Below are 57,671 nucleotides of genomic sequence, written 5' to 3'. Positions count from 1 at the left end.
GTAAAAATGATGTTGGATTCAGTGTTAATGAAACAGTTTGTTCTTTTGCTTCATTTATTTTTCCAAGAATAAAACCAGCAATAGCAGGCGATTTTATGATGTCTGTAACGTACCCAACTTCTTTTTCATAATCATGACTGATTTGTTGAATATATTCTTGGACTAAGTCATACTTTTCTTGTTCAATAAGCCCCATAATGACATGTGTTTTATTCATAAATTCATGTGTTTGAGCGCGTAAGGCATCAATGTACTGTTGTGTGCCGCTTAATGTATGAATGAGTTGACTCATCTCAGATTGATCTCTAAATGTGACAACAGCCCCACTAAAAACATTGCGAATCATAACTGGTGAAGTTGTGGCAATGAAAGTAGTAGTATTGAGCAATAACTCTTGATCAGTTTGTTTTTCTTTTGATGTGAAGCATTTTTTAAAAAAAACAGTATATAATTGAGTATCAATTTTGTTGTTTTCAGCTAGTTGAAATGATGAATCTAGTGAAGTTAATAAATTAACAGCAGCTTGATTAATCAGAGTGATGTCTTTCTCTTTATTGATAGCAATAATGCCTTCATTGATTTCATCGTTAATGAGTTGTTTTTCTTGAATTAAACGAGAAATATCACCAGGTTCCAAATCTAATAGAATATGTTTAATGGCTTTACTACTAATTAAAGCACCGATAATACCTATAACTAATCCAATTAATAAAATTAAGGCTACTTTGATTTGTATATTACTAATATCGCTTTGTAATGTGTCTAAGGTAATACCCGCACAAATTACTCCTATGATACGGTGATTATCATCTTTTACTGGAACAAAAAAGCGAATGCCATCTCCTAGAATTCCTTTTTTTTGAGAAAAATGAGCATCACCGTTAAGCGCTCTTCTGGCATCATCTAAATCAGAAAAAGGTTGTCCAATGGCATTGGGGTCTGGATGAGACAATCGTATAAGTTCTTTATCTAGTACGACAATAAAGTCCATGTTACTGAGCTTTGCAATTTCTAAAGAAAGCTCTTGAATATTTTTAGAAGTTGCATCGTTGATTAGAGTATTCTTTACTTGCTCATCTGTAGCAAAAACTTTAGCTATAGTAGACATTTTATCTTTAGCATATCTGTATTCATTTTGAACAACATAGTGTTCAAGGTATATGGATGATAATATGAGTGAAATAAGCGTTGTCAGAAGTACAATAAATATAATAATTGATTTTAATGAAAAACGGCTCATCAATCGGCTAAATTTTTGTTGCATTTTTACGAACTCCTTGACTGATAATAATTTTGATTATAGCCTACAAAAGATATATATGTAATAGTTATTTGGTTAATTAGTCAAAACAACTGATTTAAATAACGAATAATGAACAAGCTGTATAAAAAATAAATAGAAAAAGAGAGCCTATTATTTGGCTTTCTTTTTCTCAATACATAAGACTGATGGGGGATTATTTTTTTGGTTAATGAATTGATAGGTTAAAACGGAGTAGGAATCTTGTGACAGGGTTTCAGCAAATGAAAGAACCTCTTCTTTTTCACTCATACCTTCATCATGCCCTGAATAAAGTACTAAAATCAATCTGCCATCTTCTGCTAAGATAGTTAGTAGCGAAGTAATCGCAGATAGTGTTGTTTTACTCTTTGTGGTAATTTGTTTATCTCCTCGAGGTAAGTAACCTAAATTAAAAATAGCAGCCTTAATAATTGTGTTATCTGGTAAATAAGTTAGGGCATTTTGATGTCCATCTTTAATAAGAGATGTATTTTGAATGTTTTGCTTTTCTAATTTTTTTCGTGTCGATTCTAAGGCTTTTTCTTGTATGTCAAACGCATAAACATGTCCCTCATTCTCAACTAATTGGCTTAAAAAAACTGTATCATGTCCATTTCCCATAGTTGCATCAATGACCACATCACCAGGTTGAACACAGTCACTTAATAGCTGGTGACTAAAATGAAGAGCTGTTTTAAGCATATCCCTGAGCTCCTTTTCTAACATTATAAATACCTTGATAGGTTTGTCGTTTTTCTAACTCTTGATCAATCCCATTGAGTACTTCCCATTTTTGTAAGCTCCACATGGGACCAATAATCGATTCCCTTGGTGCATCTCCAGTCAAACGATGGATAATAATTTCTGGTGGGATAATTTCAAGTTGGTCACACGTTAGTTTTGTGTATGCTTCTTGTGTCATTAGTTGTAATCGACCTTCAAAGTAATCTTTTTCCATTTTGGTGTTTGACATCAAGTGAAGAAGATGAAGCTTAATTCCTTGAATATCAGAATCTAATACAGTTCGTTTAACATTTTCCATCATCATGTCATAGGTCTCACCCGGTAACCCATTAATTAAGTGAGTGCAGACATTTATATTGTGTTTTCTCAGTTTTTCAACAGCATCCAAATAAGTTTGATAGTCATGTGCTCTATTGATACAGTCGCTTGTTTCTTCATAAGTTGTTTGTAAACCAAGTTCTACCCAAAGATATAATCGTTGATTTAACTCAGCCAAATAGTCAACAACGTCATCAGGCAAACAATCCGGACGCGTACCAATTGACAACCCCACAACACCTTCTTCATTGATTACTTGTTCAAAACGATGTTTTAATACGTCAAGAGGAGCGTGAGTATTAGTAAAATTTTGAAAGTATACGATATATTGTGTCGTACTTGGCCATTTTTTATGCATTTGGTTGACTTCTTTATGGAATTGTACAGGTAATGGATCACTTGGTGCGATAATCATATCACCAGAACCTGAGACACTACAAAATGTGCATCCACCACGTGATACTGTTCCATCTCGGTTAGGGCAATCAAATCCTCCGTCGATTGGCACTTTAAAAACTTTTTCTGAAAAAACTTCCCTAAGTGCGGCATTCCAAGTATAGTATCGTTTCGAATCTCCTTTTTTGTAAGTAAACACGTCTATCTAGTCCCTTCAAATCGTTGAATAAAATCATATTTTTTAAAGTATGGATAGCTAAACAGTAACCAACATGCCCCTAATAGGTAGCCACCTAAAATATCTGTTGGGTAGTGAACGCCAAGATAAATTCGACTAGTGCCAATCAATAAGATAATTATCCCTAATGAAATTTGGACGACAAGTCTCATCGCTTTATTATCGATATATTTATAGGCTAAAAAGATGAGTGTTCCGTAAAAAAGCATACTCCCCATAGCATGCCCACTTGGAAAACTTGAATGTTTCGCCACAACGAGGTGCTCCACAGATGGACGTGGACGATTGAATAGATATTTTAAGCTAAGATTCCCAATACCTGATAGAATAACAGTATTAATTGCTAGCCAATAAGCAGCTATCTTATCTTTTAATTTAAAAAATAAGACGCTAAAACTTACGAAGAATAATAAGGCAATCGTAACGGTATTACCGAATTTAGTAAAATATTTGAAAAAAATATTTTTTTCAGGTGTGAGTGTTCCTCTAATAAGTTGTTGAATGGGTTGATCAATTGCTTTTAGTATCGCCTCGTTAGATACCACGAAGTAAGCAATTACTGCAAAAAGTAACAAACAAATACTTGCAGCATAAGACCAATATAATTTCGATGTTTTCATAAATATAACCTCCTAAAATCAAAAAAAGACTTTATTAACTTATTAACAAAGCCTGTTTATTATAACATGATTTAATCATAATCATAATGTGTGTCATCGCTATCAAGTTCTTCCACTTCAATTTCACTGTTCTTACTGGTTGCTTTAATGCTTATTTTACCTTTATTTGTTTTGTATTTTCTATTAGAAGATAAATTTTTATTAAAAATTGAAATATCTCCCAGAGTGGTTTCAAAATCAAGTTTATTATCTGAAATGGAAGATTCATCTGTTTCAATATCTATGTTCCCATTTGTAGTCGTCAATTCTGTATCAAAGTCTATATGATTATCATGGAAGAGGACATCTCCGTGTTTTGATGCAACAACTGATTTTCCTGTTGTGTGATTAATCGAGATGTCTCCATCCACTGTTGTTATTTTTAAGTCACCTTTTGTATTAGCTGTGAAAACATCTCCCATATCTGTTGTTAGCGTCATCAGTTTAGCCGTTGTATTTAATACATTGATGTCATATAGTTTCGTATTGACAGATAATTCTTCTGAGATTTTAGAATCATCTAAAGAAAAATCTGTGTCTTGTCTAGGTTGTGATACTTGATTAGCACGAATGCCACTAAGTGATGCACTACCATTTTCCATATTTAATTTGATATTATCCATTGAAAAATCATGCATTGATAGATTGACATTTTTTCCATTAATTGTAACCGTTTCGTAATGTGTTGGAATACGTAAGTAAACTGCATCATCAGTGTAGTTATTTATATTGAAAATAGCAAAGGGATACGGATTTTCTTTATTCGTTGTTGGATTATTAATGGTTAAAGAAGACGTATTTTTTTCTTCTTTAAATGTCCAATCAGCTTGTTTGTTATTATCTAATCTGAAGTCGACACCTTGTTTATCCATATAAATGTACTGATTATCTGAACGGGTAAGCGTCACACTAGTTGGTGTATTAAAATGAATATCGAGAGTTTTATTTTTATTAGATTTTATTTTTTTATGAATAGTATTTTTTTCACGTTCGTTTACTAGTTTTTTTTGCGTAATAAAAGTTCCTATTCCACCAACAATCATAAAAATAATAGCGATAACTATAGCGAAGAAAGTTCTTTTTTTCATTTAGTAGAACCTCCTTTTAAAACAGACCAACACCATCGATGATAAATCATAAATAATTTGAAAGCCCCTTTAGTAATAGGTCTTATGATAATGAATCCTAGTAAACCAATACCAAGTAGTATTAAACTAACAAAGAATTGGAACCAGGCATATGTTGAAATGGCCGTTCCTAATATAAAAAGGCTAAATAAGGGACTAGCAAGAAATATACCGATAACCAACCATCCACTCATTAGGATAATAGCAATAAGTAAGATGACCCATATCATAAAAATAATATTTAGTAGTGTTATTCCTAACATTTCGAATAGTCGATTCATTCTTGAATTGTGAGGGATATATTTATTGTACGCTTCATCCTGATAAGTAGTGTCATGAGTTATTTCAATCCAGTCATCTTCGTAATCAGACTGAGTGTCAAAAGTTAATCCGAGTTTTTCCAAAATATTTTGGGCAATGTTTTTGGGGGAAGGAAGAGCTTGAGTAATCTCATATTCAGATAAGCCTAGGGCAGCTTTTTCATCAAAAATCTGAATATAAGCATCAAGAATAGCTTGTCGTTCTTCTTTAGATAATTGGTTTAAATAAAGTTTTAATTCAATTAAAAAATGTTCTTTATTCATTTCATTCTCCTGTCTGTTAAGACTATTAAATTCAATATATCTTCTAATAAATTGTACAACAAGAAAAAGAGAGATAAATCATCCTAAAGTATGAGTTTTATCAAGTAATTAATGACTTAATATGTCAGTTCTATGACAATCAAAAAAAAACAACAGATATGCTTGCTATTCATTTTTATAGATGATTTAATGATAGTAATAAGATTTTTTTGTAATAAATATATGAGCAAAAGATGAACTGAATAATTTGAATTAATATCAAAAATAGGTCATAGCATTAATTGTGTTTTTGCAATTGGGTTATTTTTTTAGACTTTATCATTTAGGAGAAGAGAGATAAATATGAAAAAAAATAAATTACTACTGAATCAATCAATGACTCGTCATGCTTCTTTGTTTGGCACTGTCTTGTTGTCGTCTACAGTGCTTTTACCTGGTGTTACCGTGTTGGCTTCTGATAGTATCCGTGACGAAATACAAAATGCATCTAATGAAACAACTCAGGATAAAAAAGCAGCAAATAGTTGGACGTTGTTGTCTATTAGTGGAGAAAATGAATGGATAGAAAGTAACCAGCCATTGGACTTAACTGTAAACTTAGAAGCTCATCAAGTCGAAAATCTAGATACTGTGATAAATGTATCGGCGAATACAGTGATTAAATCTGACGTAGCAGATTTATCAATAAAGGATGAGACGGGTAGAGTAATCGGAACGTATACTATTAATAGTGAGTTAAATCAATTATTATTAACATTTACAGAAAAACAATTTACAAAGGCGATTATCCAAGTTCCTATAAACTTTAAAAAAACTGAATTAAAGGAACAAACAGTGGCGTTCTCCGTTGGGGAAAGCGTCATATCTAAAACAATTAAAACGATTGCCAATCCTCAAGAAGAAAATGCGACATCTGATTTATTAGAAGATTCTGTTGAACATCAGGACAATCAAAATAATACAGTATCTGAATCAAGGCAGGTAGAAGAAACTGAGCAAGTGCAAGAGTCATCAGCAAATGAAGAAAAAGTTATTGATGATCAAACAAGTGATTCAGTGTCTGTTATGGCATCAAGTGGTTTATTAGAAGATTCTGAAGAAACTACTAATTCTGAAGTAGAAACAAGTACAAATAAACCTGTCAAATCTGAAGATTCTACAACAGACACTTCAAAAGAAGAACCAAAAGAAGAACCAAAAGAAGAACCAAAACCAGCTACTATCGTAGTTCCAACACCAAAAGTAAGGTCATTTAAAGCGGCAACGCCTCAAGCGACTTTTATTGAAAGTATTGCTTCTCATGCGCAAAGTGTTGCAGCTGAAAATGACCTCTATGCATCCGTGATGATTGCTCAAGCTATTCTTGAAAGTGGTTATGGATCAAGTACATTGTCATTACCACCCAATCATAATCTATTTGGAATTAAAGGAACCTATAATGGGCAGTCTGTAACGATGCAAACACAAGAATTCTATAATGGTCAATACGTCACTATAAATGATGCTTTTAGAAAGTATCCATCATACCGTGAGTCTTTGCAGGATAATGCTCATGTATTAAAAACGACATCATTTGCTCCGGGAGTTTATTTTTATTCAGGTGCGTGGAAGTCAAATACAAGTTCTTATATGGATGCGACTAAATGGTTAACAGGTAAATATGCTACAGATCCGACTTACAATATCAAATTAAACAATTTGATTATGACTTATAATCTGACGCAATATGATGATGCTAGTTATACAGGCCCTGTGACAACACCTACTGGGACAGGAAGTGGCAATAATGGTGGTAGTCAAAGTAATACATCTACAATGGGAAATTCTTCTACTTATACGGTGAAAAGTGGTGATACATTATATCGTATTGCACAAAATTATGGTATGAGCGTACAAGAATTGAAACAACTGAATGGGTTAAGAACTGATATGATTTATGTTGGACAACAATTAAAAGTCAAAGGGAATAGTGGAACACCTACAGTTGATTCTATCGTGGATACTACTAGTTCAACTGAAAGTACTTCAAATAATAATAAACCCAATAATTCAACTAGTTCAAACAATTCTTCAGCAACTTACACAGTGAAGAGTGGCGACACATTGTACCGAATTGCATTAAATAATGGTATGACTGTCCAAGAATTAAAACAATTAAATAGTTTAACGAGTGATTTAATCCATGTAGGACAACAACTAAAAATTGCTGGTAATGCATCGAGTGGTAGTGCTTCATCAACCAATTTGTCAGGAAATACGGTGAGAAATACTACAAGTCATAAAGTTAAGCGCGGTGACACACTGTATGGTATTGGTTTGACATATGGCATTAGTGTTCAAGAGTTAAAACAATTGAATAACTTAAGCAGTGATACCCTTTATATTGGTCAATCTTTAAAAGTTAGCACAAAACAGAGCACGTCAACAATAGTTAATACTGAAAATAGTGCTCAAACGACGCATATTGTCAAACGTGGTGATACGTTGTATGGTATTGGTCTTAGATATAATGTTTCACCTAATGATATTAAACAATGGAATGGTTTAAATAGTGAGTTGATTTATGTAGGTCAATCATTAAAAATTAATCAGTCAAGTAAAACAAATACGACAACACCGGTTAAAACAACAGTAGGAAAATATACTGTTAAATCTGGTGACACACTATATCGTATTGCATTAGATAATAAAACAACTGTTCAAGAATTAAAGAGAGTTAATAATTTAAGTAGTGACTTTATCCATGTAGGTCAACAGTTGACATTACCGGGTACTAGTAGTGACGCAGTATCTAAAAATACACGTCACACAGTCAAAGCAGGGGAATCTTTGTGGGCAATTTCTAAAAAATACAACACAAGTGTGAGTCAACTGAAGAAGTGGAATAACTTATCAACGAACATTATTTATGCCAATCAAGTCTTACGAGTAAGCTAGTTGTCAAAGTAACATTCATTTGATATGATTAGCTTAATAATATCAAAACAAGTAGTTAAGAAGTAGTAAAATAGAAAGTTTTTAAGAGAGTATGTGGTTGGTGGAAACATACAAATGGACTATTTGAACTTGTCTTAAGAAAAAGTTACTTGTCGGAAAGTCTATTTTCGTTAACATGGATTAGAGGTGTTCTAGTATATCTAGGCACAAATTTAGGTGGTACCACGTCAGTCAACGTCCTATGAAGACACAACAGTGTTTTTGTAGGACGTTTTTTTACATAAAATTTTAGGAGGAAGACTCATGGCTTATAATCATTTACAAATTGAAAAAAAATGGCGCGACTATTGGAAAAAAGATCACACGTTTAAAACAGGTGAAGAAACAGATAAACCAAATTTTTATGCACTAGATATGTTTCCTTACCCATCTGGGCAGGGGTTACATGTAGGGCATCCAAAAGGGTATACATCAACAGATGTATTATCTCGTATGAAGCGAGCGCAAGGATTTAACGTGCTACATCCAATGGGGTGGGATGCGTTTGGGTTACCTGCTGAACAATATGCACTAGACACAGGAAATGACCCAGCTGAATTTACTGAAAAAAATATTCAAACCTTTAAACGTCAATTTGATGCATTAGGCTTTAGTTTTGATTGGGACCGTGAAATTAATACCACTGACCCTTCATACTACAAATGGACGCAATGGATTTTTACTAAAATGTTTGAAAAAGGGCTAGCCTATGAAGCGGAAGTACCGGTTAACTGGTGCCCAGCTTTAGGAACCGTATTGGCTAATGAAGAAGTCATTGATGGAAAATCAGAGCGTGGCGATCATCCTGTGTATCGTGTTCCAATGAAACAGTGGATGTTACGTATTACTGCTTATGCGGATCGTTTAATTGATGATTTAGAGTTGATTGATTGGCCAGAGAGTATTAAAGAGATGCAACGTAATTGGATTGGTCGTTCTGAAGGAGCGAATGTTAATTTTGATATTAAAGGAACAGACAAACAATTCACAGTATTTACAACGCGTCCTGATACATTATTTGGTGCAACTTATGCTGTTATGGCACCTGAGCTTCCACTGGTTCAAGAAATTGTGACACCAGAACAAAAAGATGCAGTGGATGCTTATATCAAAGAAACTGAAAAGAAAACAGATTTAGATCGTACTGAGTTATCAAAAGAAAAAACAGGTGTCTTTACTGGAGCTTATGCAGTAAACCCAGTGAATGGTAAAGAAATCCCTATTTGGATTGCAGATTATGTGCTATCAACTTATGGAACAGGGGCGATCATGGCCGTTCCAGCTCATGACGAACGTGATTATGAATTTGCGAAAACATTTGATTTAGACATTGTTCCTGTTGTAGCTGGTGGAGATGTGTCAAGTGAAGCCTACACAGGAGATGGCGACCATATTAATTCAGACTTCTTAGATGGTATGAATAAAGAAGATGGTATTGAAACAATGATTAAGTGGTTGGAAAAAGAAGGCATCGGTGAACAAAAAACAAGTTATCGTTTGCGTGACTGGTTATTCTCTCGCCAACGTTATTGGGGTGAACCTATTCCAATTATTCATTGGGAAGATGGTACGATGACAGCTGTTCCTGAAGAGGAGTTGCCATTAGTATTGCCAAAATCAAATGATATTAAACCTAGTGGAACAGGTGAATCGCCATTAGCTAATATGACGGAGTGGATTAATGTTGTAGATGAAAAAACTGGCATGAAAGGTCGCCGTGAAACGAATACTATGCCACAATGGGCAGGTAGCTCATGGTACTACTTGCGTTTTATTGACCCACATAATGACGAACAACTAGCAGATCCAGAAAAACTGAAAGAATGGATGCCTGTTGACGTTTATTTAGGTGGAGCAGAACATGCAGTACTTCATTTACTATATGCTCGTTTCTGGCATAAATTCTTATATGATATTGGAGTAGTGGAAACAAAAGAACCATTCCAAACATTATATAATCAAGGCATGATTTTAGGTGAAAACAATGAAAAAATGTCGAAATCAAAAGGAAATGTGGTTAACCCTGATGATATCGTAGAGCAATATGGTGCAGATACCTTGCGTTTATACGAAATGTTTATGGGACCACTTGATGGCTCAATTGCGTGGAGCGAAAAAGGGTTAGAAGGAAGCCGTAAATTCTTAGACCGTGTATGGCGTTTGTTTATCGATGAAAACTTTGTCTTACGCGATCGTATCACGAAACACAATGACGAAGCATTGACAAAAGTGTATCATCAAACAGTGAAAAAAGTGACAGAAGATTATACGAACCTACATTTTAATACAGCGATTTCTCAATTAATGACATTTGTAAATGAAGCTTATAAAGCAGAAGCACTACCTGTTGAGTATATGAATGGTTTCTTACAATTATTAGCGCCTGTTGCCCCATTCCTCTCAGAAGAATTATGGGAAAGAATGGGAAATGAAGGATCTATCAGTTATGTCGCTTGGCCAACTTATGATGAATCAGCCTTAGTTGAAGACACAATTGAAGTAATTTTCCAAGTAAATGGAAAAGTTCGTGGGAAAGAAGTAGTTGCTCGTGATCTATCCAAAGAGGAGTTAGAAACGATCGCTATGGAAAATAATGCGGTGAAAGGTCAACTTGATGGAAAAACGATTCGTAAAGTGATTGTTGTACCAAATAAATTAGTTAATATTGTGGCTAATTAAAGTTAAGAATACGTTTAAATCCATTAAAAGTGTTTGCATAAACGTACAATTGCCGATACAATTAGAGCAGTATAATGAAGAAAGTTGGTTAGAATCATGCCAAATCAAAACACTTCTTTTGAGGAGACCGAAAAAGAGTTGAATGCAAAGGAAAAAATGGTTCGTGGCTCTTTATGGATGACAATAGGAAATGTTTTTTCTAGATTACTAGGTGCAGCGTATGTCATTCCTTGGTATGCATGGATGGGCACGGATGCTAATATAGCAAACGCCTTATTTAATAAAGGGTATAACATTTACGCCTTGTTTTTAATGATCGCAACAGCTGGTATTCCAGGTGCGATTGCAAAACAAATTTCACACTATAATTCGTTAAATGAGTATGGTATTAGCCGACGTTTATTTAGACGGACGATGGTAATAATGGGTGTGTTTGGCATTGCCTGTTCGGGAGTCATGTATTTGTTTGCACCAATTTTGGCGGATGGAAACGCTGATTTAATTCCAGTGATGCGAGCTCTAAGTGCAGCTATCTTGATTTTTCCAATGATGAGTGTCATTCGTGGGTATTTTCAAGGGAATCAAAATATGATGCCTTCTGCGGTATCACAAATTATTGAACAGATTGCCCGAGTATTTTATATGTTACTTATGACGTTTATTATTATGAAAGTGACAACAGGTGATTATGTTGATGCTGTTGTCCAATCAACCTTTGCTGCGTTTATTGGAATGCTTGGTGCATTTGCTGCATTAATTTGGTTTTATAGTAAACAAAAATCACGTATGAATTACTTGGTTGATAATAGTAATAATGAGGTAGAAATCTCTGAAAATCATTTGATTAAAGAGATGATTAAACAAGCGATTCCGTTTATTATCGTTGGCTCTGCCATTACCTTGTTTAAGTTGGTTGACCAATACACATTTGAAAGAATGATGGCAAGTTTTACAAATTATTCACCGAAACAATTGCAAGCTTTGTTTAGTATTTTTAGTGCAAACCCTGATAAATTGGTTATGATTACGGTATCTTTAGCTACAGGCATGGCTATGACAAGTTTGCCTCTTGTGACAGAAGCTTATACTAAAAATGAAAAACCTGAATTAGCTAAATTAATTAGTGATAACATTCAGCTGCTACTTTTCATCATGGTACCAGCGACATTGGGAATGATTGTTTTAGCAAGACCTATGTACGCTTTATTCTATACACCAGAAACACTAGGTGTGAGTGTGCTGATTGAAGCTAGTTTAGTTGGTCTTGTAATGGGATACTTTATTCTGATTTCAACAACATTACAAGGATTGTATCAAAACCGAGAAGCTATCTCGCTATTAGGAGTGGGACTAATAATAAAATTAGTTCTACAATATCCAATGATTCGTATGTTTGAAACATATGGACCACTCATTGCGACAGCTATTGGTTTAGGTGTAGCTGCAATATTAATGACGCGTTCGATTTACCGAATTACCAAGTTTGATTTAGCAATGACAGCCAAAAGAATTTTACTAATCGTGATTTTAGGGGCGATTATGTCACTTGTTACTTGGCTTGTCAGAAGTGGGCTATACACGATATTAAGTCCTGATAGAAAATTTCAAGCCTTTATTATCATTATGATATGTGTGGTATTTGGTATTATCAGTTATGGCTGGTTAGTACTACGTGTGAGATTAGCAGATCAATTACTTGGCCCGAAAGCACGAAAATATCGTCGGAAATTTAGAATAAAATAAACAGGAAGAACATCTATTTAGGTGTTCTTTCTTGCATTAGGAGAAAAAACAGATGCGTTTAGATAAGTTTTTAAGTCATACAGGATTTGGTAGTCGTAAAGAAGTAAAAGAGTTACTGAAGAAAAAGCGAGTGACGGTCAATCAAACGATGGTAAGAGATGCTAAATTTTCAGTTAATGAAAATGAGGATGAGATCTGTGTTGATGGACAACCTGTTTTATACGAAAAATATGTTTATTACATGTTGAATAAACCAAAAGGAGTTATTTCCGCGACAGAGGACGCATCCTCCCGAACAGTGATTGATTTAGTCAAATCAGATGATTATAAAAAGGGATTATTTCCAGTGGGACGACTAGATAAAGATACGACTGGTTTACTGTTGTTAACTAATGATGGCCCCTTGGCTCATGATTTATTATCTCCCAAAAAGAAAGTCCCAAAGTTATATCAAGCATTAGTTCAAGGAGAGATGACGAAAGCAGATATTGAAACTTTTTCTAGTGGAAGTATTCAGTTAGATGGTGAAAAGTGTTTACCAGCGATATTAACGATTTTATCTATTGATATGGAAAAAAAGCAAACCATTATTCATCTAGAAATTATGGAAGGCAAGTATCATCAGGTGAAAAGAATGGTTGAAGCTGTTGGGAAAAAAGTCATAGAACTTGAAAGACTTGAAATGGCTAATCTGACACTAGATACAGAGTTATCTCGAGGAAAATATCGCCCATTAACTGAAGATGAGTTGAAATTGTTAAAAAATAACGAATAAACCCGTTTAAATCCTAAATTATATTATCTAAAACATCGAAAAAATGATATGATAAAGTAAGATAAAATCAACAGGAGGTATTTTTGTATGACAATCGATTGGAGAAAAGAAGTCGAAGCTCGTCGCGAAGACTTGATGAAAGATTTATTTACATTATTAAGTATTCCTAGTGTTAGAGAAGATGATTTAGCGACAGAAGATGCACCAGTTGGTCCTGGACCAAAAGCGGCATTGTTAAAATTTTTAGAACTAGGAGAACGTGATGGTTTCTTAACTAAAAATGTAGATAATATTGCTGGTCATATTGAATTTGGTGATGGCGATGAAACGTTAGGTGTGTTTGGTCACGTTGATGTGGTACCAGTTGGACCAGGTTGGGATACAGATCCTTTTGAACCAGTAGAAAAAGATGGACGTATTTATGCGCGTGGTGCTAGTGATGATAAAGGGCCTACAATGGCTGCTTATTACGCATTAAAAATTATCAAAGAGTTAGGATTACCAGTTTCCAAAAAAACACGTGTCATTATTGGGACAGATGAAGAAAGTGAATGGAAATGTATGGACCACTATCTAAAAGTGGAAGATACACCAGACTTTGGTTTTTCACCAGATGCTGAGTTTCCAATTATCAATGGTGAAAAAGGAAATACAACCATTTTAATTGAATACCCTGGTAAAAATGAAGGAAACTTAACATTAGTTAAATTTGATTCAGGTATGCGTGATAACATGGTACCAGAAACAGCAACAGCTGTCGTTGAAATTTCAGGTGATATTAATGCATTTGAAAAAGAATTTGAAGAATATTTAGCAACTGCACCTGTAACAGGTGATATTGAAGTGGTAGGATCCACTGCTACATTAACGGTTCATGGTAAAGCAGCTCATGGCGCTATGCCAAGTAAAGGAATTAATGCCGGAACTTATTTAGCAAACTTCTTAAGCTTCTATGATTTTTCAGGTTCAGCAAAAGATTACCTAACAACGATTGCTGATTATATTCATACTGATACTGAAGGTAAACACTTTGGTGTGAATCATGTGGATGATATTATGGGAGATTTAACAATGAATGCTGGTGTGTTCAAATTTGATTCTTCAAGAGATGATAATATTATTACGTTGAACTTCCGTTATCCTAAAGGGTTAACTGAAGAGATGATTTTTGATCGCATTTCTGAAAAAACAGCCAATACATCAGCTAAAGTGATTCAAAAACCTGGTGGAAAAGGTCCTCACTATGTATCACCAGAAGATCCATTGGTGAAAACATTATTAGAAGTTTACGAAGATCACACAGGTCTTAAAGGTCATGAACAAGTTATCGGTGGTGGAACATTTGGTCGTTTATTAGAACGTGGCGTTGCTTATGGCGCAATGTTCCCAGATAGTATCGATACAATGCACCAAAAAAATGAATTTATTTCAGTTGATGATTTAATTAATGCAACAGTGATTTACGCTGATGCGATTTATCGTTTAATTAAATAAGAAACAAAATCCCATCAGTTCAATTATGAACTGATGGGATTTTGTTCTAATGAAAGAAAGAAGCATGTTTTTTTTCGAGTTCAATAGCTTTTGCTGTATAGTTTGTAAAATAAGAATCAGCTCCAAGATTAATAGCTTTGTTAATGTCTGCCATACTATTTAGCGTCCAAAAGTTAGCTTGTTTATTAGCTTCGTGAATTATCTTAACGATGTCTTTTGTCATAAATTTGGTGTTTAAAGATATAATATCTACATAGTCAGCCTTACATGCATTCTGTGCTTCAATATCATCTTTTGCTAAAAGTAAAGTGGTTATTTTAGGAAAGGTTTGTTTAATTTTATTTAGACTAGTTAGTGTTCTAGCTTGAATAATCACAAAATCTTCCATGTTATTTTGTCTGATGATGTTGTTAAATAAATCGATTTGTTTATCGTTTTCTTTTAGTTCAATGACATAATGAGTTGTTTTTTTGTAACGGTCAAATACATCTTGTAAGCGTAGAATGTGATTATTATCGCTTGTTCTAAGTTGATTAATTTCTTCATCAGTCATATCAGAATACAGGCGATCGACACCTGTGAGACGTTTAGCGTTATCATCGTGAGAAACATAGAGAGTTCCATCCTTTGATGTGACTAAATCTTGTTCGATGTTATGTGAACCATATAGTAAAGCTAAATCATAGGCGGGAAAGCTATGCTCGGGTTCCTCACCACTTGCTCCGCGGTGTGAGTATATTTTATTGATAATTTTTTGGTTTGAATGTTTTTGTATCAAAATTACTCCTAATACACAAAGACTTGCTAAAAGCACAGTTATAATATATTTTTTCTTTTTCATGAGACACTCCCTTGTATTGGTTATAACATAAAAAAAAGAAAAAAACTATAGATTCTTAATAAAGAGAATCTATAATTTTTTGATTACTTACTATTTAATCAGCTCTTAATGCAATCGCAGCATCTTTTTTCGCAGCAATACGAGCTGGGATGTGACCACCAATCATTGTTAAAACTGTTGAAATGATGACTAAAATAATCGCATGTTTTGGATTAAGTTGAGCCACATTTTTTAAATCAGTTAGTTTATATAATAGGTTATTAATAGGGAACGTTGATGCATAAGCAATAAGGACTCCTAGTGAACCAGATGCAATACCTAAAATACATGTTTCTGCATCAAACACACGTGTGATATCTTTCTTTCTAGCACCTAATGCTTTTAGAACACCAATTTCTTTTGTTCTTTCAAGAACAGATGTGTAGGTAATAATACCAATCATAATCATACTAGTAACAAGAGAAATACCAGCAAACGCAATCAAGACATAGGTGATAGCGTCCATTAGGCCACCAGTCAGTTGAGTCATCGTGCCAGCTAGGTCAGTATATAAAACACGATCTGCTTTGTCTTTGCCTTTATTGTATTTATCTAAGTAAGTTAAAATATCTTGTTTATCACTAAAGTTATTAGGATAAATTAGGATACTGGAAGGAGTAGTGGTACCACCAAGATAAGCCAGTAAGTTTTCTTTAGCTTGATCATCAAGTGTTTCATTAGTCATGATATTTTTGTTACTGTCACGTTGTGCTTTGACAATATCAGATTGCTCATTTTCTTCCACAATTTTTGCAGTTAAGTCATTACTATAGGCAAAACCGGGTGATAATAAATTCATGCTAGATGATGGTTTGATACGTAAAATCCCACTTACTCTGATAGTTGTGTTGTTGTTACTGTCATACATTTTTTCATAGTCAGTGTTAGGAATATAATTTCCTGTTGGGATTTTTTGGTAAAAATCATTATTTGAAATTAATTTAAATTCTTTTCCAACAATATCGTCAAAAGGAATTGGGTCATCTTCTTTTACATCTAAACCAATATTTTTTAAGGCATTAATATTGGTTGAATTTTGTTTATCAACAATTAAAACGACATCTGTTGCAGATCTTGGGTAGTCTCCGGCAATCACATTGTAGTTTTCTTGTAAGAAATCTTTAGAGTCTTTGTTTAACTTTGTTGGAAATGATGAGATACCAATGCCAGTCATAGAAGACATGGTGGCTTCCATTGAGTTATTACTATTCGGTGCAGTATTAGAGAAGCTAATTGGTTTAATATCACCATCAACATCTCCTAACATATTCATCGCCACTGTCCTAGAGTAGCCAATACTGTTAGTTAAGTTTGGATTAATATCTTTGATATAATCAACATATTCTTGATTAATTTTATTGATATGTTGTGATTTATCTTGTTCACTAAGTTTTGGTGTCACTTCTTTTTTCTTTGAATATTTTGCTTGGTCACTTCCTAAAGCATTTCGTTGATTCATTGATTGGTCAGTTGTCACTTGTGAAATCGTGATTGGAAATTTAGATAATGTCTCGGTTTGTGTTTTATCAATTTGGATTTGAAAGCCATTTGATAATGATAAGACAATTCCTATACTAATAATCCCAATACTAGAAGCAAATGCTGTCAGAAGGGTTCGTCCCTTTTTAGTTCGTAAATTATTAAATGATAGTTTTAGTGCAGTGAAAAAGCTCATTTTTGTTCGTTTTAATTTAAACTCATTTTCATGGCTCTCTTCTGTGTGAGGCTTTGAATCATTTTTTATTTTCCCATCAGAAAATTCGATAATGCGATCAGCGTAGTCATAAGCAAGTTCTGGATTATGTGTGACCATGATGACTAATTTTTCTTTAGAAAGTTCTTTGATAAGCTTCATGATTTGTAAACTAGTCTCTGTATCTAACGCTCCTGTTGGCTCATCACATAGTAAAATATCTGGATCGTTTGCAAGAGCTCGAGCAATCGCAACACGTTGCATTTGTCCACCTGATAATTGATTGGGTTTTTTATGCATATGATCAGCAAGCCCTACTCTTTCTAAGGCAGCTGTAGCATGTTTTCTTTTTTCCTCTTTTGATACACCACTAAGAGTCATCCCCAACTCGACGTTTTCGATAATTCCTAAATGACTGATTAAATTATAACTTTGGAAGACAAACCCTATTGAATTATTTCGGTAAGCATCCCAATCGCTATCTTTAAAATCTTTTGTAGATTTCCCATCAATAATCATATCTCCAGAATCATAATTATCTAAACCACCAATTACATTAAGTAAGGTTGTCTTACCAGAACCACTTGCTCCTAAGATAGCGACAAATTCTTGTCGTCTAAATGATACTGATACGCCATCAAGGGCTTTAGTAGTTGTTCCACCTACATTATAGTATTTTTTTATATTTTTTAACTCAAGCATGTGGATCTCCTCTTTTCTTTTAACATGTTATTAACATATGTTTGTTAATAAACTAACTTTTATTATAACAAAAAAAATTTGATAAGCTAGATAAATCCTCTTTTCTTATCAAAATCCGATCAACTTAGTAACTTGTCCACATTTTCTGTGGACAAGTGTGGACAACTTTTTAATAGACAGATTTATTATATATATAAGTTGATAATATAGACTTTAATATTTAGGTAAATTAAGTGAAAATAGTTGTTCGTGTGTAAAGATAACATAAAACCTGTGGATAAACTTGTGGACAGTGTGTATAAGTTTATAAAACGCTGAAAAAATAGTCTTTTTAATGTGAAAAACTATACTGTGGATAATTAAAACTATCCACAGTATGTTTTTTGTTCGCCAATGAAAATTACTTTACAGAAATAAATGAACTTATCCAAATAAACAAAATGAACTTGGATAAGCTTTAAAAGAGGAGTCATCTTTAGAGGAGTTTATAGTAGACCAGCTATTTCTGGTTCCACAAAAAATAAATTCACGATCATATTCTTGGCTGGCTATCGCTTTTCCGATCTCTTGGATAGTAAATGTTTTTTCACATCATTTTTATTCCTTTTCTTTCTTAATATATAAAAGTAAATATGTCTATTTTTATCTTATAAAAAACATAATATATGTAAAATGATGCTATTCAATGATTAATTAGTAGTTAAAAGGCAATAAAAAAGATGAATCTCGTTTATAAGATTCATCTATATATTCTTTTATTTTTTGTCTTCATGTTTTTTGAATTTGTCTTTCACGTCATCAACAACTTCTTCTGTTTTTTCTTTAATCTCAGAGGATACTTCTTTTACTTTGCCTTCAGCTTGTTTTAAAAGACCTTTATGTTTTAACTTGTCATTATTTGTAATGTCACCTGTAGTTTCTTCTACTTTACCTACCGCTTTGTCAACTTTACCTGTATCAGTCATATTAAATTCCTCCTATTTCTATTGATGTATCTTAACTATATATCAAAATACCCAAAAAATTCAAATGAAAGCCTTTCATTTGAATTTTTTATTATAATAAAAGGTGTTAAAAAAAACAGAGATTTCATAGTGTATGGTTGTCATAATTAAATAGTATTAAAAAAAGAATTACTAAAATAGAGCTGTTGTTTATGATAAGGATTGGTTTTGTTAGCAGTACATGTATAGGGAAAAAGGTAGACGAATTTGTGTAAGAACAGGGTTAGTCAACAATAATAAAAATAATGATATGATAGTTGGTGTTGGTTTATCAGATATAGAGACGACAGAAAACAATTTACGTCTAATGGTAAAAGAGTGTCCAGTGTTTTTGTTAGCCTTAATTGAAGAGACACTTAAAATGTATTTATTAATTGATAGATTGTCCTCGGTTATGGAAATCTTTCAAAGTCTATCAGGAGAAGCTTTATCTGTGGATCAAGAGGTATTAAAGTCTCTAAGATGAAAATACATTTATTTTAGGTATGTTTGTAGGTATGGGGATTATATAAATAAAAGTTATTAAAAAAGAGTCTGATCTAAAAGTAATTTTTTAAATGAAAATGACTAAACTGACTTCATGGGATTGCTTTTTGGTAAGGTTTTTGGCTCAGCCTCTTTTAATGTATGTATCTATCTGACGTTAATTGAATGACGTCTAATAATAGCAGACGAACCTAAAAAACCTAAGCCGATTAAAGATGCAGTCATTTTTGACGTTGTTTTACTCGTTTGTGGTAATTCAGAAGCTGTCGATGGAGTAGTCGTAGCTGTTAGAACCACAATTGTTTGGATTGCTTCAGAAACTATATGTTTGTTGATAGTAGATGATACCAATTCATTTTCTGGTGTGCTTGGTTTTACAACTAAGTCAATATCAGGAGCAGTTGGGTCTTCCGTTAACCCATTGTCTGGAGTCATTGGAGAATCGTATTCAAATACTAAAAAATTATCCTAAGTTTCGTCGTTAGACATATCTTCTCCATTAGCTTCTTCTGTACTAACAGTGGTTATTAATCTAATCATACCAATGCTCAATGTACTTAATAAAGTGTTTTTTTGTAATCTTATCTTTTTATTTACTATATCTCCCTCTTTTCCAAATAATAATACTATTTCATTAAATTTATATTATAAAAAGAATATAAACTGAAGTAAAACATATTTAATGTTTTGTATTTAGTTATTTCAAAGCATTATATAAATATACACTTAATTGAATTTTATGCAATTTTCATAAAAATATTATCTACGTAGGCACAAGAAAACACCCATTAATAAATTAATGGGTGTACCACGGGGTATAAGGTATTAAATGTTTGGAAGTATCCGCGGTTGGTAAAATAAAGGTAAGTTCATAATACGATGTATTAATAAAGAAGTCAATAGATAAATGAAAAAATGTTTTTTACATCGAAAAAAACCTCTAGTTTTCACTAGAGGAGGAGATGGTTAACAACTTTCGGGACTAAGTTGTTAAATCGATTTGGAGTAAAAAAATGAAAAAATGTAACAAGCTTTGGGATTATCCTCTGTTGTGGGAAGAGAGGATGTGTTAAATAATTATTTAACTGTCTATATCATAATATCCAAACCTTAATTTAACCTTAAAAAAGTAAGATGAAAAAAAGATTATTGTGACATTATTTTTTCTTTTTCTTTTCTTCGATAACTAGAGGAGTGTCAGGTAAAATAATGTTAAATCCGTCATGATCTAGTGAGTGTATTCTTTCTTTAATGAAATCTTTATCTATGACAAATTCTTTTTCTAATGTGATAGTGTCATTCAGAATAACTGGTTCAGCGGGCATCGATTTATTTGACATAAGTATCCCTCTTTTCTTTTGATTACGTCTATTATATCATTAAAACTAGATTAAATATATTTAGAGACATGTTAAGAACAAGTTATATGATTTAGCTAGATTAAATGAACGTGGTATGATAGAAATACAAAAATGAAAGAAAAAGGGGAGAACAATCATGCAAAAGAATCAAAAAATTGAGTGGTTACAAGACATTGTTAAGATGGAAACAATCAATGGTAACGAAGAAATTGTGGCAAAATATATTCAAAATAAATTAAAGCAAGTTAATATTTCAACTGAGTTGATTCAATATGCTGATAATCGTAGCAGCTTAGTGGCAACGATTAAAAAAGGAAATAGTGATAAAGTTCTAGGGTTAACTGGTCATATGGATGTCGTGGACCCTGGGGATGCGAGTGATTGGAAGTATCCGCCTTTTTCTGCAACTATAGAAGGTAATAAACTTTACGGTCGTGGTTCAACGGATATGAAAAGTGGTCTGATGGCGATGGTTATTGCAATGATTGAACTTCAAGAAGAACAAAAAGAATTTAATGGAACGATTAAATTATTAGCAACCGTTGGAGAAGAAGTAGGTGAGTTAGGGGCTGAACAATTAACTAATCTGGGATATGTTGATGACTTAGATGGTTTGATTGTAGGTGAGCCAAGCAATTATAATCTAGTCTATACTCATATGGGGTCAATCAATTACACAGTGACATCAGAAGGAAAAGAAGCACACAGTTCTATGCCGCAAGAAGGATATAATGCATTAAACCATTTGATTGATTTTTCGTACCACATCAATCAAAAAATGGATGAGATTTCAAGTAACTATGTAAATGAGGAATTAGGTTCAACGATTCATAATATTACGATTATGAATGGTGGGAAACAGGTCAATAGTATTCCAAACTTTGCATCACTACAAGGGAATATACGTAGTATTCCAGAATTTTCTAATGATGATATTATTAAAGTATTACAAGATACGGTAGATGAACTAAATAAAAACCAACCATACAAGTTAAAACTAACTATTGATTACAATAAATTATCTGTTAAAGCAAACAAACAGTCTGAATTAATTAAAGTAATTCAACAACAATTTGATGAACCATTACCACTTATTGGGATTGGTGCGACAACTGATACGGCAGAATTTATTAAATCGTCTAATCCGTTTGAGTTTATTGTCTTCGGACCTGGTGAATCAACATTACCACACCAAGTCAATGAGTATGTTGACATAGATAATTATTTAGATATGATTGATAAATACAAACAAATTATTTTAACTTATTTAAATTAAAAAGGACGTTATTTATGGAAGACATTCGAGTCGTTATAGGAGATAGTAAGTTTGATGTGAGAGCGTGTGGCGTTTTAAGTCAAGACAATTATATTTTATCAAGTGTTGAATCTGATGGTAGTCAAACATCACCTAGTGGGGCAGTTAAAATATGTTCACTTATAAGGACAAACCATATCAACAAGTTATCTTTGTCTATGAGGTTTTTCCAATCGAAGAGATAAGTGATATAAAAGGAGATATTGAAGTTAAGTGGACACCTAAAGAAAGATTGAATGCATTAAAACCTAGCCCATTAAATGATATCATCCAACAACTAGGTACGACTATTAGACATGTGATTAATAAAGAAGATTAAAATAGCTACTCAAGTATCCATGAATACTTGAGTAGCTATTTTTTATTTGTGTTCACGGATTAAACGTTTTTCAGCTTTTTCTTCTTTTTTCTCCGCTACTTTTTCACGATTTTTGTCGATATCAACTTCGAAGATGTCTTTTGCTTTTTCTTGTTCAAATGAACGGCGATTTTGTTTGGCTCCATCTCGTTCTGTTCTCATGGTTTTACCTTCTTTCATCATGTTGAATTGATGGCATTTAATCAATGCTTATAAGGTAATCTTACATGTAGTTATCGAAAAAATAATGAATTAACAGTGCTGTTTTCTTTATTATGAAGCAAAAACAACGTTATTATCTAAATGAATAGTATGATACGTGATGTCTATTAGGGAAGTATCTAATTTTTTCGCTGAGAGAGTAAGTCCTTCACCTGTTTGAGCATAGGCGATTTGTTTAGTGACATCATAACCAGACTAGTAGCGTGTATAATCTGTGATACTCATTTCAGCTTTTTTGTGTTCTAAACCTCGTGGCATAATGATCGGTCTAAAAATACTATACAGTCTATTGATTCCTTCATTTGTATCAAAATCATCTAACATATTTTTTAGATAAAAACGTCTTATAAAGCGAGGAGGAGAAGTATAATCTCCAGGTAAACCAAATAATCCATAACCTGTACCATGTTCAATTGGTTCTAAATCAACTTTGTTTTTCATCACACGATGAGCTGGGGGATTAATGTCACTTAAATTAATGTGATGCCTAATATTTGTAGTGTGATAGTTATATTCTGGGCTATTCGTCATAACCTCAACATAGTCGTATAGTTTAAAGCCGCCATCTAATACAGGCTCTAAAACGATACCTTCTCCAGTTGTATCAACGAATGTGTAGTGTAGAGGGAAATGAAGATGTTGACCTTTATAAACAAAAGGCTCATCAGCTAAAACAAATTCTTTATAATGTTCTTTAATTTCAGCTACAGTTTTAAAATTTGATAAAATATATAAGACAAATTATTCTGTTAGTAGTGGTTGTTTTCCATCATCACTAATGTCTTGAGTGGCTTTTGTCGTTGCTTCAACTAATACTTGCATATCACCAACTAGTCCATGTTCATTCATACCATCCTACATAACCGTTGTATACTTTGTCATAACACCTAATACTGTGTATTTACTAGTCCAATGAGAAACTTGGTTAGTTATATTGATGTTTTTTTGAACAGTTGCTAGTGTAATATCTAAATCTAATCCAGGGTCTTCACCAAACATTGAAATATCTAAATCCATTGTGCGACCGAAAAAAAATATCGCCATTTTTAGCAGTTAACGTGATATTTGTACACATTTAAAAAAACTGCTTTTTATGATTAGGTATACATTAAAACTTTTATTGAAATAAAACAAATGGTAGCTATTTTTTAGTTGTTCATTTAAAGAAATAATAATATTTTTTTGTGTTTAAAATTACGATTTAATTAGATTAAAAAGTGTTTTTAGATTATATTGTTAATTAATCTGTTTATGAGGCGAATAGTATGACAAAGAAAAGTATTTTAGTTGTCATTTTAGTATTAATCGTGATTTCTGGCTACAAAGGGTATGAGTATTACACAACGATTTATAAAGGTGATGTGGCGTATGCAAAAGTTCCAGATGGTGTTCCTATGGTGGAAGATACAGGTCAGGTTATATCAGGAAGTAAATCTTATAAATATGATTTTGATTTTGTGAAAAAAGATGGAACAATACAAAAAATGGATTATGAATTGAGTGGCAAAAATGTGATACCATTACAACCTGGTTCATACGTAAAAGTATTTATTAGTCAAACAAGGATAATTAGTGGACCAAATGATGTGTCAAAAAGTGATATTCCAAAGAATATATTAGAAAAATTAGATAAATAAAATAAGCTAGATTGAGTTGGCTCAATCTAGCTTATTTTTTATCCTTCTAAAATACGTTGTAAAAATTCTTTTGTACGAGCTTGTTCTGGATGTTGGAAGATTTTTTCGGGAGCACCTTCTTCAGCTACAACTCCTTGATCCATAAAAATGACACGATCAGATACTTCTTCGGCAAAAGCCATCTCATGAGTTACGATAATCATGGTTAATCCAGTCCCAGTTAACTCACGCATGATTTTTAATACTTCTCCGACCATTTCAGGATCAAGTGCTGAGGTTGGCTCATCGAACAGCATCACTTCAGGATCCATAGAGATAGCGCGAGCGATTGCGACACGTTGTTTTTGCCCACCAGATAATTGGCTAGGTTTAGCATGAGCAAAATCTTTCATCCCAACTTTATCTAAATTTTCGATCGCGATACGTTCTGCTTCTTCGCGTGAGCGTTTTAATACTTTTACTTGTCCAACGATGCAGTTATTTAAGACATCGTGATTTTCAAATAGATTAAATTGTTGGAACACCATTCCAACATGGGCACGGTATTTTGGTAAGTTATACCCAGGAGAAAGGATGTTATCACCTTTAAAAAGTAATTCCCCATCAGTTGGTTCTTCTAATAAATTAATGCAACGAAGTAAAGTTGATTTACCAGAACCTGATGGTCCTATAATGGTAACAACTTCACCATCTTTTACGGATAGATTAATGTCTTTTAACACTTCATGATTGCCGTATTGTTTTTGTAAGTGTTTGATTTCAATTAAGTCAGTCATTATTTGTCATCCTTTCTTTCTAAAATAGCTGTTTGCATTTGATTAGCATAAGGTGCGTATTCACCAGTACCGTCCATACGTTTTTCAACAAATCGCAAGATACGCGTTACAGTGAAGGTCATGACAAAGTAAATCACACAGACAACAAAGAAGGTATCAAAGAATCTAAAGTTACTTCCAGCGACTGTTTTAGCCTGGAAGAACAACTCAGTGACAGCAATCACGTTTAATACAGAGGTATCTTTAATATTGATGACAAACTCATTCCCCATAGCAGGTAGAATATTTCTAAATACTTGTGGAATCACGACGTTGACCATTGTTTGACCGTGTGTCATTCCAATAGCAGATGCTGCTTCAAATTGTCCTTTATCAACAGAGAAGATACCACCACGTACGATTTCAGTCATGTAAGCCCCAGTATTGATTGATACAATAAATAATGCTGCTGCAAGAGGATTCATATCAATCCCAAATGCTTGAGAAGAACCATAGTAAATCACCATTGCTTGAACGATCATTGGCGTTCCTCTAAAAATTTCGATATAAATTGAAAATAGAGTATTTAATAATTTAAATAAGATTTTGTTCACCATATTTTTTGGCGTGGGAATGGTTCTAAATAAGCCAATCCCTAATCCAATGAATGTTCCAACAATTGTTCCCACCAGTGAAATTAAAAGCGTTACTCCAGCACCTTTTAAGAACATTTGCCAGTTTTCTTTGACGATTTTGACAATCCAATTTTCATTTGACTGTGAATCAGGTTGTTCACTAATGGCAATATCCATAAAATTGTCTCGTTCAGTTTGATTTATTCCAGCTAAAATATCATTAATTTTTGCGATATCTTGGCTGCCTTTTTTTACACCGATAGAAACAGATGTATCATCACGATTTGTTTTAAAGCCTTGGCCATCTTTAAAATCAATCATTTTAAAATTAGGATTTACTTTTTGGGCGGTGATTCCCTCTGGTTTTTCTGAAACATAGGCATCAATTTTTCCGGATTGAAGTGCCACACGCATAGCAGAAAAATCATCCATGGCAGTTTGTTTTGAGACACCTTCGATTTGATCAATCACAGAATAGTGAAATGTATTTAATTGGGCAGTAACTTTTGCCCCTTCAAAATCTTTCAGACTTTTGGCATTGGCATATTTTCCATCTTTTGCAACGACTAAGACTAAGTTTGAGTGATAATAGTCATTGGTAAAGTCGATGGTTTTTTTTCGTTCTTCAGTGGGAGACATACCAGCGATAATAGCATCTACTTTTCCAGAAGTTAAAGCAGGAGCTAAACCGTCCCAAGCTGTTTTGTAAATGACCAGTTCTTTTCCTAAGCCTTCAGCAACACGTTTTGCGATCATGACATCATAGCCGTTTGCGTACTCGTTTCCTCCTTGGATTTTAACAGCGCCATTGTTGTCATTTTGTTGTGTCCAGTTGAATGGAGGATAGCCTGCTTCCATTCCCACGACAAATTTATCATCATTTGCCTCCACTTTTGGTGTCAGCATGATTAGACTAATAAACATAAATAATAGTGCAATAAGGACATGATTGGTCGAACGATTGTTTGTTTGCATGATAATTCTCCTTTTGTTTTAGATAAATAAAAAAGCAACCTCGTAAATAGAGGTTGCTTGTGATGAAGTCAGATTAACAGTAAGTTATCTAATCATAGCGCATCTTAGTTTTAACTAAGACAGTTCTATAGTTATTCACTATAGCCCCAACATGATAAGCGAGGAACTTTATCACATTTCGGCAATCTTCCCTGTGCATTAGTGTCAACGTAATCCTCTACTCGACTAATGTTATTGATAGACTGCAACCTCTAGATTTATAATATTCGGTTATTTTTTCTTAATATGTCTAACACTATATCATACCTTTTTCAAAAAGTCATGACTTTTCACGAAAATTTTATTTGACCAAGTCACGTTAATTCGTTATTTTTAGACAAGTAAGTATGATAGAAAAATTGAGGGAGACGAAAAATATGTGGTTTATGTCAGCGCTGGTAGCTGTCTTTGCATGGGGGACAGCAGATTTATTTTATAAACTGGGAAACAATGAAAAAGATAAGTATAGTGCACAAAAAACAGTGGTCATTGTGGGATTAGTGATGGGACTTCATGCCTTTTTCTACTATTATTTGTATTTGGGTGTGAGTTTTGAATGGAAAAATTTATTGATTTATTTACCTGTGTCGTCCATGTATATTTTATCAATGGCGATCGGTTATGTGGGGCTTCGTTATATAGAGCTGAGTGTGTCTTCACCGATAAGTAATTCTTCAGGAGCAGTGTCAGCTTTATTAATGTTTCTGATATTAGGAGCGAAAATGGTGTGGATTCAATTTATTGCTGTGGCAGTTATTTCAGTCGCTATTTTTATGTTGTCTGTTTATGAAAAGCAAGAAGTTGATCATGAGTTAAAAGTATCAGGCAATGTGGTCGATAAAAAATATCAGAAAAGTGCACTTGCGATTATTTTTCCAATACTTTACTGCGTGATTGATGGATTGGGGACATTTTTGGATGGGTATTATTTAGATTATGCGGAAATTTTACCTGAAAACCAAGCCAACATGAGTTATGAATTTACTTTTTTAATCGTCGGGTTACTGCTGTGGGGGTATTTACGAGTAGCTAAAGGAGAAAAAATTGATGTGTTTCATGAAAAATATAAAGGTCTTGCGGCACTTTTTGAAACTTTGGGACAATTTTTCTATATTGGTGCGATTGCGAGTAATTCCATTGTCGTAGCACCGATGATTGCTTCATATAGTATTGTATCAGTCTTGTGGTCACGAATTTTTTTAAAAGAGAAATTAACTAAAAAACAATACGTCATGATTTTTGCGATTATTATTTCTGTGGTTGTATTAGGCTTTTTTGACGAATAATGTCATAATAAAGTAAGGGAGTGATTGATGTGGAAGAACAAGCAATGGAGATATTACAGCAGGCGGAAAATATCGTGTTTATGACAGGTGCCGGTGTCTCAACAGCATCGGGTATTCCTGATTATCGCTCTATGACAGGGGTATATCATGGAGTTGAAAATCCAGAATATTTGCTGAGTCATACTTGTTTAAAACGTGAGCCTGATGTTTTTTATCGATTTGTCCAACAATTATACCATCCAGAAGCAAAACCGAATGTGATTCATGAAAAAATGGCAGAATTAAGCCAAACGAAACAAGTTGGGATTGTGACGCAAAATATTGACGACTTGCATATTAAAGCAGGAAGTCCAAATGTAGTGTCGTTTCATGGGAGTTTGTATGATTGTTATTGTCAAAAATGTGGTCAGTCAATTTCTGTTCCAGACTATATGAAGAGTATGTATCATCAAGAATGTGGCGGGATCACACGTCCGAAAGTGGTACTTTACGAAGAAGGCTTATCTGAGTCTAATATAGAAACAGCTATTTCTTGGTTGTCTCAAGCAGACGTTGTGTGTATTGTTGGCACAAGCTTTCAAGTGTATCCTTTTAGCGGACTGATTAATTACCGAAAACCTGATAGTCAGGTGATTGTGGTAAACAAAGAACCCATTTCATTAATGATGCCTCATCTTTTAGTGCAACAAAAAGGTGAAGATTTTTTCTCTGACATATAATCTGACTCTTATACGAAATGAGGAGATAAGATGTTAAGTCAAGATAGACAACGAATTGATGAAATTGATGAACAAATCGTATCATTATTGGAAGAAAGATATGATTGTGTGTCGCACATTGCGAAGATAAAAAAAGACAATCATATCCCAATTTTTGATACAACAAGAGAAGAAGCCGTATTAGAAAAAATTCGACAAATGGTATCAAATGAGGATTATGCTGATTCAATCGTCGAAACATTTAATCAAATCATGATGGTGTCAAAAGACTATCAAAAAAGTAAACAATAAAGGTAATCCTTCAGAACTGTTCTGGGGGATTTTTTTATTGGTATGATATAATGAGCGAAACACCTGAAAGGGGGTTTTACTATGAATAATCGGTTGAAGTTAGACTCTTAATTAAACAAATAAATTAGGAGGAAAGATAATGATAGAATATAGAAACGGAAGTAATATAAAACGTGAACAACTAGAGTTGTTGTATGATAGTGTTGGATGGATAGCTTACACAAAAAATTTAAAAGGTTTAGAGCAAGCACTAGTTAATTCATTTTATGTGGTAAGTGCTTGGCATGAAGAACAATTAGTTGGTTTAATCAGAGTTATTGGTGATGATCAAACAATTTTATATGTACAAGATATTTTGATTCATCCAGACTATCAACGACAAAAAATTGGGACAACACTAATGTCTGATGTATTAGAAACGTATAAACATGTGCGCCAAAAAGTATTATTAACTGTTGATGAACCAGACGTTAGAGGATTTTACGAAAGTTTTGGATTCGAATCCTGTGATAAGGGAAGCACAGTTGCTTTTTATAAAGAGTTTTAGGAACATTGATAAGTTAAAGAGATGCCTTTCTTTGGCTTATTTTTTATTTCGCCAAATGATAATAACTAGTAAAATAACCATAAATATTAACTGACCGAAACCAATCCAGATATTTTCTTGAAATTTAGCATATAAATCATATGCAAGATAGATAAACCAAATGATGATAATCGTTGTAATGATATACGAAATAAATTTATTCATTATTGCGACATCCAATTATTTTTAAAGTATGATTATTGTATCATTGTGTTGTTTGATATGGAATATTATACTAGAATAAATATAGTTGGTATTATGACCAAAAATTGAGATATAAAAGTTAAATTATTTGGTAGCTGAGTGAATCTGTCTATAATTGTTTATTAAAGAAGCATAGAAATATACGATAGACTTCATAGATTTAAGGTTTATTTAAGTAAAGTATTTTACAATATACGTGAATTGAATGTATCGTTTGCCAAAAGGAGGTCGGGACGTGAAAAAAAAGATTGCGAAAAAAATAGCGTTGACAGGTTTAGCGACAGTCGTATTACTGTTAGGATTGAATCATTACTTTCGACAAAATATCATAAAAGATGAAGTGTTTGCTGCTGATGAAAAGGATGACACATCTTTGCAAGTAAGTATGGATGACTATTTTTCTGATGAAAATTATAATGGTATTGCGATGGTGCTTGAAAATGGCGATGTTCTATCTGCTTCAGCCTATGGATATAGTAATTACGAAGCTAGAGAAAAAAACACATTGGATACACTATTCCCTGTAGCCTCTCTGCAAAAAATGATGACAGCAACATTAGTAGCAAAAGAAATATCGCAAGGAAAGATAAGCTATGAAACGCCTCTATCAGATTTTTATCCTGATATTGCATATAGTGATGAGATAACCATTCGTGATTTACTAGACCAAACATCAGGTATTCGAATGGATGAAATAGCACCAGGTGACATTTTAAAAACTCAAAAAGAACAAATGGATTATGTTTTAGAGAGTCTTGAGAGTACAGGTGAAATGAGTTTTAGCTATACTAATGCTAATTATTCTTTATTAGCAGGTATTTTATCGACTGTTACAGGAGAAGACTATGAAACATTGTTTACCAAAGAAATCATTGAGCCACTACATTTATCTAATACATTTTTCTGGGATACCGTGTCAGATAAAAAAGTAGCAAAAGCATACAATAGTTCCATTTTACTAGGTGAATATGCTACAGGAACGGATAATTTTGTTGCAGCTAAACCTTTGTATTCTAGTCTAATCGGTGCCGGAAATGTATTGATGTCGGCAGAAGATTTGGCAACTTATTTAGAAGGCTTAACTAATGGAACATTGATTACTAAAGATGAATTTTCTGATTTAATACAGGGAAATCCAGAATATAGTGGGGCTTTCTGGGGCAATGATGAACTACTACAAACCAATGGGAGTCTTGGTAACTATCAATCTTCTGTTTTACTAGATAAGTCAGGCGGGAAAATGGTAATCTTGATTAGCAATGGAAGTGAGATTGACAGTTTGTCAGATTTAGCATCAGATATTTATCAACGAACATTTAATTAATAGAAAAAAATCACCAATCTTCATAATGGAAGATTGGTGATTTTTTGTACTATTATTGGTATAACCCTTTATTATATAAGGCGCAATTTTAAATTGCTAGTGTGTTTTACTGATGCAAGAGATAGTTGCTGGTGATATAGACTTCTAAAAAAGCTACTAAAAATCTATAAATTTTTCTACAGACATTCTCAGATGATATTTTTCTCTTAAATTGGCAATTTGTTTCATCATATCTGATTTATGATGTGTATCTAATGCTTCTTGGTTAGACCATCTATCAATCAATAGTATAGATTCTTCATCGTCCATGGGGAAATAGTACTCATATCTTTCATTTCCAGGTTGTTTTCTAATTTTCTCAACAATACCCTCATTAACCATATCTTCAGCAAATCGTCTGGCATTTCCATTTTGTCCCGAATACAAAATATTAACAGTGAAACTCATATAAAATCCTCTCCTTTCATGTTAAATTAACGACCAAATTTAATGATGACTCCAATAATAATACCAGTGAGAAAACTAATATTATGTGCAAATAATCCAGAGAATTGTTTGAAATTTTCCCAATAAGACGTGATAAAACTTCCTAAAAAGAAGATGACAATCGCCCAAATTAGACCGTTATTATAAAATGGTTGTTGACCAATGCTTAGATTAAAATAATTCCATCCTTTGTTAATATAAAAAACTAACATTAAACCCAAAAACGCATAAAAACCAACAGATGACCCAACAAAAGTAAAAGAATTTTTAGAATAATAAGTAATTAGTGCTATCCCAGTTATGAAAGTGCTCATAACAAATATGCCTAGAAGAGAAGAGAAGGAAAGTTTATTTTGAAAAAAAGGATACACTATATTTCTTATAATTAATAGATTACCAATTAAATGAATAATACCACCATGTAAGAAACTAAATGTTACCAAACGATAGATTTGGTGTTATTTAAGTATTTTGTCAGAATCTAATTCAAACAATGTATCAATACGCCCTTTAGTGAATACGTTGAGACAATAGATAGCAATCATGCCAATGATAAAACAGTTGATAAGAATATTTTTATTAGTCATTTCATAATTCCATCCTTTTAAGTAAAATCATAACATAATAGAACTATAGAAAGTAGGTAAAGAATGGAAAATAAATTTAAACTAGATGTTGGAGGCGACAGAAGTATAACATCAGGTTTAACTAAAGAAAATATGCTTAGTATATTAATAAGGAAACTTAAACGGATTTTGCATAAAGAGAACTAGTCTCTACTTTCGACTGGATGTATACTCTAATAAACAATAGCCGACAAATAATCCTAATATACCTACCCAACTGTCTTTTAAAAGATAGATGATAGACCAATTTCATCAATACCATTTAGAATGTAACTAAAAATTAAGTAGCTAGAAACTGTTATAATAAAAAAGTGCTATTTTTAATAGTTTTCATAGAGATTCTCCTGTTTATATAATTAGTAGTTTATCTTTGAATATTATTTAATTTTTCCTTTAGTAAAGATATATCTATATGTTTTAGATTTATTTTTTGATTATCCCAAAAATTATCATTCTTGTATCTGGGAATCAGATGTATATGGAAATGGGTTCCCTTATCCATTATCTTTCCATTGTTTTGTATAATCCTAATGCCTAGAGTTTCAAAGTAATATTCAAAAATAGTGATTATTTTCTTTTCAATAGTGATTAAATCTAAGAGTATCTCATTAGGGATTTGTCTAATATCAGTATAGTGAGTTTTTGATATGATAATTAAGTGTCCTTTCTGAATGGGATCAATATCAAATACAACAAAAAAATGGTCACTTTCAGTAAGGATCTGGTCTTCAATTATATTATGACAAAATATACAATGTTGCATAAAAAGGCTCCTTTTAAAATGGTATATAATTAAAAATTTTTATCTGGGAGGTAGTTAGTATGATTTTTATTCAAATGTCTGGCGTGCCGGGTTCTGGTAAATCAACTTTATCAAAATCTATAAGTGAATATTTAGATGTGGTAGTAGTCGATCATGATGTAACAAAAACTTCCCTAATGGGAATGGGGAATAATCAACTATCCAGTTTAGATATAGGAAAAGTTTCATATGATATTGATTGGTTGTTGATTGAGATGTTACTTTCGCAAAATAAAAATGTGATATTTGATAGTCCTTGTCTATATGACGAAATAATAGAAAAAGGAATGGCTCTATCGGAAAAGTATCGTGCAACGTACAAATATGTAGAATGTAAAAACATGGATTTTAACGATATAATGCAGAGGTTAAAATCAAGAAAGGCAAAAATAAGTCAAATAACAAAATATAAATCATATGACGTTTTTTATAAAGCATTGATAGGAAGTAAGCGACCAGATAATGATAACTTTATTATCGTTGATACATCACAGCCTATCAGCTCTTATATTATGAGAGTTGTTCATTATATAAACAATTAATTTATTTTTTACATTTAATAGATTTTGTAACGATAAAACATTTTAAATAGTCATCTAAAGGCCGATTTCCATTAAAATCATCTTCGTAAAAACCGTTCATCATGAATCCATGATTAAATTTCCCCTGAATTTGAGACTCGAGCGTATGACCAAACTCGATAGTTTGGTCTGATTGGATTAACTCTTTTACTTCTAACTCGCTTAAATTATGTAGAGTAGAATAAGGAATTTTATTTTTTACTATCAAGTTCCCTTTCATATCCTCTTCATCATCAAATATAAATAGTATGGGATTAGTAAAACCAGTAATAAGTGTTCCACCAACTTTTAGGACTCTACTTGTTTCTTTCCAAAAAGAATCTAAATCTTTTATAAATAGGTTAGATACAGGATTTATAATCATATCAAAGCTTTCATCCGAAAATATTGATAAGTCCGTCATATCAGCTTTTTTAATAGTGATAGCTAAGTTGTCCCTTTCTGCAATCATCCTATCTTGTCTTGCTCAAGCTGCTTATCAGAAATATCAACAACTGTAACATTTGCTCCAGCAGCAGCAAGTATAGGAGCTTGTTGACCACCACCTGAAGCTAAGTAGAGAATATCTACTCCGTCTAAATTCTTTGGAAACCAATTTCTAGGAATTGGTTTGTGGTAGGTAATAATAACGGACCAGTCGCCATTTTTAGCCTTTTTAATAACTTCCTGAGACACTGCTTGAGTATATTTGGTATTATTTTCGACTTGTTTATCCCAAGCTTTTTCATTTTGATTTGTAATATTCATAGATAAATCTCCTTAGATTATTTTTTCAAGACTATATGTTCGCTATTATTAGAATATTTTTTGTTCAATTAATGATATGATATAAAAATAAAAAAGAAAAGTATTTCAATATAATAAAAATAATAGATTTATTGATAGAGGAGTGAGTGATATGACTAATATAAATATAGAAGTGGTTAATCTTGTATCAAAATTTTTAAGTTTTTTTGATAAAGCAGAATTAGTAAAGGGTATGGATGATAAATGGAAGCTGTGGCAAAGTGAGTATAACTTCGCAGCCATCCCACCTACAGAAGAAGGATTGGCAAAAGCGAAACAAGATTTTATTGGTGTCTATAATCAGTATTACAAGTATGAAGATCGGATAAGAAGATTTCAATATGATGAGGTAATGATAAAGCAGTGCATCTTACAATTACAGAAAGAATTACTTTTTAAAAGTCCTTTTAGTATCAAAATAGTTTATTTTGTTGGTTTTTTCGAAAATAATCCATTTGTCACAACAGATCAAACAGGAGAATTATGTTTATGTTTACCTATCGAGAATGATATGAATAAAACAATTGAGCAGATAAGGTTATACCATGAACTAAGTCATATATTTCACTCTAAAATCTCAAACATAAATTTTACATATCAAAGAAGTTTAGGTTTTCTAATCATGCAAGAAGGAATCGCATTGCAAATGAGTAGGAAAATGGTCCCTGGTTGTAGAGATGATAGTTATATTTCTCATCAATTAGGGTGGTATGACGACATTAAAAAATATCAACTCCCTATCTTGATAGGGATAGAGGAAGACATCTGGAAAAATAATCCAGAGGTTTTATACAAATACACAATGGGACAAGGAAACACTGGTCATGAAAGAGAAGCTTATTACGTTGGTTGGATTGTAGTTAATCTACTGTTAAAAGAGGGTTATACTTTTTTGGAACTCATGACCTTGGATGAACAGCAAAGTAATTTATTAGTAAAGCAGTTTATTGAAAAGACGACAGCTTAGATAATATTTCCATCAAAAGTTAAATAAATCTCTGTTTCCCCCATTGCTTCAGTGTAAATTTTTACGGTAGTGAAAGGTGGAGCAATAAAAGGAGCAACAGCAATATCGTTGCTATTAACAATACTAACCTCTTCAGGGAAAAATTGATTTCAGAAAAATAATTAGTTACAATGTGATTGTAAACGTTTCACATAATGTTTTTTATTCATATTTTTACTTTTTTAGTAAAAAAACAAGAGGTGCAAAAATGAAGTATACTTTTGAAACAAGACAAGATTATATTGACTCATTATACAAAATGATTACTCCTTTATCATCCTATTATGATAGTGAGATACCAGGAAAATTATTAATAGGACAAGGTACTAGCGGAACAGTCTATTCTCAAAGTACAAGAGAAGTGGAAGGGTTCTTGCGTGTTCTTTGGGGTGTTGGCCCATTGATTGTTCATAATTCGAATGATAAGTTGAGCAGAATTGTGGTTGAAGGATTACGAGTAGGAACAGATCCAGATGGTAGCCATTATTGGGGCACGTCTAAGAACTATGATCAATTGATAGTGGAAATGGCAACACCCAGTACGACATTATTATTAAATCCAAAATTATGGGATAGATTATCATCAGCAGAACAAGATAATGTTTTTAATTGGTTAAATACGGTTAATAGTCGAAAAACGCCTAAGAATAATTGGCTGTTTTTTAGAATTTTAGTCAATGTTTGCTTTAAAAAACTAGGTAGAGAATTTAATCAAGAAATAATAGAAGAAGATTTTAAAGAAATCGAAGCATTTTATATTGGAAATGGTTGGTACTATGATGGTAGGTCAACACAAATGGATTATTACATTTCATTTGCTATTCACTATTATTCATTAATTTATTGTAAGTTTATGGAGGATAGTGATAAAGCCAGGACTGATTCGTTCAAAAAAAGAGTAAAAGAATTCGCTGAGAGTTTTCAGTATTGGTTTGATGCAAACGGTGAAGCCATTCCTTTTGGTAGAAGTTTGACGTATCGTTTTGCTCAAAGTGCTTTTTGGTCAGCTTTAGTATTTGCTGATGTTGAAGCACTTCCTTGGGGAGAAATTAAAGGAATACTTGAAAGAAATATGACCTCATGGTGTGAACATGATATTTTTTTAAGAGATGGTCGATTAACTATTGGGTATCATTATGAAAATTTAGTCATGGCAGAAGGATACAATGGATCAGGGTCACCTTACTGGGCTTTTAAAACATTTTTACTTTTGGCAGTGGACGAAACACATCCATTTTGGTCTAGTCAGTCAATTGAAAAGCAATCGAATAAGTCAGAATACTTAATACCTGAAGCCCAAATGCTTGTTCAAACATCTCCAAATCAAGTACAGTCTTTTGTTGCAGGACAGTTTGAACCAAATCAAGCGCATATAGAGGCAAAATACAGTAAATTGGTTTACTCAACAGTATTTGGTTTTAGTGTACCAAAAAGCCATCTGTTTTATCGTCAGGGTGGATTTGATAATTGTTTAGCTTTATCAGAAGATGATAGCTATTATAGAACAAAATTTAAATCTGACTCTTTTGAAGTGACACAAGAGTATGTTAAAAGTATTTGGAAACCATGGAGTAACGTGGAGGTATCTACTCTTGTTGTCCCTATGAATGGTTGGCATGTTCGTGTACATGACATAGAAACACAACGAGAGCTAATTGTTCGTGATGGAGGGTTTGCGACACCGATTGAAGAAACAAATGTAGTGGAAGAGCATAATAAAATGACGTGTGAATCATCTATTGGGACAAGTGTTTTAGTTCCTTTAGAAGGATTTGAAGATATGGAATATACGACTAACGAGCCAAATACTAGTTTGTTTTTTAAAAATAGTGGGCATCCATCTAGTCGAGCAACATTATCTATTGGAAAACATCGTCTGATTAGTTTAGTTGGAGGTATTGCAAGCGGTGATTCAGAATGGTTACGTCAACCAGTAGTACAGGTTGAGAATAATATATTAATAATCATACAGGGGGATAGTAAAAAAGCCATCCAACTATCAAGTTTTATATAAAATAAAAATGACTTGACTAACTAAGATAGTTAATCGAGTCATTTATTTTTTTAAAAGACAACAACAGGCACGCCTACATCAATCATATTGAATAACTTGGCACAAACATCAGGAGGAGTGTTAATACAACCATGAGAGCCAACTGTTGTGTATGATGTTCCACCGTATGCATTGGCATTTTGCCAAGGTGAATCATGAATTCCAACACCTGTCCAATCAATAGGCATCCAATAATCAACAGGACTAGCATAATCTTCACCACGTAAAATTTCATTACGTTTTTTATTCCAAACATAAAATACGCCAGGTGGTGTCGGAGTACTTGGCTTACCAGAAATAATAGGTGTCTCTAAAGCTACTTTGCCATCCTTGTAGTACCACATATGCTGAGCTTGTAAATCAACTTCTATGTATGTATTTGATATTAATGGTGTTTCTGGTGTTGTGCTTCCTTGATAAGCAGGAACACGATTTGTAAATCCTTTGCCTGATAAGATCAGTTCAGTCAATTGCTCAACTTCATTATCAGTCCAGATAGTCCAACTATACGTGCCAGCAGGGACAGTCACTTCACCACGTTTTGTACTATTAAATTTCGTTGGATTAGTACTTGTATTGTAAGTTTGTCCTAATTGAGTAACATACTCTTTTACAAGGTCTTTCTTTAAATCGACATCGCCTTTTTCGTTTGTTGTTAACCAACTAGCGATTGTTTCTTTAGGGATAGCAATTTCTTGTCCATTGATAAGATAAGTTGCGCTAACGTCTGTTAATTTGTTAATGTCTTCTAATTCTTTTTTTAATTTACTATCAGTTGCTAGAACAGTTGGTTTTTGGACATATGTCTCTAACTCAATTGTTCCTTCGCCTTCTTTTACATGCGATTCAAAAGCAGAAATAAATTTATCTATATCAATCGTATTTCCTGCTACTTCATTTGTTATTTGGAATGTACCATCTTTCATTTCAATCATCGCATTCTTGGTTGGCGTACGTTTTTTATTGAATTCAGTTAATGTTGTTCTCAGCTCAGTTGCTTCTTTAGCTAGTGCATCCTTATTGTAATCAGTCATAATGATTGGCACATTTTTTGGTTTATTAATATAATTCATAAACCATAGCCAAGGATTTTGTTTTTTTATAGTATTATCAACAGTTTTATCAACATCAAATGTAATGCCTAATTGTTGTTTAGGAATTGCTTTCCATGTCTTTCCACTATCTAAAACCAGAAATTCATCTTGATGGACGTTGTCCTTTATTTTTTTTATTGCTTCTTTCTTAGACAATTGACTAATATTGATTTGACCAACTGTTGTATTGGGTAAGAATTTATTTTGATAAATGATTGCGAAATACGAGTAAATACTTACAATAATTAATACCAAGACCAGTGGTACCAATAACCACGATTTTCGTTTCATATGAAGCCCCTTCCCATAATAAAAATTGTAACATTATTGTAACATATTCTTCATTAAAAACAATATAAGTGCTTCCATATCTTTTTAGTCAATAAAAAGTAAGAAAAGACTAGAAAAGTATTTATTCCAGTCTTTTTGTCATTCAGTTTATTTGAAAGCTTCATCCAATACTTGTTTTAAACGTTCAGCAGATAAATCAAATTTCTCTTGTTCAGCATCTGTTAGTGGGAGTTCAATGACATGACTGATTCCCTGGCGGTTAATAACAGCAGGAGCTCCAATATAAATATCGTTTAACCCATATTGACCATCTAAATAAACAGATAATGGTAATACAGCATTTTCATCATAGAGAATCGCTTTTGTGATACGAGTAAGAGCAACGGCGATACCATAGAATGTTGCACCCTTTTTATCAATAATCGTATAGGCAGCATCACGTACCTTAAAGAATATATTAACGAGTTCTTCTTCATCAACTTCAGGATGATCTGACACCCATTCATAAATTTGTAGTCCGGCAATATTAGCGTGTGACCAAACAGGGAACTCAGTATCGCCGTGTTCACCAAGAATATACCCATGAACGTTACGTGCATCGACATCAACTAACTCAGCAATTGTTTGTCTAAATCTAGCAGAGTCAAGAGATGTACCACTACCAATAACTTTATGTTTCGGAAATCCTGAAAACTTCCAAGTAGCATAAGTTAAAATATCAACAGGGTTTGTTGCAATTAAGAAAATACCATCAAAGCCAGAAGCAACAATGTCATCTACGATAGATTTAAATATTTTTAAATTTTTATTGACTAAGTCTAAACGTGTTTCACCAGGTTTTTGTGCTGCACCAGCTGTAATCACAACGATATCAGCATCTTTACAATCAGCATAAGTTGCAGCGTATATTTTTTTAGGAGAGGTGAACGCTAATGCGTGAGATAAATCAAGGGCATCACCTTCAGCTTTGTTGACGTCAATATCAATGATACCAATTTCTTGTGCGATGTTTTGTGTCACTAGTGCAAAGATATAGCTTGAACCAACTGCTCCGTTGCCGACAACAATAATTTTTTGATGATCAATATTTGAGTGTTTCATGTAATCGCTCCTTGTTGTTTTATTTACTCCAATACGGATTATACCACTAAAAATCTAAAAAACCCAAGAAAAAGGTCATTTACCTAATAACAGTCTATTAAACAAACGTTAACTAAATCTAATTAATAGTTATTATTCATAGTAAATGTAAAGGTATGGTATAATTATTTGAAATATTTTTTAGTCAAATACCATGCAGGAACACGTGTCTTTAACCCGTGTTTTTTGATGTTATAGGAGAATATATGATGAAATTAATTGTTGGATTAGGTAACCCTGGAGTGAAGTATCGTGCGACAAGGCACAATATTGGTTTTATCGCACTAGATGAAATGGCATATCAAGAAAATGCTACATTCAATAAAAGTCAATTCGAAGCAGACATAGCAGAATTATTTGTAAACGGTGAGAAAGTGTTATTAGTAAAACCTCAAACGTTCATGAATGAATCAGGGCGTAGTGTTGGTCCATTGATGACTTATTATAATGTGTCTCCAGAAGATATATTAGTGATTTATGATGATTTAGATTTGCCTGTTGGTAAAATACGATTGCGACAAAAGGGCAGTGCTGGTGGACATAATGGAATAAAGAGCTTAATCTCTCATATCGGCACACAAGAGTTTAATCGTGTACGTATTGGGATTGATCGACCAAAACGCGGAGAAGAAGTGATTGCACACGTGTTAGGGAATTTTCCTAAAGATACACATGAAGACCTGTTATCCGCTGTTAAATTAGCTGTAGATGCCAGTTTATATTGGGTGAATGGTCATTCTTTTGTCGATACAATGAATCAATATAATAGTAAAAAATAAGGAGGACTATTAAGTAATGTACCTCAATGAAGGATTATTATCCGTTATCAAACATGACGAACAGGTCAATCAATGGTATCACGCCATTGATACAAATAAGGCACAGCTTGTTACCGGTTTAGCAGGTTCAGCCAAATCACTTGTTATGTCGATATTATTACAAAAAAATAAAAAAATAATGATTGTTACCCCAAATCTATATTATGGGACAAAGTTAATGGATGACTTACAACATGTTGTTGATGAGTCTTATTTGCATTTTTTTCCAGTCGATGAAGTAGCCGCAGTAGAGATGTCTTTTTCTTCTCCTGAGGCTTTAGCTGAGCGAATTAACAGTTTAGTGTTTTTAAATAATGATGAACCAGGTATTTTAGTGACTCCTTTAGCAGGGCTAAGACGCTTTTTACCATCACCAAAAAATTGGAAAGAAAACATGTTACAAATCTCAGTTGGAGGCATACTTGATTTAACGACATTACCTGAGCAATTAATTTCTTTAGGTTACGTTCGAGAACAAATGATCGGTAAGCCTGGAGAATTTAGTATCAGAGGAAGTATTGTAGATATTTATCCTTTAACTAGTGAGTATCCCGTTCGTATTGATTTATTTGATGATGAGGTGGATTCGTTACGTTTATTCGATGCCGAAACGCAACGTTCACTGTCAGAAGTAGAGAGTATATTGATCCCACCAGCTATGGATCAAGTGGTGACGAAAGAGCAATTAGCCAATGCTTCAAAAGAGCTTGATATGTCTTTAAGCGAAAAATTGGATGGTATAAAAGATCCAGACAAAAATGCACAGCTAACAGCTTATAAAAACTATACAGTGGGTGAATGGGAAAATGGCCACCCAACAGATGACATTGGCCAGTATATTGACTTGATTTATGATGAAAAATATCATTTAAGTGATTACCTTTCAGTTGATGATTTGGTATTATTTGATGATTATAGTCGGATGTTGGATACAGAAAAAGAAATATTAAGAGAAGAAGCTGAATGGTTAACGATTAAGTTAGAAGACAATCCTGTTTTTGAAGACCGCACACTCGGTGGTGATTTCAGGCAAATTATGAAAAAAATGCCGCAAAATCGTACATTTTTCTCTTTATTTCAAAAAGGAATGGGGAATTTACGTTTTTCAGCTGTGTATCCTTTTGAGTATCGTTCAATGCAACAGTTTTTCGGGCAACTACCATTACTAAAAGCAGAGATGGATCGTTGGGCGAAACAAAAACAAACAGTAGTTGTGTTAGTTGAAAATGATGAGAGAAGTAAAACGATTGAACGCTTATTCATTGATGCGGGTATTTCTGTTGTAGTAAGTGGTAAGAAAGAGTTGCTAGAAGGGCAGGCTCAAATCCAAGTTGGATTACTAGAGTCAGGTTTTGAACTACCGCAAGATAATTTGGTCGTGTTGGTTGAAAAAGAAATTCTTCATACTAGAACGAAACGTCAAGCACGTAAACAAACTATTTCAAACGCAGAACGTCTAAAAAGTTATAACGAATTAAGTCCTGGAGATTATGTGGTTCATGCTAATCACGGGATTGGTAAATATATTGGGATGGAGACATTACTAAGTGGTGGTACGCATCAAGATTATATGACCATTCTTTATCAAAACAACGATAAATTGTTTATTCCAGTGACGCAACTTGATTTGATTCAAAAATATGTGGCATCAGAATCAAAAGCACCACGTATTAATAAATTAGGTGGCAGTGAATGGACGAAGACAAAGAAAAAAGTATCGGCTAAAGTTGAAGATATCGCCGATGATTTGATTCAGTTATATGCTGCTAGAGAAGCAGAAGTTGGATATGCTTTTTCGCCAGATGATGATTATCAACATGAGTTCGACAATGCCTTTCCGTATTCAGAAACGGATGATCAGTTGCGTAGTATTCAAGAAATCAAGCGGGATATGGAGAAAAAACGTCCAATGGATCGCTTGTTAGTAGGGGACGTGGGTTACGGTAAGACGGAAGTGGCCTTACGTGCGGCGTTTAAAGCAGTTAAAGATGGCAAACAAGTCGCCTTTTTAGTACCAACTACAATTTTAGCGCAACAACATTATGAAACCATGCTCGACAGATTTAAAAATTTCCCAGTTAGTATTGGCTTGATGAGCCGTTTTAGAACGAAAAAACAACAAGAAGAAACGATTGACCAATTGAAAAAAGGTCAAGTGGATATTATTGTTGGCACGCACCGAATTTTATCAAAAGACTTAGAATTTATGGACTTAGGATTGCTTATCATTGATGAGGAACAACGTTTTGGGGTGAAACATAAAGAGCGACTAAAACAATTACGTGCACAAGTGGATGTATTGACGCTAACAGCTACACCGATTCCAAGGACATTGCATATGTCAATGCTTGGTGTGAGAGATTTGTCGGTTATTGAAACCCCACCGGCCAATCGTTATCCAGTGCAGACATATGTAATGGAAAAAAATCCAGGAGCGATACGTGAAGCTTGCGAACGTGAAATTGCTCGAGGTGGACAAATTTTTTATCTATACAACCGAGTGGATACGATTGAGCAAAAAGTCGATGAATTAAAAATGTTGGTACCAGACGCGCGTATTTCATATGCTCATGGTCAAATGACAGAAGTCCAATTAGAGAATGCGTTAATGGAATTTATTAATGGCGAATACGATATTTTAGTCACAACCACTATTATTGAAACAGGGGTGGATATTCCTAATGTGAATACATTGTTTGTGGAAAACGCTGATCACATGGGATTGTCTCAGTTGTATCAGTTAAGAGGTCGCGTCGGTCGAAGTAACCGTGTTGCCTATGCATATTTTATGTACGAACCACAAAAAATATTAAATGAAGTCAGTGAAAAACGACTTCAAGCAATTAAAGATTTTACTGAATTAGGCTCTGGATTTAAGATTGCAATGCGAGATTTATCCATTCGTGGTGCCGGAAACCTATTAGGTGCTCAGCAACATGGCTTTATTGATTCAGTCGGGTTCGATATGTATACGCATATGCTTAATGAAGCAGTTAATCGTAAGCGTGGTATTGATAAGAAGGAAACAAAAACTATGACGGAAATCGACTTAGGAGTAGATGCCTACATTCCAAGTGATTATATAGAGGATGAGCGACAAAAAATTGAAATGTATAAACGCATTCGTCAGCTTGAAAATCAAGAGATGTATGATGAGTTGGAAGCTGATTTATTAGACCGTTTTGGCGAATACCCAGATGAAGTGGCTAATTTATTAACGGTTGGATTGATTAAAATGAATGCTGATTTTGCTTTGATTAATAAAATTCAAAAGAAAAAACAATCGATTTATATTGAGCTAAGTAAAGAAGGAACTTCTGCTTACACAATAGAACAATTGTTTAAAGCTTTATCTAAAACCACTTTAAAAGCTGAAATTAGTACGGATGACCATTTGGCAGTGACATTGAAACTACCGAAAGATTTGTCTGTTGCAACTTGGTTGCATGAAATATCAGCATTTGTCGAAGCGTTGCGACAAGAAAGATATGAAAAAAAAGAGACACAGGATGAAGTTGATGGATAAATTAAAAGTTGAAAAAACGGTACTAAAAGGCACATTAATTTTGACTGTCACATCATTTATTGTCAAGATTTTAAGTGCTGTTTACCGAGTTCCGTTTCAAAATTTAGTGGGAGATGAAGGGTTTTACGTTTATCAGCAAGTTTACCCGATATACGGGATTGCGATGACATTATCTTTATCAGGGATGCCAGTTTTTCTATCGAAGATTTTAGCTAGCGAGGAGTCTCCTACAGAGCAAAAAAGATTAACGAATCAGTTTTTTTACTATGTTAGCGTGTTATCCGTTTTCTTATTTTTAGGTCTATTCATCGGGTCGCCTCTTGTGGCTTTGATGATGGGAGATAAAGAATTAGCTCCTTTGATACGTGTTGTGTCATTTGTTTTTCTGCTCGTTCCATTTTTATCGACGTTACGAGGTGTTTTTCAAGGTGAGATGAATATGCTCCCGACTGCAACGTCTCAATTAGTCGAACAAGGTATTCGAGTTGGCGTGATTCTATTTGCTGGCTGGTTGTTTTATGTGAATAGTTTAGATGTTTATGCCGTGGGAAGTGTTGCGACATCAGGTGCTATTATTGGTGGATTTGCAGCCATTGGCGTGCTATTGTATCACGCCAGAGGACAAATGACGTCATTTTACCCATTTCCACGAAAAAAAGACCGCCAAAAAAGCTTGCTTAGACGATTGATATTCGAAGGTGGGGCACTATGTTTTTTTAGTGCATACCTAGTGATTTTTCAGTTGATTGATTCATTTACTGTTAAAAAATATTTAGTCTTTTCTGGGATGCCAGATTTGTCAGCAAAAATTGCTAAAGGTGTATTTGATAGAGGACAACCACTTGTCCAATTAGGTTTAGTAGTTGCCGTATCGATGACAGCTACCTTTATGCCGACGTTAACACATTATTACAAAAATAAAGAAATATCTGATTATGAGTCAATGGTGACATCTTATTTAAAAGTGTCTCTTGCCATATCGATGGCAGCAGGAGTTGGTTTGGCGTTATTAGTTCCATTTGTAAATGTGACGTTATTTAGTAATAACGATGGTGTGTTGACATTATCATTTTTTGTATTATCAGTTAGTGTGGCGTCTATGATTCAAACTTACCAAACGATTTATCAAAGTCAAAATCGAGTGCATTACCAATTTGTAGCGGCAATTTTTGGTGTTTTACTAAAAAGTATATTAACACCAGCATTGACTTACTATTTTGGCACATTAGGGTCAAGTATTAGCACACTGTTTGGCTTATTAGGGTGTTTAATGGTATTACATCACTACCTCGTCAGAAAAGGATTTAGATTATCAGTTGGGACTATGTTTATTGTCAAACTAATGGCTAGTTTAAGCATGATGGCGCTATTAGTGTACCTATTTCGATATACATGTGTGACACAAGGATTATTAAACACTCACCGTGGTATGACGTTTGTTGTTACGCTTGTTGGTGTGTTACTAGGTGTTAGTGTTTATATGATAAGTATTGTGAAATTTAAATTATTTAGTTATGATGAATGGACTATGTTACCATTCGGTCAAAAGATATATAAGCATTTTTATTAAAAAATTGGAGTGATAATATGAGATTAGATAAATTTTTGAAAATTTCTAGAATAATTAAACGTCGAACAATCGCAAAAGAAATAGCAGATAAAGGACGGATTCAGGTCAATCATAAATTAGCGAAATCGTCTACTTCTGTAAAGGTTGGCGACGTGATTACAATTATGTTTGGTAACAAAACATTAGAGGTTAAAGTGTTAGACTTAAAAGACACAACCAAAAAAGATGAAGCAAAAAATTTATATGAAATTATCAGTGAAATCAAAAATCAAGACTAAAAACTAACGATAAGTATTAGACATTGATGCAGTGAGTTGGTATAATAAACACAAGTATACACAGAAATGGAGTTTAGCGTATCATGAGTGAACAAAAACCATTATTAAGTTTAGAGATAAGTGAAGAAATAGCTCCTTCTGATATGGGAAAGTCTCAGCGTGAACAAAAAAAAATGATTTATAAGCGTCGTCGTTTAACTCTTATGTTTGTGTTAGCGTTTTGTTTATTTACGTTTATGGGAATTAATCTATTTCGTAATGGGCAACATTTGTTGTCATTACAACAAAATCATACCGAAGTAAAAAAAGAGTACGCAAAAGTGAAGTCAGAGAAAAAGGATTTAGAAAACGAAGTTAAATTGTTGAAAGATCCTGAGTATGTTGAAAAAGTCGCTCGTGCAAAATATTTTTACTCAAAAGAAGGCGAACAAGTGTATAGCATCCCAGCATTAAGTGGTGCAAATTAAAAGTTAGCGGCAACTTAAAAGATTAATAAAAATAATATATTAAGAGGATTCAAGGAGGAAAATTTTTTTTATGTCAATCGAAGTGGGGACAAAGTTACCTGGTAAAGTGTCAGGTATTACTAATTTTGGAGCGTTTGTAGATTTAGGTGAAGGGAAAACAGGTTTAGTGCATATCAGTGAGGTATCAAACAGTTTTGTTAAAGATATCAAAGATGTCCTAAAAGTGAACGATGAAGTCGAAGTAAAAGTAATGAGTGTTGGTGATGATGGAAAAATAGGATTATCCATTAAACGGGCAAATGAAGAAGAACGTCCAGCACAACGTGAGCGCAAAGAATACAAACGTTCATCAAATAACTACCAATCCGATCGTAACAATAATCGCGGTAATGATCGTGGTAAAAATAATCGCAAACCTGCAGCGGTAGCTACTCCACAAAAAGAAAGTTTTGACTCATTGATGAGTAATTTCTTAAAAGATAGTGATGATAGATTAAGCACACTTAAACGTAGTACTGAAGGAAAACGCGGCGGACGCGGCGGACGTCGTAACTAATAGATAGAGGATAAGAGGTGGCTCTTATCCTTTTTTTATGCGATAAAGTAGGAGGAGAGTCTTTTGTACCAGAGATTTCAACAAATAATGAAGGCAGACTATCATTTGACGCCTGATACACGCATCGTTGTGGGCGTTTCAGGTGGTGTAGATTCTATGGTGTTGTTGCATTTACTGTGTCAATTACCAGAAAACATGCGTCCAACGATTCATGTTGCACATATTAATCATCAATTAAGAAAAGAATCGCTTGAAGAACAAGAATTTGTTACTCAATATTCTAAAGAACGTGGTTTGCCTATTTATATAGGCGTATGGGATAGTGGGTTGACTATTAAAAAAAATGTCGAACAAGAAGCACGTGAATTTCGCTATCATTTTTTCGAAGACGTGATGCAAGAAACGAATAGTCAGATGTTGTTAACAGCGCATCATAAAGATGATCATATTGAAACTGTGTTAATGCGTTTAATCCAAGGGAATCAACTTAAGACGTTAAGTGGTATCGCAACAAGTCGAGCCTTGGGAAATAAGTATCAAGTGATGCGACCGTTATTAAGTTTTTCTAAAAAAGAACTGTATGTATACGCAGCAAACGAAAACATACCGTATTATGAAGATGGTAGTAATTTTTCCGATGATTATTTACGTAATCGTATACGGCATTATGTGCGCCCTATGTTAGAGAATGAAAATCCTAATATAGGCGAGAGTATTGTGCGTCTTGCTAAAGAAGTTAATCAGCAAGCGGTAGTTATAGAGTCACTTTTAAAACCGTTAATCGACACTTTGATAACTTATCAAAATAATACATGGCATTTAGATTATCTTTCGTTAAAAAGACACAATTTAGCGATACAATCTGAAGTAATTCGATATTTATTAACAGATGTTCAAGAGAAAACTAAACTATCTGTCGGTTATGAACACGTGAATCAGATAGTAGGCATGATTCAAAATGATAAACCAAATTTAACCGGTCAATTACCGAATAATTGGCTCATTGAAAAAACTTATGATAGTATAACAGTCTCTAAAAAAAGTCATAACACAGTAAAACATCAAAAAATTTATCTTGAAAAAAATCAAGGGGCATTTTTATCTGATACTCAGTGGCTAGGAATGTTTGAAGTAGGGAAAGAAACATTGCCAGAAGAGTTAAAATCTTGGCAGTATAAAGAGATGGTTTACACATGTGGTAAAAATCATTCAATTCGAGTCAGAAAACGTGAAGCTGGAGACAGATTCGTATATAATCGTAAAGGTCAGACTAAGAAAGTATCACGTTATTTTATTGATGAGAAAATACCCATCAAATTACGTGATTTAAGTTGGCTTGTTTTCGATGAAAAAGGGTGTCTTCTGTGGCTTTTGCCATTTAGAGAAAGTTATTTGAGTATTGAGTACGAAACTGATAAAATACAGTATAAGCTTGTCTACTTGTATCAGGAAGATGAGTAAGTTTGGAAGGAGAACCCAATGTTAGAAAAAGATATCGAAAAAACATTTTATTCAGAACAACAAATACAAGAACGTGTTGCCGTTTTAGGTGAAGAAATTAGTCGTGAATACCAAGATAAATTTCCTTTAGTCGTTGGTATTTTAAAAGGCGCTGTACCGTTTTTATCTGATTTAGTTCGTGCGATGCCAATTCATATGGAAATGGATTTCATGGATGTATCAAGTTATGGAAATGCAACAGTCTCTTCAGGGGAAGTTCGTATTCTAAAAGACTTAAGTACAGTGGTTGAGGGCCGTCATATTATCTTAGTGGAAGATATTATTGATAGTGGCCGTACATTGAAGTACTTAGTTGATTTACTAAAACACCGTAAGGCAGCATCGGTAAAAATCGTGACAATGCTTGATAAACCAGAAGGACGCGTCGTCGATATGGCTGCTGATTATGTTGGTTTTGAAGTGCCAAACGAGTTTGTTGTCGGATATGGTTTAGATTATGCAGAAGATTATCGTAATCTACCGTATATTGGCGTACTTAAACCGGAAATATACGAAAATGCTTAATTTTTCGAACGTTTAATGTTACAATGATTTCTTAGGAATGATTACAAACTAAAAACTTAATATAGAGAAGGAGGACATGTATGAATAAAAAGAATTCAGGGATGCGTAACTCGCTGTATTATATTATTGTATTTCTATCAATGATTACAATAGTATACTTCTTCTTTGGGCAAGGCGGCGACCAATCTCCTACTATAAATTATTCAACGTTCTATCAACAATTAAAAGATGATCAAGTCAAAGATTTCACCGTACAGCCATCAAATGGCGTTTACAAAATTACAGGTGAGTATCGTGAAGAACAAAAGATCACCGATTCAGGTGGCTTACCAGTATTTGGTAAAACAAAAGTAAAATCAAAACGATTTACAACCTCTGTCTTACCGAATGACGCAACGATTTCAAATATCAGTGAAACAGCGAGTGAATCAGGAACCAAATTTGTTGTTAAAGAGCAGTCTAACAACAGTGTTTGGGTATCGCTATTGTTTAGTTTCTTACCAGTATTACTAATGGTGTTCCTATTCTATATGATGATGGGACAAGGCGGTCAAGGCGGTGGAAACGGCCGTGTCATGAACTTTGGTAAAACAAAAACAAAAGAAGCGGATAAAAAAGCAATCAACGTTCGTTTCTCTGACGTAGCAGGTGCTGAAGAAGAAAAACAAGAGTTAGTTGAAGTGGTTGAATTCTTAAAAGACCCACGCCGTTTTGTGGAGCTTGGAGCAAGAATTCCTGCCGGAGTGTTACTTGAAGGACCTCCCGGAACTGGTAAAACATTACTAGCAAAAGCTGTTGCCGGGGAAGCTGGTGTACCATTCTTCTCAATTTCAGGTTCAGACTTTGTTGAAATGTTTGTCGGTGTTGGGGCAAGTCGTGTACGTGACTTGTTTGAAACAGCGAAAAAATCTGCCCCAGCCATTATCTTTATTGATGAGATTGATGCAGTTGGACGTCAACGTGGTGCCGGTATGGGTGGAGGACACGATGAACGTGAACAAACCCTTAACCAATTACTTGTTGAAATGGATGGTTTCAATGGTAATGAAGGAGTTATCGTAATTGCCGCAACGAACCGTTCAGATGTATTAGATCCGGCCTTACTTCGTCCAGGACGTTTTGACAGACAAGTTCTCGTTGGAACACCAGATGTTAAAGGTCGTGAACAAATTTTACGTGTACATTCTCGTAACAAACCATTGGCAAATGATGTTGACTTAAAAGTTGTTGCACAACAGACACCAGGATTTGCCGGTGCAGATTTAGAAAACGTGTTAAACGAAGCTGCTCTTGTAGCTGCTAGACGTAACAAAAAGAAAATTGACGCATCAGATATTGATGAAGCACAAGATAGAGTGATTGCAGGTCCTGCTAAGAAAGACCGCATGATTAGTAAAAAAGAACGTTCAATGGTTGCTTACCACGAAGCAGGACATACAATCTGTGGATTAGTGTTAAGCGATGCAAGAATTGTCCATAAAGTAACAATCGTTCCACGTGGGCGTGCTGGCGGATATATGATTGCTTTACCTAAAGAAGATCGTTTCTTAATGACTCAAAACGAAATGTTTGAACAAATCGTTGGGTTGCTGGGTGGACGTGTTGCTGAAGAAATTATCTTTGGTGTAAAATCTACTGGAGCAAGTAATGACTTTGAACAAGCAACCAACTTAGCTCGTTCAATGGTGACTGAATATGGTATGAGCGATTCATTAGGTCCTGTACAATATGAAGGAAACCATCAGGTATTTGTTGGCCGTGATTATGGTCAAACAAAAACTTACTCAGAACAAATCGCCTTCCAAATTGATGAAGAGGTAAGAAATATCTTAACTCGTGCTCATCAAAAAGCAGTTGAAATCATTGAAGCTCACCGCGACGAACATAAATTGATCGCAGAGTCACTTCTTAAATACGAAACACTTGATGCGAAACAAATTAAATCATTATTTGAAGAAGGTAAAATGCCAAGTGATGATCAACCTGAAGAGTATCCAAGTGAAAAAGATGGTTCTTTTGAAGAAGTTAAAGAAGCGTTAGAGAAAAAAGACGCAGAAAAACAAAAAGCCGAGTTTCAAGAAGAAAGAGAAGCAGAGCATTCTTTAAATGAGCGCGACAAAGAATTATCACAATCGATTAAAGAAGATGAAGAAGTTGTGAAAGAAGATAAATCTGAGTAAAAATAGTTTTAAGATTGAATCAAATACGTTATGATAAGTGGGATATACGAAAGTATAGCCCACTTTTTAATTGGGAATAATAAAGAAAGAAAGTAGGCACGATAAGTGAGTAAACAAACAACAGATTATTTAGTTAAAGCTTTATGTTTTAATGGAGAAATTCGTGCGATGGCAACTCGCACAACAGAGTTAGTTGCTGAAGCACAACAACGTCATGATACATGGCGCACGTCAACAGCGGCACTAGGTCGTTCTTTAACAGGAGCCTTGATGTTAGGTTCAATGCATAAAGGTGACGAAAAATTAACGGTTCGTATTCAAGGGGATGGTCCAATCGGTGCTATCGTCATTGATGCTGATGCAAAAGGACATGTAAAGGGATACGTTAAAAACCCACAAGTTAATTTACCGGCCAATGCATTAGGAAAAATTGATGTGCGTGGTGGAGTGGGAACAAATGGATCTCTAAGTGTGGTAAAAGATTTAGGATTAAGAGAGCCGTTTACAGGACAAGTTCCATTAGTTTCAGGTGAACTAGCTGAAGACTTTACATATTATTTAGCAACATCAGAACAAGTTCCTTCAGCAGTCGGGTTAAGTGTATTAGTTGATAATGAAAATGATGACGTTGTAAAAGCGGCAGGTGGATTTATGATTCAAGTCATGCCTTTTGCTTCAGAAGAAACACTTGTTGAAATTGAAAAACGTTTAGCAGATATTCCGCAAGTGTCTAATTTATTAGATCAAGGTGAAACACCTGAAGAAATTCTTTATCGTTTATTAGGTAAAGAAAACGTCGAAATTTTAGATACGATGCCAGTCGAGTTTCAATGTGATTGCTCTAAAGAACGTTTTTCTTCAGCCCTAATTACCTTAGGAGTCGATGAATTAACCAATATGATAGAAGAAGACAATGGAGCAGAAGCTGTCTGTCATTTTTGTAATGAAAAATATCATTATACAGCAGAAGAGTTATCAGTATTAAGAGACGAGGCTATGCAGTCTTAAGAGGAGGAAACCCGATGTGGAAAATAGGAAACGTCGAGATTCCTAATCGAGTGGTTGTGGCACCGATGGCCGGAGTAAGTAACTCGGCTTTTCGTGTAACAGTCAAAGAGTTTGGTGCAGGGCTTGTGGTATGTGAGATGATTAGTGATAAAGGCATTCAACAGCGTAATAAAAAAACGCTAGAAATGCTTTATATTGATGAAACAGAACACCCGCTTAGTTTACAAATATTTGGTGGTAATAAAGAAAACTTAGTTGAAGCCGCTAAATTTGTCGAAGAATACACGACCGCAGATATGATTGATATCAATATGGGATGTCCAGTAAATAAAGTCATCAAAGCTGAAGCAGGTGCTAGATGGTTACTTGATCCAAACAAAGTATATGAAATGGTAGAAGCTGTGGCGAGTGCTGTGAGTATTCCGGTGACAGTGAAACAACGTATTGGTTGGGATGAAGAACATGTGTATGCTGTTGAAAATGCATTAGCTGCTGAAAAAGCCGGTGCGAGTGCAGTGGCGATGCATGGTCGAACACGCGTGCAGATGTATGAAGGAAGAGCTAACTGGGATGTACTAAGGGAAGTTAAAAAGCATTTAACCATTCCATTTATGGGGAATGGTGATGTGAGAACCCCAGAAGATGCAAAACGCATGCTTGATTATGTTGGATGTGATGGCGTAATGATTGGGCGAGCTGCGTTAGGTAATCCATGGATGATTTATCGCACACAGCATTATCTAGAAACAGGTGAGTTGTTAGAAGAGCCACACCCAGCTGAAAAAATCGAGACAGCTAAACTTCATTTAGACCGTTTAATTCGTTTGAAAGGTGAAAAAATTGGCTGTTTAGAATTCCGTCAACATGCCGCGTATTATTTAAAAGGCGCCCCACGTGCAACCAAAACACGACTAGCCGTTAATAAAGCGACAACTCAAGAAGAAATGAATCAGATTTTGGATGAGTATGTATTAGTTGTAAAAGAAAAAGGATTAGTCGGATAAAAAAGGCAAATTAACTTGCCTTTTTTTTGCTATTTATGGCATTATAGGAGAGAGTAGAATGGCAAATAATGTATAGGAGGAAGTAACGTGTCAAAAGATAATCAAGAGCATCAAGAAATGAATGATCAACTCATCGTTAGACGAGAAAAAATGGCGGAGTTGCGTGACAAGGGATTAGACCCATTTGGAACACGTTTTGAGCGTACAACCAATGCAAAAGAATTGCATGAAAAATATGATGACAAAACTAAAGAAGAATTACAAGAGTTAAACCTAACAGCGACAATTGCTGGTCGTATCATGACGAAACGTGGTAAAGGTAAAGTAGGGTTTGCTCATTTACAAGATAGAGAAGGGCAAGTACAGATTTACGTTCGTAAAGATGCGATTGGTGAAGAAGCCTATGAACTATTTAAACAAGCTGACTTAGGTGATTTTGTTGGAGTAACTGGACAAGTGATGAAAACTGATATGGGTGAGATGACAATCAAGCCAACTGACTTTACATTCTTGACAAAAGCTCTTAGACCGTTACCGGATAAATATCACGGTTTAACAAACGTTGAGCAAAAATACCGTCAACGCTATTTAGATTTAATTAGTAATCGTGATAGCTTTGACAAATTTGTTAAACGAAGCGAAATTATTCGTGAGGTACGTAACTACTTAAATGACCATGGCTATTTAGAAGTTGAAACACCAACCCTACACAATATGGCAGGTGGAGCAGCAGCAAGACCATTTATTACACATCATAACGCATTAGATATGGAGTTATATTTACGCATCGCACTTGAATTGCATTTAAAACGATTAATTGTTGGTGGAATGGAAAAAGTATATGAAATTGGTCGTGTATTCCGAAATGAAGGAATCGATGCGACACACAATCCGGAATTCACCATGTTAGAAGTATATACAGCTTATACTGATTATAAAGATATTATGGATTTAACAGAAGGTATCATTACAACAGTCGCTCAAAAAGTATTAGGAACATTACAAATCCAATACGGTGATGTTAATGTTAACTTAGAAGGACCATGGAAGAGAATTCATATGGTTGATGCGATTAAAGAAGTCACAGGTGTTGATTTCTGGAATGTAACATCAGACGAAGAAGCAAGAACAATCGCTAAAAAACATAATGTTACTATAGAAGAACATATGGATTATGGCCATGTGATTAATGAATTTTTTGAAGAGTTTGTTGAAGATACGTTGATTCAACCAACCTTTATCTACGGCCATCCGGTTTCAATTTCTCCACTTGCTAAGAAAAATCCAGAAGATGATCGATTTACAGATCGCTTTGAAGTTTTTATAGTAGGAAAAGAATATGGAAATGCCTTTACTGAGTTAAATGATCCAATCGATCAAAGAGAACGATTTGAAGCGCAAATGAAAGAAAAAGATTTAGGAAATGATGAAGCTCACGGAATAGATGAAGACTTTATCGAAGCGTTAGAGTATGGAATGCCTCCAACTGGTGGTTTAGGAATAGGGATAGATCGATTGGTTATGTTGCTAACAAACTCTCAATCAATTAGAGATGTGCTACTATTTCCAACAATGAGATAAAAAAGTGAAGAATTTCTTCACTTTTTTTTATTTGTTTTGAGAGGTTTACTTTAGGTTTTACGATTAATGTTCGCATTATAGTAGGTGTATCTAGTAAAAAGAGTTAGGGGACTGAATTAAAACCTTATATTTAACGAATAAACGATCGTAATATAATTGTAAAGTCTGTGAAAAAAAGTTTTAAAAAAAGGTTGACGATATCGAATAAACTTGTTATATTAATACATGTCCTTGAGACACAAGTTTGAAAGTTTTGTTCTTAGAAATGAATATTTTTATTTTTTGTTGACTGTTAAATTATCAGAAAATTCCAAAAAATAATTTTAAAAAAATCTTGACAGACACTTGTTAACTTGGTATGATATAAAAGTTGTTATGGCAACAAAGTTTAGACCTTTGAAAACTGAACAAAGTAAGACAAACCAAATGTGTAGGGCGTTTCTACTATGTAGAAACAAACCATATTTAGTGAATACAATTCGCTAGCAAGTTTTAAAAAAATGAGCTTAAACATCGTAAGATGTTATCAACTTTTTATTGAGAGTTTGATCCTGGCTCAGGACGAACGCTGGCGGCGTGCCTAATACATGCAAGTCGAACGCATTTCCTTTCACCGGAGCTTGCTCCACCGAAAAGAAATGAGTGGCGGACGGGTGAGTAACACGTGGGCAACCTGCCCATCAGAGGGGGATAACACTTGGAAACAGGTGCTAATACCGCATAATTGATTTTACCGCATGGCGAAATCATAAAAGACGCTTTAAGTGTCACTGATGGATGGGCCCGCGGTGCATTAGTTAGTTGGTGGGGTAATGGCCTACCAAGACCATGATGCATAGCCGACCTGAGAGGGTGATCGGCCACACTGGGACTGAGACACGGCCCAGACTCCTACGGGAGGCAGCAGTAGGGAATCTTCGGCAATGGACGAAAGTCTGACCGAGCAACGCCGCGTGAGTGAAGAAGGTTTTCGGATCGTAAAACTCTGTTGTTAGAGAAGAATAAGTGATAGAGTAACTGTTATCACCTTGACGGTATCTAACCAGAAAGCCACGGCTAACTACGTGCCAGCAGCCGCGGTAATACGTAGGTGGCAAGCGTTGTCCGGATTTATTGGGCGTAAAGCGAGCGCAGGCGGTCTTTTAAGTCTGATGTGAAAGCCCTCGGCTCAACCGAGGAAGGTCATTGGAAACTGGAGGACTTGAGTGCAGAAGAGGAGAGTGGAATTCCATGTGTAGCGGTGAAATGCGTAGATATATGGAGGAACACCAGTGGCGAAGGCGACTCTCTGGTCTGTAACTGACGCTGAGGCTCGAAAGCGTGGGGAGCAAACAGGATTAGATACCCTGGTAGTCCACGCCGTAAACGATGAGTGCTAAGTGTTGGAGGGTTTCCGCCCTTCAGTGCTGCAGTTAACGCATTAAGCACTCCGCCTGGGGAGTACGGCCGCAAGGCTGAAACTCAAAGGAATTGACGGGGGCCCGCACAAGCGGTGGAGCATGTGGTTTAATTCGAAGCAACGCGAAGAACCTTACCAGGTCTTGACATCCTTTGACCACTCTAGAGATAGAGCTTTCCCTTCGGGGACAAAGTGACAGGTGGTGCATGGTTGTCGTCAGCTCGTGTCGTGAGATGTTGGGTTAAGTCCCGCAACGAGCGCAACCCTTATTGTTAGTTGCCATCATTTAGTTGGGCACTCTAGCGAGACTGCCGGTGACAAACCGGAGGAAGGTGGGGATGACGTCAAATCATCATGCCCCTTATGACCTGGGCTACACACGTGCTACAATGGACAGTACAATGAGTTGCAAGACCGCGAGGTTTAGCTAATCTCTTAAAGCTGTTCTCAGTTCGGATTGTAGGCTGCAACTCGCCTACATGAAGCCGGAATCGCTAGTAATCGTGGATCAGCATGCCACGGTGAATACGTTCCCGGGCCTTGTACACACCGCCCGTCACACCACGAGAGTTTGTAACACCCAAAGTCGGTGAGGTAACCTTTTGGAGCCAGCCGCCTAAGGTGGGATAGATGATTGGGGTGAAGTCGTAACAAGGTAGCCGTATCGGAAGGTGCGGCTGGATCACCTCCTTTCTAAGGATAATTACGGAAAACACATTTTGTCTTTACTTTGTTCAGTTTTGAGAGGTCTACTCTTAAAATAGTTAGGGGCCTTAGCTCAGCTGGGAGAGCGCCTGCCTTGCACGCAGGAGGTCAGCGGTTCGATCCCGCTAGGCTCCATTGATGAGTAATCATCAAACGAATTGTTCATTGAAAACTGGATAGTTGAAGTTAGACATCAACATAA

At 34.4% G+C, this 57,671-nt stretch carries 53 protein-coding genes, 1 tRNA gene, 1 rRNA gene and 1 riboswitch (1 of these 56 running past the window's edge); of the genes, 31 read left to right on the top strand and 24 right to left on the bottom strand.

Features of this window, described 5'->3' with window-relative positions:
- From DW196_RS08830 to DW196_RS08805, 6 genes are all read right to left on the bottom strand, one after another.
- Positions 1–1,264 carry the 5' portion of an ATP-binding protein gene (locus DW196_RS08830; protein ID WP_071455969.1) on the bottom strand. 386 nt of this gene lie to the left of the window's left edge, so 1,264 of the gene's 1,650 nt are visible here — the first part of the coding sequence; the start codon lies at positions 1,262–1,264; its stop codon lies beyond the left edge, outside the window.
- A 150-nt stretch (positions 1,265–1,414) separates the two neighbouring features.
- Entirely contained in the window at positions 1,415–1,984 is a 570-nt protein-coding gene (locus DW196_RS08825; protein WP_118250988.1) for a class I SAM-dependent methyltransferase, read from the bottom strand.
- Complete coding sequence (locus DW196_RS08820; RefSeq protein ID WP_118250987.1) at positions 1,977–2,945, bottom strand: TIGR01212 family radical SAM protein; 969 nt, start codon at positions 2,943–2,945, stop codon at positions 1,977–1,979. Before DW196_RS08820 ends, DW196_RS08825 begins: the two co-directional genes overlap by 8 nt.
- Positions 2,942–3,598, bottom strand: coding sequence for a phosphatase PAP2 family protein (locus DW196_RS08815; protein ID WP_071455972.1), 657 nt, complete (start codon positions 3,596–3,598; stop codon positions 2,942–2,944). Before DW196_RS08815 ends, DW196_RS08820 begins: the two co-directional genes overlap by 4 nt.
- A 71-nt stretch (positions 3,599–3,669) precedes the next feature.
- Complete coding sequence (locus DW196_RS08810; protein WP_118250986.1) at positions 3,670–4,725, bottom strand: DUF4097 family beta strand repeat-containing protein; 1,056 nt, start codon at positions 4,723–4,725, stop codon at positions 3,670–3,672.
- Positions 4,722–5,348, bottom strand: a complete 627-nt coding sequence (locus DW196_RS08805) for a DUF1700 domain-containing protein (RefSeq protein ID WP_118250985.1) — start codon at positions 5,346–5,348, stop codon at positions 4,722–4,724. Before DW196_RS08805 ends, DW196_RS08810 begins: the two co-directional genes overlap by 4 nt.
- A 342-nt stretch (positions 5,349–5,690) precedes the next feature.
- Here DW196_RS08805 and DW196_RS08800 point away from each other — a divergent pair, with 342 nt between their 5' ends.
- The 5 genes from DW196_RS08800 (at position 5,691) to pepV (ending at position 15,015) form a co-directional block, all read left to right on the top strand.
- On the top strand, positions 5,691–8,285 hold the full coding sequence (locus DW196_RS08800) for a LysM peptidoglycan-binding domain-containing protein (protein ID WP_118250984.1): 2,595 nt from the start codon (positions 5,691–5,693) through the stop codon (positions 8,283–8,285).
- A gap of 303 nt (positions 8,286–8,588) precedes the next feature.
- Entirely contained in the window at positions 8,589–11,003 is a 2,415-nt protein-coding gene (leuS, locus tag DW196_RS08795; RefSeq protein WP_118250983.1) for a leucine--tRNA ligase, read from the top strand.
- A gap of 96 nt (positions 11,004–11,099) precedes the next feature.
- Positions 11,100–12,746: a polysaccharide biosynthesis protein gene (locus tag DW196_RS08790; protein WP_118250982.1), complete on the top strand. Its 1,647-nt coding sequence runs from the start codon at positions 11,100–11,102 to the stop codon at positions 12,744–12,746.
- 52 nt (positions 12,747–12,798) lie between these two features.
- The gene (locus tag DW196_RS08785; protein WP_071455979.1) at positions 12,799–13,521 is read left to right on the top strand and encodes a pseudouridine synthase; all 723 of its coding nucleotides are present in this window, start codon (positions 12,799–12,801) and stop codon (positions 13,519–13,521) included.
- Between the two features lie 87 nt (positions 13,522–13,608).
- On the top strand, positions 13,609–15,015 hold the full coding sequence (pepV, locus tag DW196_RS08780; RefSeq protein ID WP_071455980.1) for a dipeptidase PepV: 1,407 nt from the start codon (positions 13,609–13,611) through the stop codon (positions 15,013–15,015).
- 46 nt (positions 15,016–15,061) lie between these two features.
- Here pepV and DW196_RS08775 read toward each other — a convergent pair whose 3' ends face one another.
- From DW196_RS08775 to DW196_RS08765, 3 genes are all read right to left on the bottom strand, one after another.
- Positions 15,062–15,856 (bottom strand): glycerophosphodiester phosphodiesterase, encoded by a 795-nt coding sequence (locus DW196_RS08775; RefSeq protein WP_071455981.1) that lies wholly within the window; start codon positions 15,854–15,856, stop codon positions 15,062–15,064.
- Positions 15,857–15,950: 94 nt separating this feature from the next.
- A complete protein-coding gene (locus DW196_RS08770; protein WP_118250981.1) occupies positions 15,951–18,290 on the bottom strand; it encodes an ABC transporter ATP-binding protein/permease in 2,340 nt (779 codons plus the stop codon).
- Between the two features lie 755 nt (positions 18,291–19,045).
- Positions 19,046–19,255, bottom strand: a complete 210-nt coding sequence (locus DW196_RS08765; protein ID WP_071455983.1) for a CsbD family protein — start codon at positions 19,253–19,255, stop codon at positions 19,046–19,048.
- 220 nt (positions 19,256–19,475) lie between these two features.
- Between DW196_RS08765 and DW196_RS08760 the strand changes: the two genes are divergently transcribed.
- Positions 19,476–19,760 (top strand): hypothetical protein, encoded by a 285-nt coding sequence (locus tag DW196_RS08760; protein WP_118250980.1) that lies wholly within the window; start codon positions 19,476–19,478, stop codon positions 19,758–19,760.
- A gap of 167 nt (positions 19,761–19,927) precedes the next feature.
- On the opposite strand, the gene DW196_RS08755 is transcribed toward DW196_RS08760, so the two are convergent.
- Together DW196_RS08755 and DW196_RS08750 are read right to left on the bottom strand one after the other, a co-directional pair.
- Entirely contained in the window at positions 19,928–20,215 is a 288-nt protein-coding gene (locus DW196_RS08755; protein ID WP_118250979.1) for an LPXTG cell wall anchor domain-containing protein, read from the bottom strand.
- Between the two features lie 722 nt (positions 20,216–20,937).
- On the bottom strand, positions 20,938–21,120 hold the full coding sequence (locus DW196_RS08750) for a hypothetical protein (protein ID WP_118250978.1): 183 nt from the start codon (positions 21,118–21,120) through the stop codon (positions 20,938–20,940).
- Between the two features lie 157 nt (positions 21,121–21,277).
- Here DW196_RS08750 and DW196_RS08745 point away from each other — a divergent pair, with 157 nt between their 5' ends.
- Together DW196_RS08745 and DW196_RS08740 are read left to right on the top strand one after the other, a co-directional pair.
- Positions 21,278–22,417: an ArgE/DapE family deacylase gene (locus DW196_RS08745; RefSeq protein ID WP_071455987.1), complete on the top strand. Its 1,140-nt coding sequence runs from the start codon at positions 21,278–21,280 to the stop codon at positions 22,415–22,417.
- A gap of 151 nt (positions 22,418–22,568) precedes the next feature.
- Positions 22,569–22,775 (top strand): hypothetical protein, encoded by a 207-nt coding sequence (locus DW196_RS08740; protein WP_118250977.1) that lies wholly within the window; start codon positions 22,569–22,571, stop codon positions 22,773–22,775.
- A 42-nt stretch (positions 22,776–22,817) separates the two neighbouring features.
- Here the strand turns inward: DW196_RS08740 and DW196_RS11380 are convergent, their stop codons facing one another.
- From DW196_RS11380 to DW196_RS11590, 3 genes are all read right to left on the bottom strand, one after another.
- On the bottom strand, positions 22,818–22,976 hold the full coding sequence (locus DW196_RS11380) for a hypothetical protein (RefSeq protein ID WP_158563557.1): 159 nt from the start codon (positions 22,974–22,976) through the stop codon (positions 22,818–22,820).
- Between the two features lie 255 nt (positions 22,977–23,231).
- Positions 23,232–23,735 carry a linear amide C-N hydrolase gene (locus tag DW196_RS11595; RefSeq protein ID WP_233541944.1) on the bottom strand — a complete coding sequence of 168 codons (504 nt, stop codon included), beginning with the start codon at positions 23,733–23,735 and terminating at the stop codon, positions 23,232–23,234.
- Between the two features lie 156 nt (positions 23,736–23,891).
- A complete protein-coding gene (locus DW196_RS11590) occupies positions 23,892–24,053 on the bottom strand; it encodes a hypothetical protein (protein WP_233541942.1) in 162 nt (53 codons plus the stop codon).
- A 248-nt stretch (positions 24,054–24,301) separates the two neighbouring features.
- On the opposite strand from DW196_RS11590, the gene DW196_RS08730 reads away from it, so the two are divergent.
- Complete coding sequence (locus DW196_RS08730; RefSeq protein WP_118250976.1) at positions 24,302–24,673, top strand: YxeA family protein; 372 nt, start codon at positions 24,302–24,304, stop codon at positions 24,671–24,673.
- A gap of 38 nt (positions 24,674–24,711) precedes the next feature.
- On the opposite strand, the gene DW196_RS08725 is transcribed toward DW196_RS08730, so the two are convergent.
- Positions 24,712–25,449 carry an amino acid ABC transporter ATP-binding protein gene (locus DW196_RS08725; protein WP_071455990.1) on the bottom strand — a complete coding sequence of 246 codons (738 nt, stop codon included), beginning with the start codon at positions 25,447–25,449 and terminating at the stop codon, positions 24,712–24,714.
- Positions 25,449–27,038: an ABC transporter permease subunit gene (locus DW196_RS08720; RefSeq protein WP_118250975.1), complete on the bottom strand. Its 1,590-nt coding sequence runs from the start codon at positions 27,036–27,038 to the stop codon at positions 25,449–25,451. The genes DW196_RS08725 and DW196_RS08720 overlap by 1 nt, the downstream gene beginning before the upstream one ends.
- An 87-nt stretch (positions 27,039–27,125) precedes the next feature.
- Positions 27,126–27,300: riboswitch (Lysine riboswitch) on the bottom strand.
- A gap of 154 nt (positions 27,301–27,454) precedes the next feature.
- Here DW196_RS08720 and DW196_RS08715 point away from each other — a divergent pair.
- From DW196_RS08715 to DW196_RS08700, 4 genes are all read left to right on the top strand, one after another.
- Complete coding sequence (locus tag DW196_RS08715) at positions 27,455–28,363, top strand: EamA family transporter (protein ID WP_118250974.1); 909 nt, start codon at positions 27,455–27,457, stop codon at positions 28,361–28,363.
- 44 nt (positions 28,364–28,407) lie between these two features.
- Entirely contained in the window at positions 28,408–29,082 is a 675-nt protein-coding gene (locus DW196_RS08710) for an NAD-dependent protein deacylase (RefSeq protein WP_118250990.1), read from the top strand.
- Positions 29,083–29,112: 30 nt separating this feature from the next.
- Positions 29,113–29,373 carry a chorismate mutase gene (locus DW196_RS08705; RefSeq protein WP_118250973.1) on the top strand — a complete coding sequence of 87 codons (261 nt, stop codon included), beginning with the start codon at positions 29,113–29,115 and terminating at the stop codon, positions 29,371–29,373.
- 139 nt (positions 29,374–29,512) lie between these two features.
- Positions 29,513–29,920: a GNAT family N-acetyltransferase gene (locus DW196_RS08700; protein WP_118250972.1), complete on the top strand. Its 408-nt coding sequence runs from the start codon at positions 29,513–29,515 to the stop codon at positions 29,918–29,920.
- Between the two features lie 36 nt (positions 29,921–29,956).
- Here the strand turns inward: DW196_RS08700 and DW196_RS11375 are convergent, their stop codons facing one another.
- The gene (locus DW196_RS11375) at positions 29,957–30,124 is read right to left on the bottom strand and encodes a hypothetical protein (RefSeq protein WP_158563556.1); all 168 of its coding nucleotides are present in this window, start codon (positions 30,122–30,124) and stop codon (positions 29,957–29,959) included.
- A 274-nt stretch (positions 30,125–30,398) separates the two neighbouring features.
- On the opposite strand from DW196_RS11375, the gene DW196_RS08695 reads away from it, so the two are divergent.
- Positions 30,399–31,487: a serine hydrolase gene (locus DW196_RS08695; RefSeq protein ID WP_158563555.1), complete on the top strand. Its 1,089-nt coding sequence runs from the start codon at positions 30,399–30,401 to the stop codon at positions 31,485–31,487.
- Positions 31,488–31,643: 156 nt separating this feature from the next.
- On the opposite strand, the gene DW196_RS08690 is transcribed toward DW196_RS08695, so the two are convergent.
- The 3 genes from DW196_RS08690 to DW196_RS08680 all read right to left on the bottom strand — a co-directional run bounded on the left by DW196_RS08690 (position 31,644) and on the right by DW196_RS08680 (position 33,362).
- The gene (locus DW196_RS08690) at positions 31,644–31,934 is read right to left on the bottom strand and encodes an antibiotic biosynthesis monooxygenase family protein (RefSeq protein WP_118250970.1); all 291 of its coding nucleotides are present in this window, start codon (positions 31,932–31,934) and stop codon (positions 31,644–31,646) included.
- A gap of 26 nt (positions 31,935–31,960) precedes the next feature.
- Positions 31,961–32,416 carry a rhomboid family intramembrane serine protease gene (locus DW196_RS08685; RefSeq protein WP_158563554.1) on the bottom strand — a complete coding sequence of 152 codons (456 nt, stop codon included), beginning with the start codon at positions 32,414–32,416 and terminating at the stop codon, positions 31,961–31,963.
- Positions 32,417–32,963: 547 nt separating this feature from the next.
- The gene (locus DW196_RS08680; RefSeq protein WP_118250968.1) at positions 32,964–33,362 is read right to left on the bottom strand and encodes an HIT family protein; all 399 of its coding nucleotides are present in this window, start codon (positions 33,360–33,362) and stop codon (positions 32,964–32,966) included.
- Positions 33,363–33,421: 59 nt separating this feature from the next.
- Here DW196_RS08680 and DW196_RS08675 point away from each other — a divergent pair, with 59 nt between their 5' ends.
- Entirely contained in the window at positions 33,422–33,943 is a 522-nt protein-coding gene (locus tag DW196_RS08675; RefSeq protein ID WP_118250967.1) for an AAA family ATPase, read from the top strand.
- Between the two features lies 1 nt (position 33,944).
- On the opposite strand, the gene DW196_RS11500 is transcribed toward DW196_RS08675, so the two are convergent.
- Positions 33,945–34,433, bottom strand: coding sequence for a class I SAM-dependent methyltransferase (locus DW196_RS11500; protein WP_199566568.1), 489 nt, complete (start codon positions 34,431–34,433; stop codon positions 33,945–33,947).
- Positions 34,430–34,729 carry a hypothetical protein gene (locus tag DW196_RS11495; protein WP_199566567.1) on the bottom strand — a complete coding sequence of 100 codons (300 nt, stop codon included), beginning with the start codon at positions 34,727–34,729 and terminating at the stop codon, positions 34,430–34,432. Before DW196_RS11495 ends, DW196_RS11500 begins: the two co-directional genes overlap by 4 nt.
- Positions 34,730–34,880: 151 nt before the next feature.
- Here DW196_RS11495 and DW196_RS08665 point away from each other — a divergent pair, with 151 nt between their 5' ends.
- Together DW196_RS08665 and DW196_RS08660 are read left to right on the top strand one after the other, a co-directional pair.
- Positions 34,881–35,735, top strand: coding sequence for a hypothetical protein (locus DW196_RS08665; RefSeq protein ID WP_118250966.1), 855 nt, complete (start codon positions 34,881–34,883; stop codon positions 35,733–35,735).
- Positions 35,736–35,982: 247 nt separating this feature from the next.
- Complete coding sequence (locus DW196_RS08660; protein WP_118250965.1) at positions 35,983–37,788, top strand: DUF2264 domain-containing protein; 1,806 nt, start codon at positions 35,983–35,985, stop codon at positions 37,786–37,788.
- A gap of 50 nt (positions 37,789–37,838) precedes the next feature.
- On the opposite strand, the gene DW196_RS08655 is transcribed toward DW196_RS08660, so the two are convergent.
- A complete protein-coding gene (locus DW196_RS08655; RefSeq protein WP_071456000.1) occupies positions 37,839–39,212 on the bottom strand; it encodes a L,D-transpeptidase family protein in 1,374 nt (457 codons plus the stop codon).
- Between the two features lie 147 nt (positions 39,213–39,359).
- Positions 39,360–40,313, bottom strand: coding sequence for an L-lactate dehydrogenase (locus DW196_RS08650; RefSeq protein ID WP_071456001.1), 954 nt, complete (start codon positions 40,311–40,313; stop codon positions 39,360–39,362).
- A gap of 248 nt (positions 40,314–40,561) precedes the next feature.
- On the opposite strand from DW196_RS08650, the gene pth reads away from it, so the two are divergent.
- From pth to DW196_RS08580, 14 genes are all read left to right on the top strand, one after another.
- Positions 40,562–41,131, top strand: a complete 570-nt coding sequence (gene pth / locus DW196_RS08645) for an aminoacyl-tRNA hydrolase (RefSeq protein ID WP_071456002.1) — start codon at positions 40,562–40,564, stop codon at positions 41,129–41,131.
- A gap of 16 nt (positions 41,132–41,147) precedes the next feature.
- Positions 41,148–44,696 carry a transcription-repair coupling factor gene (gene mfd / locus DW196_RS08640; protein ID WP_118250964.1) on the top strand — a complete coding sequence of 1,183 codons (3,549 nt, stop codon included), beginning with the start codon at positions 41,148–41,150 and terminating at the stop codon, positions 44,694–44,696.
- Positions 44,689–46,266: a polysaccharide biosynthesis protein gene (locus DW196_RS08635; protein WP_158563553.1), complete on the top strand. Its 1,578-nt coding sequence runs from the start codon at positions 44,689–44,691 to the stop codon at positions 46,264–46,266. Before mfd ends, DW196_RS08635 begins: the two co-directional genes overlap by 8 nt.
- A gap of 17 nt (positions 46,267–46,283) precedes the next feature.
- The gene (locus DW196_RS08630; RefSeq protein WP_071456005.1) at positions 46,284–46,544 is read left to right on the top strand and encodes an RNA-binding S4 domain-containing protein; all 261 of its coding nucleotides are present in this window, start codon (positions 46,284–46,286) and stop codon (positions 46,542–46,544) included.
- A gap of 83 nt (positions 46,545–46,627) precedes the next feature.
- Complete coding sequence (locus tag DW196_RS08625) at positions 46,628–47,011, top strand: septum formation initiator family protein (protein WP_071456006.1); 384 nt, start codon at positions 46,628–46,630, stop codon at positions 47,009–47,011.
- Positions 47,012–47,081: 70 nt separating this feature from the next.
- Positions 47,082–47,567, top strand: coding sequence for a S1 domain-containing RNA-binding protein (locus tag DW196_RS08620; protein ID WP_118250962.1), 486 nt, complete (start codon positions 47,082–47,084; stop codon positions 47,565–47,567).
- Between the two features lie 63 nt (positions 47,568–47,630).
- Positions 47,631–49,028: a tRNA lysidine(34) synthetase TilS gene (tilS, locus tag DW196_RS08615; protein WP_147408680.1), complete on the top strand. Its 1,398-nt coding sequence runs from the start codon at positions 47,631–47,633 to the stop codon at positions 49,026–49,028.
- A gap of 18 nt (positions 49,029–49,046) precedes the next feature.
- Positions 49,047–49,592 carry a hypoxanthine phosphoribosyltransferase gene (hpt, locus tag DW196_RS08610; protein ID WP_071456009.1) on the top strand — a complete coding sequence of 182 codons (546 nt, stop codon included), beginning with the start codon at positions 49,047–49,049 and terminating at the stop codon, positions 49,590–49,592.
- A gap of 80 nt (positions 49,593–49,672) precedes the next feature.
- Positions 49,673–51,772 (top strand): ATP-dependent zinc metalloprotease FtsH, encoded by a 2,100-nt coding sequence (gene ftsH / locus DW196_RS08605; protein WP_118250960.1) that lies wholly within the window; start codon positions 49,673–49,675, stop codon positions 51,770–51,772.
- A gap of 105 nt (positions 51,773–51,877) precedes the next feature.
- Positions 51,878–52,780 carry an Hsp33 family molecular chaperone HslO gene (gene hslO / locus DW196_RS08600; RefSeq protein ID WP_084657138.1) on the top strand — a complete coding sequence of 301 codons (903 nt, stop codon included), beginning with the start codon at positions 51,878–51,880 and terminating at the stop codon, positions 52,778–52,780.
- A gap of 14 nt (positions 52,781–52,794) precedes the next feature.
- Positions 52,795–53,784: a tRNA dihydrouridine synthase DusB gene (gene dusB / locus DW196_RS08595; protein ID WP_071456011.1), complete on the top strand. Its 990-nt coding sequence runs from the start codon at positions 52,795–52,797 to the stop codon at positions 53,782–53,784.
- Positions 53,785–53,901: 117 nt separating this feature from the next.
- Positions 53,902–55,365: a lysine--tRNA ligase gene (gene lysS, locus DW196_RS08590; RefSeq protein WP_187363592.1), complete on the top strand. Its 1,464-nt coding sequence runs from the start codon at positions 53,902–53,904 to the stop codon at positions 55,363–55,365.
- A 533-nt stretch (positions 55,366–55,898) separates the two neighbouring features.
- Positions 55,899–57,457: ribosomal RNA gene (locus DW196_RS08585) — 16S ribosomal RNA — on the top strand.
- A gap of 74 nt (positions 57,458–57,531) precedes the next feature.
- Positions 57,532–57,604 (top strand) — tRNA-Ala (locus DW196_RS08580).
- Positions 57,605–57,671: the final 67 nt, after the last annotated feature.

Source organism: Vagococcus sp. AM17-17, assembly GCF_003471765.1.
Classification (GTDB): Bacteria; Bacillota; Bacilli; order Lactobacillales; family Vagococcaceae; genus Vagococcus; species Vagococcus teuberi.
The sequence above is the reverse complement of the archived record's forward strand: the minus strand, read 5'-3'. Positions and strand labels throughout refer to the sequence as shown.

Coding starts and splice junctions, on each gene's coding strand:
- DW196_RS08750 (WP_118250978.1), bottom strand. CDS start 21,120: ATGTCAAATAAATCGATGCCCGCTGAACCAGTTATTCTGAATGACACT.
- DW196_RS11500 (WP_199566568.1), bottom strand. CDS start 34,433: ATGATTGCAGAAAGGGACAACTTAGCTATCACTATTAAAAAAGCTGAT.
- lysS (WP_187363592.1), top strand. CDS start 53,902: ATGAATGATCAACTCATCGTTAGACGAGAAAAAATGGCGGAGTTGCGT.
- DW196_RS11590 (WP_233541942.1), bottom strand. CDS start 24,053: ATGGATTTAGATATTTCAATGTTTGGTGAAGACCCTGGATTAGATTTA.
- ftsH (WP_118250960.1), top strand. CDS start 49,673: ATGAATAAAAAGAATTCAGGGATGCGTAACTCGCTGTATTATATTATT.
- DW196_RS08825 (WP_118250988.1), bottom strand. CDS start 1,984: ATGCTTAAAACAGCTCTTCATTTTAGTCACCAGCTATTAAGTGACTGT.
- DW196_RS08705 (WP_118250973.1), top strand. CDS start 29,113: ATGTTAAGTCAAGATAGACAACGAATTGATGAAATTGATGAACAAATC.
- DW196_RS08630 (WP_071456005.1), top strand. CDS start 46,284: ATGAGATTAGATAAATTTTTGAAAATTTCTAGAATAATTAAACGTCGA.
- DW196_RS08800 (WP_118250984.1), top strand. CDS start 5,691: ATGAAAAAAAATAAATTACTACTGAATCAATCAATGACTCGTCATGCT.
- DW196_RS08680 (WP_118250968.1), bottom strand. CDS start 33,362: ATGCAACATTGTATATTTTGTCATAATATAATTGAAGACCAGATCCTT.
- pth (WP_071456002.1), top strand. CDS start 40,562: ATGAAATTAATTGTTGGATTAGGTAACCCTGGAGTGAAGTATCGTGCG.
- dusB (WP_071456011.1), top strand. CDS start 52,795: ATGTGGAAAATAGGAAACGTCGAGATTCCTAATCGAGTGGTTGTGGCA.
- DW196_RS08625 (WP_071456006.1), top strand. CDS start 46,628: ATGAGTGAACAAAAACCATTATTAAGTTTAGAGATAAGTGAAGAAATA.
- DW196_RS08675 (WP_118250967.1), top strand. CDS start 33,422: ATGATTTTTATTCAAATGTCTGGCGTGCCGGGTTCTGGTAAATCAACT.
- DW196_RS08815 (WP_071455972.1), bottom strand. CDS start 3,598: ATGAAAACATCGAAATTATATTGGTCTTATGCTGCAAGTATTTGTTTG.
- DW196_RS08775 (WP_071455981.1), bottom strand. CDS start 15,856: ATGAAAAAGAAAAAATATATTATAACTGTGCTTTTAGCAAGTCTTTGT.
- DW196_RS08730 (WP_118250976.1), top strand. CDS start 24,302: ATGACAAAGAAAAGTATTTTAGTTGTCATTTTAGTATTAATCGTGATT.
- DW196_RS11495 (WP_199566567.1), bottom strand. CDS start 34,729: ATGAATATTACAAATCAAAATGAAAAAGCTTGGGATAAACAAGTCGAA.
- DW196_RS08760 (WP_118250980.1), top strand. CDS start 19,476: ATGTATAGGGAAAAAGGTAGACGAATTTGTGTAAGAACAGGGTTAGTC.
- DW196_RS08805 (WP_118250985.1), bottom strand. CDS start 5,348: ATGAATAAAGAACATTTTTTAATTGAATTAAAACTTTATTTAAACCAA.
- DW196_RS08665 (WP_118250966.1), top strand. CDS start 34,881: ATGACTAATATAAATATAGAAGTGGTTAATCTTGTATCAAAATTTTTA.
- mfd (WP_118250964.1), top strand. CDS start 41,148: ATGTACCTCAATGAAGGATTATTATCCGTTATCAAACATGACGAACAG.
- pepV (WP_071455980.1), top strand. CDS start 13,609: ATGACAATCGATTGGAGAAAAGAAGTCGAAGCTCGTCGCGAAGACTTG.
- DW196_RS08660 (WP_118250965.1), top strand. CDS start 35,983: ATGAAGTATACTTTTGAAACAAGACAAGATTATATTGACTCATTATAC.
- DW196_RS08635 (WP_158563553.1), top strand. CDS start 44,689: ATGGATAAATTAAAAGTTGAAAAAACGGTACTAAAAGGCACATTAATT.
- DW196_RS08810 (WP_118250986.1), bottom strand. CDS start 4,725: ATGAAAAAAAGAACTTTCTTCGCTATAGTTATCGCTATTATTTTTATG.
- DW196_RS08620 (WP_118250962.1), top strand. CDS start 47,082: ATGTCAATCGAAGTGGGGACAAAGTTACCTGGTAAAGTGTCAGGTATT.
- DW196_RS08710 (WP_118250990.1), top strand. CDS start 28,408: ATGGAGATATTACAGCAGGCGGAAAATATCGTGTTTATGACAGGTGCC.
- DW196_RS08690 (WP_118250970.1), bottom strand. CDS start 31,934: ATGAGTTTCACTGTTAATATTTTGTATTCGGGACAAAATGGAAATGCC.
- DW196_RS08655 (WP_071456000.1), bottom strand. CDS start 39,212: ATGAAACGAAAATCGTGGTTATTGGTACCACTGGTCTTGGTATTAATT.
- DW196_RS11375 (WP_158563556.1), bottom strand. CDS start 30,124: ATGAATAAATTTATTTCGTATATCATTACAACGATTATCATCATTTGG.
- DW196_RS08765 (WP_071455983.1), bottom strand. CDS start 19,255: ATGACTGATACAGGTAAAGTTGACAAAGCGGTAGGTAAAGTAGAAGAA.
- DW196_RS08740 (WP_118250977.1), top strand. CDS start 22,569: ATGTTCACTTATAAGGACAAACCATATCAACAAGTTATCTTTGTCTAT.
- DW196_RS08785 (WP_071455979.1), top strand. CDS start 12,799: ATGCGTTTAGATAAGTTTTTAAGTCATACAGGATTTGGTAGTCGTAAA.
- DW196_RS08745 (WP_071455987.1), top strand. CDS start 21,278: ATGCAAAAGAATCAAAAAATTGAGTGGTTACAAGACATTGTTAAGATG.
- DW196_RS08720 (WP_118250975.1), bottom strand. CDS start 27,038: ATGCAAACAAACAATCGTTCGACCAATCATGTCCTTATTGCACTATTA.
- DW196_RS08770 (WP_118250981.1), bottom strand. CDS start 18,290: ATGCTTGAGTTAAAAAATATAAAAAAATACTATAATGTAGGTGGAACA.
- DW196_RS08755 (WP_118250979.1), bottom strand. CDS start 20,215: ATGACTCCAGACAATGGGTTAACGGAAGACCCAACTGCTCCTGATATT.
- DW196_RS08790 (WP_118250982.1), top strand. CDS start 11,100: ATGCCAAATCAAAACACTTCTTTTGAGGAGACCGAAAAAGAGTTGAAT.
- DW196_RS08650 (WP_071456001.1), bottom strand. CDS start 40,313: ATGAAACACTCAAATATTGATCATCAAAAAATTATTGTTGTCGGCAAC.
- hpt (WP_071456009.1), top strand. CDS start 49,047: ATGTTAGAAAAAGATATCGAAAAAACATTTTATTCAGAACAACAAATA.
- DW196_RS11380 (WP_158563557.1), bottom strand. CDS start 22,976: ATGAGAACAGAACGAGATGGAGCCAAACAAAATCGCCGTTCATTTGAA.
- DW196_RS08725 (WP_071455990.1), bottom strand. CDS start 25,449: ATGACTGACTTAATTGAAATCAAACACTTACAAAAACAATACGGCAAT.
- DW196_RS08700 (WP_118250972.1), top strand. CDS start 29,513: ATGATAGAATATAGAAACGGAAGTAATATAAAACGTGAACAACTAGAG.
- leuS (WP_118250983.1), top strand. CDS start 8,589: ATGGCTTATAATCATTTACAAATTGAAAAAAAATGGCGCGACTATTGG.
- DW196_RS08715 (WP_118250974.1), top strand. CDS start 27,455: ATGTGGTTTATGTCAGCGCTGGTAGCTGTCTTTGCATGGGGGACAGCA.